This is a genomic window from Pseudomonas sp. KBN10P06128 (assembly GCF_037574945.1).
GTDB classification, from domain to species: Bacteria; Pseudomonadota; Gammaproteobacteria; order Pseudomonadales; family Pseudomonadaceae; genus Pseudomonas; species Pseudomonas aeruginosa.
Genome location: NZ_JBBELR010000001.1, coordinates 3,436,496 through 3,491,207, shown reverse-complemented (window position 1 = coordinate 3,491,207; position 54,712 = coordinate 3,436,496). Strand labels below are relative to the sequence as shown.

53 protein-coding genes and 1 pseudogene (2 of these 54 cut by a window edge) are annotated in these 54,712 nt (G+C 68.0%); 25 read left to right on the top strand and 29 right to left on the bottom strand.

All coding sequences use genetic code 11. From position 1 onward, the window contains the following. The 6 genes from VQ065_RS16600 to VQ065_RS16575 form a co-directional block, all read right to left on the bottom strand. On the bottom strand, positions 1-1,014 hold the 5' portion of the coding sequence (locus tag VQ065_RS16600) for an L-lyxonate dehydratase (RefSeq protein WP_003089130.1). Its footprint begins 162 nt before the window's first position; the window shows 1,014 of its 1,176 coding nt (coding positions 1-1,014); it begins with the start codon at positions 1,012-1,014; the stop codon falls past the left edge of the window. A 30-nt stretch (positions 1,015-1,044) separates the two neighbouring features. Continuing rightward, positions 1,045-2,367, bottom strand: coding sequence for an MFS transporter (locus VQ065_RS16595; protein WP_003089127.1), 1,323 nt, complete (start codon positions 2,365-2,367; stop codon positions 1,045-1,047). Positions 2,368-2,552: 185 nt separating this feature from the next. Beyond that, complete coding sequence (locus VQ065_RS16590; RefSeq protein ID WP_003089124.1) at positions 2,553-3,803, bottom strand: OprD family porin; 1,251 nt, start codon at positions 3,801-3,803, stop codon at positions 2,553-2,555. 172 nt (positions 3,804-3,975) lie between these two features. Continuing rightward, the gene (locus VQ065_RS16585) at positions 3,976-4,989 is read right to left on the bottom strand and encodes a 4-hydroxythreonine-4-phosphate dehydrogenase PdxA (protein WP_003123450.1); all 1,014 of its coding nucleotides are present in this window, start codon (positions 4,987-4,989) and stop codon (positions 3,976-3,978) included. Beyond that, a complete protein-coding gene (locus tag VQ065_RS16580) occupies positions 4,986-5,945 on the bottom strand; it encodes an amidohydrolase family protein (RefSeq protein WP_003089064.1) in 960 nt (319 codons plus the stop codon). Before VQ065_RS16580 ends, VQ065_RS16585 begins: the two co-directional genes overlap by 4 nt. Next, complete coding sequence (locus tag VQ065_RS16575) at positions 5,938-7,263, bottom strand: MFS transporter (RefSeq protein WP_003111001.1); 1,326 nt, start codon at positions 7,261-7,263, stop codon at positions 5,938-5,940. Before VQ065_RS16575 ends, VQ065_RS16580 begins: the two co-directional genes overlap by 8 nt. Before the next feature lie 266 nt (positions 7,264-7,529). Here VQ065_RS16575 and VQ065_RS16570 point away from each other — a divergent pair, with 266 nt between their 5' ends. The 8 genes from VQ065_RS16570 to VQ065_RS16535 all read left to right on the top strand — a co-directional run bounded on the left by VQ065_RS16570 (position 7,530) and on the right by VQ065_RS16535 (position 14,772). Then, positions 7,530-8,543, top strand: coding sequence for a Bug family tripartite tricarboxylate transporter substrate binding protein (locus tag VQ065_RS16570; RefSeq protein WP_003089055.1), 1,014 nt, complete (start codon positions 7,530-7,532; stop codon positions 8,541-8,543). A gap of 27 nt (positions 8,544-8,570) precedes the next feature. Continuing rightward, positions 8,571-9,101, top strand: a complete 531-nt coding sequence (locus VQ065_RS16565) for a tripartite tricarboxylate transporter TctB family protein (protein ID WP_003089052.1) — start codon at positions 8,571-8,573, stop codon at positions 9,099-9,101. Next, positions 9,098-10,618, top strand: a complete 1,521-nt coding sequence (locus VQ065_RS16560; RefSeq protein ID WP_003089051.1) for a tripartite tricarboxylate transporter permease — start codon at positions 9,098-9,100, stop codon at positions 10,616-10,618. The genes VQ065_RS16565 and VQ065_RS16560 overlap by 4 nt, the downstream gene beginning before the upstream one ends. Before the next feature lie 67 nt (positions 10,619-10,685). Further along, positions 10,686-11,633: a LysR family transcriptional regulator gene (locus VQ065_RS16555; protein WP_003089050.1), complete on the top strand. Its 948-nt coding sequence runs from the start codon at positions 10,686-10,688 to the stop codon at positions 11,631-11,633. A gap of 81 nt (positions 11,634-11,714) precedes the next feature. Further along, positions 11,715-12,191, top strand: a complete 477-nt coding sequence (locus VQ065_RS16550; protein ID WP_003089049.1) for a hypothetical protein — start codon at positions 11,715-11,717, stop codon at positions 12,189-12,191. Between the two features lie 298 nt (positions 12,192-12,489). Then, positions 12,490-13,296, top strand: coding sequence for an ABC transporter substrate-binding protein (locus VQ065_RS16545; RefSeq protein ID WP_003089047.1), 807 nt, complete (start codon positions 12,490-12,492; stop codon positions 13,294-13,296). A gap of 80 nt (positions 13,297-13,376) precedes the next feature. Beyond that, the gene (locus tag VQ065_RS16540) at positions 13,377-14,093 is read left to right on the top strand and encodes an amino acid ABC transporter permease (protein ID WP_003089046.1); all 717 of its coding nucleotides are present in this window, start codon (positions 13,377-13,379) and stop codon (positions 14,091-14,093) included. 1 nt (position 14,094) lies between these two features. Continuing rightward, entirely contained in the window at positions 14,095-14,772 is a 678-nt protein-coding gene (locus VQ065_RS16535; RefSeq protein ID WP_003089043.1) for an amino acid ABC transporter permease, read from the top strand. 15 nt (positions 14,773-14,787) lie between these two features. On the opposite strand, the gene VQ065_RS16530 is transcribed toward VQ065_RS16535, so the two are convergent. From VQ065_RS16530 to hcnA, 9 genes are all read right to left on the bottom strand, one after another. Then, positions 14,788-15,672, bottom strand: a complete 885-nt coding sequence (locus tag VQ065_RS16530; protein ID WP_003089041.1) for a DUF1911 domain-containing protein — start codon at positions 15,670-15,672, stop codon at positions 14,788-14,790. A 125-nt stretch (positions 15,673-15,797) separates the two neighbouring features. Beyond that, on the bottom strand, positions 15,798-17,393 hold the full coding sequence (locus tag VQ065_RS16525) for an EAL domain-containing protein (protein ID WP_003089040.1): 1,596 nt from the start codon (positions 17,391-17,393) through the stop codon (positions 15,798-15,800). An 88-nt stretch (positions 17,394-17,481) separates the two neighbouring features. Continuing rightward, positions 17,482-18,357 (bottom strand): NAD(P)-dependent oxidoreductase, encoded by an 876-nt coding sequence (locus VQ065_RS16520; protein ID WP_003089038.1) that lies wholly within the window; start codon positions 18,355-18,357, stop codon positions 17,482-17,484. A 5-nt stretch (positions 18,358-18,362) separates the two neighbouring features. Further along, the gene (locus tag VQ065_RS16515) at positions 18,363-18,707 is read right to left on the bottom strand and encodes a putative quinol monooxygenase (RefSeq protein ID WP_003089035.1); all 345 of its coding nucleotides are present in this window, start codon (positions 18,705-18,707) and stop codon (positions 18,363-18,365) included. Then, positions 18,704-19,741, bottom strand: a complete 1,038-nt coding sequence (locus tag VQ065_RS16510; protein ID WP_003089033.1) for an NADP-dependent oxidoreductase — start codon at positions 19,739-19,741, stop codon at positions 18,704-18,706. Before VQ065_RS16510 ends, VQ065_RS16515 begins: the two co-directional genes overlap by 4 nt. 130 nt (positions 19,742-19,871) lie before the next feature. Then, positions 19,872-20,456 carry a TetR/AcrR family transcriptional regulator gene (locus VQ065_RS16505; RefSeq protein ID WP_003089031.1) on the bottom strand — a complete coding sequence of 195 codons (585 nt, stop codon included), beginning with the start codon at positions 20,454-20,456 and terminating at the stop codon, positions 19,872-19,874. Positions 20,457-20,608: 152 nt separating this feature from the next. Then, positions 20,609-21,862, bottom strand: a complete 1,254-nt coding sequence (gene hcnC, locus VQ065_RS16500; RefSeq protein ID WP_003089029.1) for a cyanide-forming glycine dehydrogenase subunit HcnC — start codon at positions 21,860-21,862, stop codon at positions 20,609-20,611. 2 nt (positions 21,863-21,864) lie between these two features. Continuing rightward, positions 21,865-23,259: a cyanide-forming glycine dehydrogenase subunit HcnB gene (gene hcnB, locus VQ065_RS16495; protein ID WP_003089027.1), complete on the bottom strand. Its 1,395-nt coding sequence runs from the start codon at positions 23,257-23,259 to the stop codon at positions 21,865-21,867. Continuing rightward, positions 23,256-23,570 (bottom strand): cyanide-forming glycine dehydrogenase subunit HcnA, encoded by a 315-nt coding sequence (hcnA, locus tag VQ065_RS16490; protein ID WP_003089025.1) that lies wholly within the window; start codon positions 23,568-23,570, stop codon positions 23,256-23,258. The genes hcnB and hcnA overlap by 4 nt, the downstream gene beginning before the upstream one ends. Positions 23,571-23,767: 197 nt before the next feature. Here hcnA and VQ065_RS16485 point away from each other — a divergent pair, with 197 nt between their 5' ends. Next, positions 23,768-24,034 (top strand): alpha-amylase family glycosyl hydrolase, encoded by a 267-nt coding sequence (locus VQ065_RS16485; protein WP_003089023.1) that lies wholly within the window; start codon positions 23,768-23,770, stop codon positions 24,032-24,034. On the opposite strand, the gene VQ065_RS16480 is transcribed toward VQ065_RS16485, so the two are convergent. Next, a complete protein-coding gene (locus VQ065_RS16480) occupies positions 23,994-24,407 on the bottom strand; it encodes a CBS domain-containing protein (protein ID WP_003089022.1) in 414 nt (137 codons plus the stop codon). The two genes, VQ065_RS16485 and VQ065_RS16480, sit on opposite strands and share 41 nt — an antisense overlap. A 228-nt stretch (positions 24,408-24,635) precedes the next feature. Here VQ065_RS16480 and exoY point away from each other — a divergent pair. Continuing rightward, a pseudogene (gene exoY, locus VQ065_RS16475) lies at positions 24,636-25,771 on the top strand (type III secretion system adenylate cyclase effector ExoY). Positions 25,772-25,876: 105 nt separating this feature from the next. Here exoY and VQ065_RS16470 read toward each other — a convergent pair. From VQ065_RS16470 to VQ065_RS16460, 3 genes are all read right to left on the bottom strand, one after another. Beyond that, positions 25,877-26,431: a ClpP family protease gene (locus VQ065_RS16470; protein ID WP_003089015.1), complete on the bottom strand. Its 555-nt coding sequence runs from the start codon at positions 26,429-26,431 to the stop codon at positions 25,877-25,879. A gap of 156 nt (positions 26,432-26,587) precedes the next feature. Beyond that, positions 26,588-27,010, bottom strand: a complete 423-nt coding sequence (locus VQ065_RS16465; protein ID WP_003089012.1) for a low affinity iron permease family protein — start codon at positions 27,008-27,010, stop codon at positions 26,588-26,590. A gap of 27 nt (positions 27,011-27,037) precedes the next feature. Further along, complete coding sequence (locus tag VQ065_RS16460; RefSeq protein ID WP_003089007.1) at positions 27,038-28,252, bottom strand: carboxylate-amine ligase; 1,215 nt, start codon at positions 28,250-28,252, stop codon at positions 27,038-27,040. A 185-nt stretch (positions 28,253-28,437) separates the two neighbouring features. On the opposite strand from VQ065_RS16460, the gene VQ065_RS16455 reads away from it, so the two are divergent. After that, entirely contained in the window at positions 28,438-29,814 is a 1,377-nt protein-coding gene (locus VQ065_RS16455; protein ID WP_003089000.1) for an iron-containing redox enzyme family protein, read from the top strand. Further along, positions 29,798-30,748, top strand: coding sequence for a methyltransferase (locus tag VQ065_RS16450; RefSeq protein WP_003088997.1), 951 nt, complete (start codon positions 29,798-29,800; stop codon positions 30,746-30,748). Before VQ065_RS16455 ends, VQ065_RS16450 begins: the two co-directional genes overlap by 17 nt. Here the strand turns inward: VQ065_RS16450 and VQ065_RS16445 are convergent. Next, entirely contained in the window at positions 30,732-30,962 is a 231-nt protein-coding gene (locus VQ065_RS16445; protein WP_003088994.1) for a hypothetical protein, read from the bottom strand. The genes VQ065_RS16450 and VQ065_RS16445 overlap by 17 nt on opposite strands. Before the next feature lie 160 nt (positions 30,963-31,122). On the opposite strand from VQ065_RS16445, the gene VQ065_RS16440 reads away from it, so the two are divergent. After that, positions 31,123-31,731 (top strand): Yip1 family protein, encoded by a 609-nt coding sequence (locus VQ065_RS16440; RefSeq protein WP_003088991.1) that lies wholly within the window; start codon positions 31,123-31,125, stop codon positions 31,729-31,731. A gap of 3 nt (positions 31,732-31,734) precedes the next feature. Here the strand turns inward: VQ065_RS16440 and VQ065_RS16435 are convergent, their stop codons facing one another. Further along, positions 31,735-33,687, bottom strand: a complete 1,953-nt coding sequence (locus VQ065_RS16435; protein WP_003088988.1) for a hybrid sensor histidine kinase/response regulator — start codon at positions 33,685-33,687, stop codon at positions 31,735-31,737. A 229-nt stretch (positions 33,688-33,916) separates the two neighbouring features. On the opposite strand from VQ065_RS16435, the gene VQ065_RS16430 reads away from it, so the two are divergent. The 3 genes from VQ065_RS16430 (at position 33,917) to VQ065_RS16420 (ending at position 35,459) form a co-directional block, all read left to right on the top strand. Next, on the top strand, positions 33,917-34,507 hold the full coding sequence (locus VQ065_RS16430; RefSeq protein ID WP_003088985.1) for a hypothetical protein: 591 nt from the start codon (positions 33,917-33,919) through the stop codon (positions 34,505-34,507). Positions 34,508-34,519: 12 nt separating this feature from the next. Further along, entirely contained in the window at positions 34,520-34,867 is a 348-nt protein-coding gene (locus VQ065_RS16425; RefSeq protein ID WP_003088982.1) for a hypothetical protein, read from the top strand. 283 nt (positions 34,868-35,150) lie between these two features. Then, positions 35,151-35,459 (top strand): hypothetical protein, encoded by a 309-nt coding sequence (locus tag VQ065_RS16420; RefSeq protein ID WP_003132124.1) that lies wholly within the window; start codon positions 35,151-35,153, stop codon positions 35,457-35,459. A 13-nt stretch (positions 35,460-35,472) separates the two neighbouring features. On the opposite strand, the gene VQ065_RS16415 is transcribed toward VQ065_RS16420, so the two are convergent. The 8 genes from VQ065_RS16415 to VQ065_RS16380 form a co-directional block, all read right to left on the bottom strand. Beyond that, positions 35,473-35,694, bottom strand: coding sequence for a hypothetical protein (locus VQ065_RS16415; RefSeq protein ID WP_003088976.1), 222 nt, complete (start codon positions 35,692-35,694; stop codon positions 35,473-35,475). A gap of 55 nt (positions 35,695-35,749) precedes the next feature. After that, positions 35,750-36,100, bottom strand: a complete 351-nt coding sequence (locus VQ065_RS16410) for a YgaP family membrane protein (protein WP_003088973.1) — start codon at positions 36,098-36,100, stop codon at positions 35,750-35,752. A gap of 26 nt (positions 36,101-36,126) precedes the next feature. Beyond that, on the bottom strand, positions 36,127-37,203 hold the full coding sequence (locus tag VQ065_RS16405; RefSeq protein ID WP_003088971.1) for a M42 family metallopeptidase: 1,077 nt from the start codon (positions 37,201-37,203) through the stop codon (positions 36,127-36,129). 3 nt (positions 37,204-37,206) lie between these two features. Beyond that, on the bottom strand, positions 37,207-37,677 hold the full coding sequence (locus tag VQ065_RS16400; protein ID WP_003088967.1) for a hemerythrin domain-containing protein: 471 nt from the start codon (positions 37,675-37,677) through the stop codon (positions 37,207-37,209). A 201-nt stretch (positions 37,678-37,878) separates the two neighbouring features. After that, the gene (locus tag VQ065_RS16395; protein ID WP_003088965.1) at positions 37,879-38,331 is read right to left on the bottom strand and encodes a ferritin-like domain-containing protein; all 453 of its coding nucleotides are present in this window, start codon (positions 38,329-38,331) and stop codon (positions 37,879-37,881) included. A 125-nt stretch (positions 38,332-38,456) separates the two neighbouring features. Beyond that, positions 38,457-39,233: an alpha/beta hydrolase family protein gene (locus VQ065_RS16390; protein ID WP_003088963.1), complete on the bottom strand. Its 777-nt coding sequence runs from the start codon at positions 39,231-39,233 to the stop codon at positions 38,457-38,459. Further along, a complete protein-coding gene (locus tag VQ065_RS16385) occupies positions 39,230-40,327 on the bottom strand; it encodes a DUF3182 family protein (protein ID WP_003088961.1) in 1,098 nt (365 codons plus the stop codon). Before VQ065_RS16385 ends, VQ065_RS16390 begins: the two co-directional genes overlap by 4 nt. A gap of 328 nt (positions 40,328-40,655) precedes the next feature. Next, a complete protein-coding gene (locus VQ065_RS16380) occupies positions 40,656-41,021 on the bottom strand; it encodes a DUF3509 domain-containing protein (protein WP_003088957.1) in 366 nt (121 codons plus the stop codon). A gap of 367 nt (positions 41,022-41,388) precedes the next feature. Here VQ065_RS16380 and glgA point away from each other — a divergent pair, with 367 nt between their 5' ends. The 9 genes from glgA to VQ065_RS16335 all read left to right on the top strand — a co-directional run. Next, positions 41,389-42,930, top strand: a complete 1,542-nt coding sequence (glgA, locus tag VQ065_RS16375; RefSeq protein ID WP_023657445.1) for a glycogen synthase GlgA — start codon at positions 41,389-41,391, stop codon at positions 42,928-42,930. Beyond that, entirely contained in the window at positions 42,930-44,681 is a 1,752-nt protein-coding gene (treZ, locus tag VQ065_RS16370; protein ID WP_031629897.1) for a malto-oligosyltrehalose trehalohydrolase, read from the top strand. Before glgA ends, treZ begins: the two co-directional genes overlap by 1 nt. Further along, positions 44,674-46,728 (top strand): 4-alpha-glucanotransferase, encoded by a 2,055-nt coding sequence (gene malQ, locus VQ065_RS16365; RefSeq protein WP_014603805.1) that lies wholly within the window; start codon positions 44,674-44,676, stop codon positions 46,726-46,728. Before treZ ends, malQ begins: the two co-directional genes overlap by 8 nt. Then, positions 46,721-49,501, top strand: coding sequence for a malto-oligosyltrehalose synthase (locus VQ065_RS16360; protein ID WP_003088950.1), 2,781 nt, complete (start codon positions 46,721-46,723; stop codon positions 49,499-49,501). The genes malQ and VQ065_RS16360 overlap by 8 nt, the downstream gene beginning before the upstream one ends. Next, positions 49,498-49,803, top strand: coding sequence for a DUF2934 domain-containing protein (locus VQ065_RS16355; RefSeq protein WP_003088948.1), 306 nt, complete (start codon positions 49,498-49,500; stop codon positions 49,801-49,803). The genes VQ065_RS16360 and VQ065_RS16355 overlap by 4 nt, the downstream gene beginning before the upstream one ends. A 12-nt stretch (positions 49,804-49,815) precedes the next feature. Next, complete coding sequence (glgX, locus tag VQ065_RS16350; protein ID WP_003088946.1) at positions 49,816-51,966, top strand: glycogen debranching protein GlgX; 2,151 nt, start codon at positions 49,816-49,818, stop codon at positions 51,964-51,966. A 99-nt stretch (positions 51,967-52,065) separates the two neighbouring features. Further along, a complete protein-coding gene (locus VQ065_RS16345; protein ID WP_003088942.1) occupies positions 52,066-52,482 on the top strand; it encodes a CBS domain-containing protein in 417 nt (138 codons plus the stop codon). 66 nt (positions 52,483-52,548) lie between these two features. Next, complete coding sequence (locus VQ065_RS16340; RefSeq protein ID WP_003088939.1) at positions 52,549-53,796, top strand: zinc-dependent alcohol dehydrogenase; 1,248 nt, start codon at positions 52,549-52,551, stop codon at positions 53,794-53,796. A gap of 3 nt (positions 53,797-53,799) precedes the next feature. Continuing rightward, positions 53,800-54,712 carry the 5' portion of a DUF72 domain-containing protein gene (locus VQ065_RS16335; RefSeq protein WP_003088937.1) on the top strand. Its footprint extends 26 nt past the window's final position, so the window shows 913 of its 939 coding nt (coding positions 1-913); it begins with the start codon at positions 53,800-53,802; its stop codon lies beyond the right edge, outside the window.

Here is a 54,712-nt window from a genome sequence, read left to right as displayed (position 1 = left end):
GAACTCGGCCATCGGCGAGGCGGTGCTGGCCATGGTCAGGTGATAGTTGTGCAACTGTCCGGCGTGCGGGATCACCGGCACCGACCATGCCTCGGCCATGGCATTGATCTTGCGCGCGGCGGTGATCCCGCCGACGCGGTTGGTGTCGTACTGGATGACGTCCACCGCGCGGCGCTCCAGCAGGTCCTTGAAGCCGTGGCCGGTGAATTCGTGCTCGCCGCCGGAGATCGGCATGATCCCCATCTTCTTCAGCTCGACGTAGCCCTCGATGTCATCGGCGATCACCGGCTCCTCCAGCCAGCGCGGTTCGAACTCGGTGAGCTTCGGCAGCATCCGCCGGGCGTATTCCAGGGTCCAGCCCATGTAGCATTCGAGCATGATGTCGATGTCCGGCCCGGCCAGTTCGCGTAGCGCGCGGACCTGCTCGATGTTCCTGCGCATGCCCGTCGGGCCGTCCTTGGGGCCATAGCCGAAGCGCATCTTCAGCGCGGTGAAGCCCTGGTTCAGGTAGCCCTGGGCCTCTTCGAGGAAGGCGTCGAGGTTGTCGTTGGCGTAGAGCTTCGAGGCGTAGGTCCAGATCTTCTCCTTGGTGCGGCCGCCGAGCAGCTTGAACACCGGCTTGTTCACCGCCTTGCCCATGATGTCCCAGATCGCCAGGTCCACCGCCGAGATGGCTGCCATGCCGATGCCCTTGCGGCCCCAGGCGTGGGTGCGGCGATACATCTTCTGCCAGATGTACTCGTTGTCGAACGGGTCTTCGCCGATGCAGATCGGCGCCAGGTAGAGGTCGACGATTTCCTTCGCCACGCGCGGCGCCAGGGCGCAGTTGCCGATGCCGACGAGGCCGTCGTCGGTCTCGATCTCCACCACCAGCCAGCCGTGGAAGCGGAACGAACCCATGGCGTCTCCCTTCTCGAACAGGATGTCGCTGGCATTGGTGCAGAAGTGCGCCTGCGGCGGGACGACCTTGCCCTTCCATTCGAAGACGCGGGTACGGACGGATTTGATTTTCATGTCGCAGCTCCTATCGGTGCGTAGTGTGAGTCAGCCGGCCTGCCGCGCTCGCAGCGGGACGGACGACGATCCGGAAGTCTTCAGCCGGGCCAGCAGGCAGGCGCCGAGCAGGCCGACGGCGGCCAGGGCGAACATGCCGGCGCGCGGGTCGGCGAACTGGCTTTCCATGAGGGTCTTGAGGTTCGGCGCGACGAAGCCGCCGAGGTTGCCCAGGGAGTTGATCAGGGCGATGCCGCTGGCCGCGGCCGCACCGCTCAGGTAGCCGGTGGGAAGGGTCCAGAACAGCGGCTGCACCGAGACGAAGCCGGACGCGGCGAAGCAGAAGGCGATCACCGCCAGGCCCAGGTTGCCGGCCAGCGCCGAGGCGGCGATACCGGCTGCGGCCATGCCCAGCATGGCCACCGCGAGCTGGCGATGCTGGCCGCTGCGGTCGGCCTGGCGGGTCACCAGGCGCGTTACCACCAGGGCGCAAGCCCAGGGAATCGCGGTGATCAGGCCGACGTTCAGGCCGACCTGGCCGTCGAGGAAGCTGGCGATGCGGGTCGGCAGGTAGAACACCACGCCGTACACGCTCATCTGGATGGTGAAGTAGACCAGGCAGAACTTCAGCACCTGGCCGCTGCGCAGAGCGCTGAGGAAGCCGTGCGGGCCGCGTGCCTGTTTGCGGGTGTCTTCTTCGGCCAGCTCGCCTTCCAGCGCCCGCTTCTGCTCGTCGCTCAGCCAGCCGGCATCGCGCGGGCGGTCGACCAGGTAGAAGTAGGCGGCAATGCCGACCAGCGAGGCCAGCAGGCCCTCGGTGACGAACAGCCACTGCCAGTTGGCCAGGCCGAAGATGTCGTGGAACTCCAGCAGCCAACCGGACAGCGGACCGCCCAGTACCAGCGCCAGCGGCAGGCCGAAATAGAACAGGCCAAGCGCCTGGGCACGGCTGCGCTGCGGGAACCAGTAGGTGAGGTAGAGGATGAGGCCGGGGAAGAAGCCCGCCTCGGCGACGCCCAGCAGGAAACGCAGGACATAGAAGGTCATGGCGTCGTCGGCGAACATCATCGCCGCCGAGACCAGGCCCCAGGTGACCATGATCCTGCACAGCCAGACCCTGGCGCCGAGGCGGTGCAGCATCAGGTTGCTGGGCACCTCGAAGCAGGCGTAGCCGATGAAGAAGATGCTCGCGCCAAACGCGAAGGCGGCATCGCCAAGGCCGGTGTCGGCTTGCAGGAAGGCCCGCGCGTAGCCGACGTTGGCCCGGTCGATGAAAGCCAGTACATACATCAGGACCAGGAAAGGCAGGAGCCGCAGGCGGCTGGTGGCGATCGCCGAGGACAGCAGCCTGGCGTGGTCGTTCATGGCGCTCATGGAGGGCTTCCTTCTTGTTGTTGTTCGACGCGGAGGCGGCATGGCCGCTTGCGTTGGGCCGACTGTAGCCAGGCCGCTCCCGCGCGGATAATCACTTCTGCGCATTCATCGATAACCCCAGGCAATACCTTTTCACCAATCAGCCAATCGCCGGTTATCGGGCAGCAGCGAGAACGGCCCTGCGCTCAGAGCAGCGGCAGGGAATACGAGAGGATCAGGCGGTTCTCGTCGACATCGGCGGCATGGTTGGACCGCAGCATGGCGTTGCGCCAACGCAGGCCGAGGTTCTTCAGCGGGCCGCTCTGGATCACGTAGGCGACGTCCACGTCGCGTTCCCAGGCGCGGCCGTCGTCCATCGCCTTCGTCCGGGCATAGGCGCCGCTGGCGTAGCGGGCCATGGCGGTCAGCCCGGGAATGCCCAGGGCGACGAAGTCGTAGTCGTAGCGCAGTTGCCAGGAGCGCTCGCCGGCGCTGGTGAAGTTGCGCACCTGGATGTCGTTGACCAACGGCGTGCTGGTGCCGGCGATGTAGAGCATCCCGTCGTCGCCGTACATGCGCTGGTAGCCGGCGCCGAGGCTGTGGCGGCCGCGGGTCGCGCTGAAGAAACCGGTCAGCGCGCGATTCTCCAGATCACCGAGCTTCGCGGCACCTTCGTCGCGCGTGTCGAAGAGCCCGACGCTGGCGCCCAGGCGCCAGCCGCCGAAGCTCTGCTTGTGGCTCAAGCTGTAGTAGTCCTGCCGGTAGATGTCTTGCAGTCGCGCCTGCCACAGCCCGACCTGGCTGCGCTCGGCATTGAAGCGGTACTCCGCGCCCAGGTAGTCGAAACGGTCGGAGAACACCCCGCCGCGCCCATCCACCGAGAGGTCCTGGTGGTCGCTGGAGTTGCGCTGGCTGAGCGAACGCATCTGCCCGCCGTGCAGGGTCAGGCCGGCGATTTCCCTGGAGGTCAGCATGCCGCCCTGGAAGGTCTGTGGCAGCAGGCGGCCGTCGTTGCGCAGGAGGATTGGCAGTTCCGGCAGCAGTTCGCCGAGTTTCAGCTCGGTATTCGACAGCTTCAGCTTCGGCGCCACGCCCAGTCGCGCGTAGTCGTCCGCTGCGCGTCCGTCGGCGTGGCGTGGCAGCAGCCCGGAGCCGGCACGATCAGGGCTGCTGTCGAGCTTCAGGCCGAGCTGGCCGATCAGCTCGACGCCGAGGCCCAGGGTGCCCTGGGTATAGCCGGATTTTGCCTGTAGGAGAAAGCCTTGGGCCCACTCCTCCTGTTTCGACTGCGCCGCGCCGGGCTGGCGGAAGTCGCGATTGAAATAGAGATTGCGCAGGCCGAGGCTGACGCTGGCGTCTTCGATAAAGCCCTCGGCGCCGGCGAGCGACGGCAGGCCGGCCAGCAGGACCGGGGCGAGCGAGGCGGATTTCAGCAGGTTCGGAGCGGAACGGGTCATTGTTGTTTTTCCTTTTCCCAGGCCGAAGCGAGCCGTGGAGCGCTGCGGCTCCAGGCGATGTGTCTCTCGTCGAAGGTGCGACGCCTCCTGCCCCGCCGCGACGGTACAAGGAGGCGCCAGGGAGCGCGTTACGAAGGTGCGGCGCTCTGGTTGTCGCGTCGCATGCAGGCGATCAGGCTTTGCGTCTGCCCATCCGGCAGGCGATCTCGAACGCCTGGCGGGTGGCGCCGACGTCGGCCCTTCCCTGCCCGGCGATATCGAAGGCGGTACCGTGGGCCGGCGTAGCGATGGGGATCGGCAGGCCGCCCTGGACGGTCACGCCGCGGGAGAAGCCCATCAGCTTGATCGCGATCTGCCCCTGGTCGTGGTACATGGTCACCACCGCGTCGAAGGCACGGGCGTCACCCTGCACCTTGAGGAAAATGGTGTCGGCGGGATACGGGCCGTCGGCGGCGATCCCCTGTTCGCGCGCCTTCTGCACCGCCGGAGCGATGATGTCCAGCTCCTCGCGGCCGAAGCTGCCGTTGTCGCCGTTGTGCGGGTTCAGTCCGCAGACGCCGATGCGCGGCCGCGCCAGGCCGCTGCGGCGCAGCGCGTCGTCGATCAGGCGGATCGCCTCCCCTACCCGCTCCTGGCTGAGCAGGCCCGGCACCTCGGCCAGGGCTACGTGGGAGGTCACCCGCGAGGTCCAGAGGTCGTCGAGGACGTTGAACTCGCAGAACGGGCCGCCGAACCCCAGGCGCTCGGCGAACCAGTGCAACTCGTCGCTGTGGTCCATGCCGGCCATGTGCAGCGAGGTCTTGTTCAGCGGGCCGAAGAGGATCGCGTCGGTCCTGCCGCTGCGGGTCAGTTCGAGGGCCAGCGCGAGGGTTTCCAGGCTGTAGCGGCCACCGACGGCGCTCGCTTCGCTGCGTGGGAACTCGTCCCCGCCCTGGCTGAGCCAGGGATGCAGCAGTGGCGTGGCGTCGGCGAAATCCAGGGTCTCCAGCGCGTCGATGCGTCGGTAGGGGAATTCGCAGCCGGCGATGCGCATGCCGCGGCGCATTTCCGCTTCGTCGGCGATCAGCACGATGTGCGCCTTCTCGCGCACCTCGGTGTCGGCCAGCAGGCGGGCGATCAGTTCCGGGCCGATGCCGGCCGGATCGCCCAGGACCATGGCCAGTCGCGGTAGGGATGGAGCGTTCATGGGGAAGTCCTCGGGTCGGGCGACGCCTGCTGCAGGCGCACGGTGTCGGGTACGGTGCGGTAGATGCGCCGCGCGTTGCTATGGAAAAGCCGTTCCTGGTCGGCGTACGGCAGGTCGACGACGATGCGTTTGAAACCGCCATAGATGTCGTCGAACGAGCCGCACAGGCTGTCCACCGGGAAGTTGCTGGCGAACATCGCCCGCTCGACGCCGAACAGGGCGATGCTTTCGCGGACGATCCAGGCGTTGTCCTCGACGCTCCAGCGCCGGCCGGCCTGGCCGATGCCGGAGATCTTCAACGCCACGTTGGGGCATTCGGCGAAGCGCGCCATGGCCCGTTGCCAGGCGGCCAGCCCCTCCTCGCTGCGATCGGACGGCAGGCCGGCGTGGTTGAGCACGATCAGCGTATCGGGGAAGTCGCGCGCCAGGCATGCGGCCTCGGCGAGGTTCCACCAGGGTGTCTGCAGGTCGAAGTGCAGGCCGTGCCGGGCCAGCTCGGCATAGCCGCGACGCCAGCGCTCGTCGCTCATCAGGCTGCGCAGCTCGCCGACCTGTTGCGGGCGTTGCGGACCGCCGGGCTTGTGGCGGACGCTGCGGACCCGTGCGAAGCCCGCCTGCGCCTCCAGCACCTCGGCGGCGTCCGGCGCGTCCAGCCAGGCCTGCGCCACCACTGCGTGGGGCGCGCCATGGCGTTCGGCGAGGTGATGCACGAAGCGGGTTTCGCCGAGCGGATCGCGCGGGTCCCACTCGGTTTCCACGTAGACCGTCTCGACCACCCGGTGTGCGCCGACGTCGCCGAAGTAGTCCGCCGGCAGGTAGCGGCGCTTGATCGCGCTGTAGTCGCCGTAGCGGAACGGAATCTTGGCGTCCTCCGCGAGCCAGGGGTGGTAGTTCGCCTGCGGGTCCCAGAAATGATGATGGGCGTCGACGATCGGCCCGTCGTACAGCTCAGCCATGCTTTGCCTCGGTCTTGTCCAGGGAAATCAGCAGGGTGCCGGCGATGAAGGCTGCCGAGCAGAGGGCGAAGAAGCCCAGCACCGCGGCATATCCGCCCAGGTGTTGCAGCAGCAGCCCGACCAGGATCGGCACGGCGATGCCGCCGAGGCTGCCGGCCATGTTCATCACCCCGCCGACCAGGCCGACCCGGGCCGGAGCGGCGAGCAAGGCCGGAAAGCTCCAGTACAGGCTGCCCCACATCAGGAAGAAGGCGGTCAGCGCCAGCAGGGTCACGGCGGCATAGGCATCTTCCAGGCTCGGCAACAGCAGGAAGGCGACCAGCGCCGCGAGGCCCGAGACCGTCAGCAGGCCCTTGGCCGCCAGGCCGCGGCGCACGCCCTTGCGGATCAGCAGGTCGCAGAGGAAGCCGCCGACCAGGGAACCGACGGCGCCGCAGAGGAAGATGACGAAGGTCGCGGCGCCGATACCCTTGATATCGAAGCCGCGCGCCTGCGCCAGGTAGCTAGGACCCCAGGTCAGCAGGCCGAAGAACACCATGGCCCAACTGGCGCGGCCGAGGACGATACCGACCAGGGAGCGGCCGGCGATGCCCAGTCTTCCGCCGGCCTGGCAGTCCGCTTCGGCGAGCGGGGTGGTGCGGTCGGCGTTGATCCGGTCCAGCTCGGCGGCGTTGACCCCGGGATGCTCGGCCGGGTCGTCGCGCAGGTAGTGCCAGGCCAGCCAGGCCATGGCCAGGGTGGCGATGCCGGCGATGAAGAAGGCGCTGCGCCAGGAGCCGAGCACGGCGATCAGGTAGGCGATGACCAGTCCGCCGAGAGCGACGCCCAGCGGCCCTCCGCAGTCCATCAGCACGGCGCCGCGGCTGCGTTCGCTGGAGCCCAGCCACAGCGAGTTGAGCTTGCCGCCGGAGGGGAACAGCGGCGCTTCCGCCGCGCCCAGGGCGACCCGGGCGAACATCAGCGACAGGCCGCCGCTGGCGAAGGCAGCGAGGGTCTGGAAGGCTCCCCAGAGGCCGGTGGACCAGCCGATCACCCGGCGCGGGCCGTAGCGGTCGATCAGCCAGCCGCCGGGAATCTGCAACAGCGCGTAGGCCCAGAAGAAGCTGCTGAGGATCAGCCCCTGCATGCTCGGCGTGAGCTGGAATTCACCGGCGATGGTGGGCATGGCGATGGACAGCGAGACCCGGTCGACCAGGTTGATCACCGTCAGGGCGAAGACGATGGCGAAGATGCGCCAGCGGACGTTGCTGGGTTTTGCGGCAGTGGCCTTGTCCTGGGCAGGATCAGCCTGGAGCACGGCGGTCTGTGCCTGAGCCATGGGTCGTACCTCTTTTATTGTTGTTCTTGTGCTGCGGAACTGGGTTGGCAGGTCCGGCAGGCCCACTATCCGGCTTTCCATCGATAACCGTCTAATCAAAGCTGCTCATACGGCCATTTCCTACGGTTATCGCTCCAGGTATCCGACATCCGCTTCCACTCATAACCCCAGGCTATCGGTGTATGCCTTATTTTGAGTGGACGCTTATCGGTGCGCTTCGCACACTCCGCTCTACCCATAACAACAATGACAACCAGAGGTCCTCCATGCGTACCGCATATGCGCGCTCCGTCCCCTCCTTCCTGGCCGCTTGCGCCCTGCTCTGCTGCACCGCCCTGCCCGCCCTGGCGGCTGCCTGGAAACCCGAAGAGAACCTGGAGATCGTCGTCGCCGGCGGTCCCGGTGGCGGCACCGACCAACTCGCCCGCCTGGTCCAGTCGGCGATCAGCCAGAACAAGCTGCTCGACGTCAACACCGTGGTGCTGAACAAGGGCGGCGGCAACGGCGCCGAAGCCTTCCTCGACCTGAAGCTGGCCAAGGGCAACGCGCACAAGCTGGTGATCGGCACCAACAATGTCTACCTGCTGCCGCTGGTGGCCCGGCTGGGCTACCAATGGACCGACCTGACGCCGGTGGCGGCGGTGGCCGAGGACGACTTCATCCTCTGGACCTACCAGGCGGCGCCGTGGGCGGACGCCGCGGCGTTCCTCGCCGATCTGAAGAAGGACGCGACAGGCATGCGCTTCGGCGGCAGCCAGTCGAAGGACGTCGACCAGACTCTAAGCCTGCTGCTCGGCAAACAGGTCGGCGGCAAACTGACCTACATCCCCTTCAAGAGCGGCAGCGAGGCGTCCATCCAGTTGGCCGGCAGGCACATCGCCGCCAACCTCAACAACCCGGCGGAAAGCCTCAGCCAGTGGCGCGGCGGCCAGGTCCGGCCGCTCTGCGTGTTCAGCCACGAGCGCATGATCTACACCGCCAAGGTCGCTGCCGAGCAGTCCTGGGCGGACATCCCCACCTGCCACGAGCAGGGCCTGGGCATCGACCAGTACCGCTTCCCGCGCACCGTGTTCCTGCCCGGCGGAGTCAGCGACGAGCAGCGCGCCTTCTACGTCGAGTTGATGCGCAAGGTCAGCCAGACCGCCGAGTTCAGGGACTATGTCGAACGCTCGGCGCTGGCGCCGACCTTCCTCGCTGGCGAGGACCTGGTGAGCTACATCGAGAAGGACCGCCAGCGCGTCATCCCGCTGTTCCAGGAAGCCGGCTGGCTTCGCCAGTAACCCGCGTAGCGCGATCAGGAGACGAACATGTCCAGCTCATCCGATGCGCCGCTGGTCGCCACCCGCTGGGTGGAGATCGGCCTGGCGCTGTTCACCGCCGCGCTCGGCGCGATCGTCATGTACGGCAGCCAGGATATCGGCATCGGCTGGGGCGACAGCGGCCCCGAGGCCGGCTATTTCCCCTTCTACATCGGCCTGCTGCTGAGCGCCGCCAGCCTCGGCAACCTGCTCTTGGCCCTGTGCCGCTGGCGGGCGCTGGATACCTCGTTCGTCGCCCGCACGGCCTTTCGCCGGGTGCTTGCGGTGTTCCTGCCGATCGCCGCCTACGTGGCGGCCATGCCGTTCGCCGGGATCTACCTCGCCTCCGCGTTGTTCATCGCCTGGTTCATGTGGCGCGACCGTAGCCGCGACAAACCCTACGGCGTGCCGCTGATCGTCACGCTGTCCTGCGGCGCGGCGCTGGCCAGCTACCTGGTCTTCGCCGTCTGGTTCAAGGTGCCGCTGGATGCCGGAATACTGGCCGACCTCGCGGCCTTCGTCGGGAGCGCCAGGCCATGAGCGAATTCGATTCCCTGATGCAGGGCATGAGCCTGGTCCTCAGCGCCCATCACCTCGGCCTGATGGTGATCGGCGTGCTGCTCGGCATCCTGGTCGGCGTGCTGCCGGGCCTCGGTGCGCCGAACGGGGTGGCGCTGCTGCTGCCGCTGACCTTCAGCATGTCGCCGGTGTCGGCGATCATCCTGCTTTCCTGCATGTACTGGGGCGCGTTGTTCGGCGGCTCGATCACCTCGATCCTGTTCAACATCCCCGGCGAGCCGTCGTCGGTGGCCACCACCTTCGACGGCTACCCGATGGCGCGCAACGGCCAGGCTGGCGAAGCGCTGACCGCCGCCTTCACCTCGGCGCTCCTCGGGGCGCTGGTCGGCGTGCTGCTGCTGACCTTCCTGTCCACCCATATCGCTCGCTTCGCCCTGGCGTTCAGCTCGCCCGAGTTCTTCGCCGTCTACCTGCTGGCGTTCTGCACCTTCATCGGCATGAGCCGCAACCCGCCATTGAAGACCCTGGTGGCGATGACCATCGGTTTCGCCATGGCCGCCGTGGGCATGGATACCGTGTCCGGCGACCTGCGCCTGACCTTCGACCAGCCCTGGCTGCTTTCCGGGCTGAGTTTCGAGGTGGCGGTGATCGGCCTGTTCGGCATCGGCGAGATCCTCTGCACGGTGGAGGAAGGACTGGTGTTTCGCGGCGAGCGCGCACGCATCACGCCGATGGTGATCCTGCGTACCTGGGCCAGGCTGCCGCGCTATTGGCTGACCTGGCTGCGCAGCGCGCTGGTCGGCTGCTGGATGGGCGTCACTCCGGGCGGCCCCACCGCCGCCTCGTTCATGAGCTACAGCCTGGCGCGGCGCTTCTCGAAGAACCGCGAGAACTTCGGCAAGGGCGAGGTGGAAGGCGTGATCGCTCCGGAGACAGCCGACCATAGCGCCGGCACCAGCGCCCTGCTGCCGATGCTGACGCTCGGCATCCCCGGCTCGGCGACCGCCGCGGTGATGCTCGGTGGCCTGATGATCTGGGGGCTGCATCCCGGGCCGACGCTGTTCGTCGAACAGCACGACTTCGTCTGGGGCCTGATCGCCAGCATGTACCTGGGCAACGTGGTCAGCCTGATCGTGGTACTGGCGACCGTGCCGCTGTTCGCCTCGATCCTGCGGATTCCGTTCGCCATCGTCGCACCGATCATCGTCATGGTCTGCGCCATCGGCGCCTACTCGGTGCACAACGCCATGCTCGACGTGGTCCTGATGCTGCTGTTCGGCGCGCTCGGCTACCTGTTCAAGAAACTCGGCTACCCCATCGCCCCGCTGGTGCTCGCCGCGGTGCTCGGCGACAAGGCCGAGGACGCGTTCCGCCAGTCGATGCTGTTCTCCGACGGGCAACTCTCGGTGTTCTGGTCCAACCCGCTGGTGGCCAGCCTGACCGGCGCGGCGCTGGCGATGCTGCTCTGGCCGTTGCTGGCGCGGTGCGCCGGGGCGCTGTTCCGGCGTGGCCGGCGGAGTCTCCGGCATGCCGCCTGAGCCTGCGTCTGGCGGCGGGGTGGATTTCTTGTCACCCTGGGTCTCCCCGCCGCCAGCGAGATACGCCATGTCCCGGATTCCCGACGCCAGCATCATCCACAGCCGCCTGCGCCTGCGCCAGTTGCGCCTGATGCTGGCCCTGGAGGAACTCGGCTCGCTGCGCCGCGCCGCCGACGAGATTGGCATGACCCAGCCGGCGGCGACCAAGATGCTCCACGAGGCCGAAGACCTGCTCGGCGTCGAGTTGTTCGAGCGTTTGCCGCGCGGCATGCGCGCGACGCCTTTCGGCGAGACGCTGATCTATTACTCGCGGATGATCTTCGCCGAGCTGTCCGGGATGCGCGAGGAACTGGTCGCGCTGGAGTCCGGCAACCTCGGCCGGGTCACCGTCGGAGCGATCCCGGCGCTGGCCTCGAGCCTGCTGACGCGCACCATCGCCACCCTGAAGCAGAGTCATCCACGGCTGTCGATGAGCATCCAGGTGGACACCAGCGACGTGCTGGTCCAGGCCCTGCAACAGGACCAGCTGGACGTGGTGCTCGGACGCATCCCCAGCGGCGCGCGCACCGACGACCTGGTGTTCGACAGCCTCGGCGAGGAAGAACTCTGCGTGGTGGTCGGCGCGCAGAACCCGTTGTCGCAGGCACGCAAGCTGGACTGGGGCGAGTTGCAGGAGCTGACCTGGGTGTTGCAGCAGCACCCCAGCCCGATGCGCGGGATCGTCAACCAGGCCTTCCACAATGCGCGCATCGACCTGCCGAGCAGTATCGTCGAGACCACCTCGATCATGACCCTGCTCTCCCTGCTGCAACAGACCGACATGATCGGCATCACTCCACGCTCGGTGATCGAGGACTACCCGGGCAAGCACCTGCTGGCGATCCTGCCGATCCAGCTGGAGCCGCGCCTGCCGCCCTACGGCCTGATCACCCGACGCAACCGGGTCCACTCCTCGGCCATGCAGACCTTCATGGCCAGCGTACATGCCGAACAGGCGCGGCACCTGGCGAAGTGAGCGGCACTAGCACAAATGAGCTAATAGCCGCGAGCCGGCTGGACCTCTAACATCCTGCGGCATTTCAACGGAGTGAATGCCATGCCCTCGATCAAGCCCTTCGGTCTCGCCCTGCTCGTCCTCGGTCTCAGCGCCTGCGCCTCCCTCGGTCAGTCGGGGAATCGCGACAACGAGGTCAAGGTCGCCGCGCAGAAGCTCATCGGCCAGCCCGCCGGCAAGGCCTTCGAACTGTTCGGCAAGCCCGACCAGGGCCTCGGCCCTTCGTCCTACGGTAGCGGCGGCTTCTACGCCTGGAACCGCGTGCGGACCCACATGGGGCCGGACAAGGTCTTCATACAGACCGGCACCGAGTACGTCGGCCAGCGCGAGACCTGGGTCGGCGTCGGTGGCCAGGGGGTCGCCGGCATGGCGCCGGTGAGTAGCGAGGCGGTCTATCGCAAGACCGGCTACTACGAGAACGAGACCATCCTCGACTATTTCTGCAGCATCACCCTGTACACCGACAGCCGGGACATCATCACCAACGCCAGCGTGATCGACTGCCGGGACAGCCGCTGACGGGGCCGCCGGGCCCCGGCCTTCCTTCTCGACGACGAACCCCCAACGCGGAAGCCCTGCGGATCATGGCGTTACGCTATCGTTTTTTATTTCCTTGAATCCTTGTTTTCATACCTCTTATTTCGTCTGGAAATAAGATAGATCGATTCATTCTTTTCTCCCGACCCTTGGCCCCTGCCAAACTCCCTTCGCCACGGGATACCCCCGCGCCGACATGGCGGCATTCCCATCCGGAATGTCCGCCCCACATTGCAAGGCCCTGATCGTCGATCGCGGCCGACAAGGAGCTGGAACTTTCATGAAGAAACTCCCCGCCATCACCGCCCTCGCCCTCGCCCTGATCTCCGGCCTGGCCCAGGCCGACCGCCTGGAGGACATCCGCAAGGCCGGCGTATTGCGCGTCGCGTCCTTCGACAGCAACCCGCCGTTCGGCTTCGTCGACGCCAAGAGCAAGCAGATCGAAGGCCTCGACGTCGACTATGCCAAGGCCCTGGCCGACAAGCTGGGCGTCCGGCTGCAAGTGCTGCCGACCAACCCGGCCAACCGCATCCCGCTGCTGACGGCGAACAAGGTCGACCTGGTCCTGGCCAACTTCACCATCACCCCGGAGCGTGCGCAGCAGGTGGACTTCAGCATCCCCTACTTCTCCTCCGGCCAGCAGTTCATCGTCAAGAAAGGCACCCTGACCTCGCCGGAAGTCCTCAACAAGTGGCGGGTCGGCGTGGACAAGGGCACGGTCAACGAAGGCGTGCTGCGCGAGAAGTTCCCCGGCGCCAAGGTCATCGCCTACGACGACACGCCCTTCGCTTTCACCGCCCTGCGCAACGGCCAGGTCCAGGCCATCACCCAGGACGGTCCGAAGCTGATCGGCCTGCTGGCCAACGTGCCCGACCGCGACAAGTACGAAGTGCCGCCCTTCACCATTTCCAACGACCTGATCGGCGTCGGTATTCCCAAGGGCGAGAAGGCCCTGACCGAGTTCGTCGACAAGAGCCTGCGCGAGCTGGAGCAGGACGGCCAGGCGCAGAAGATCTACGACACCTGGTTCGGTCCGCAGACCAAGACCCCGCTGGCGCGCCTGTACAAGATCGGCGACAAGAGCTGAGCGGCCCGCTTCGCCCGCACGACCCGCGCGCCTCACTTCGCTGAGGCGCGTTTTTCGTTCTACCCGACGGAATCCCGCACATGTTCGGCGAACTTCTCGCCCCGCAGTACCTGCGCTGGTTGCTCGACGGCTTCCTGCTGACCCTCGGTCTTGCCCTGCTCAGTTGCCTGCTCGCCACCCTGATCGGCGCCCCCCTGGCCATCGCCCGGCTGTCGCGCCGGCGCCTGCTGTCCTGGCCGGCGCGCGCCTACCTGGCGCTGTTCCGCAATACCCCGCTGCTGGTGCAGCTGTTCTTCTGGTACTTCGGCGTTCCCGCGCTGCTGCCGGAGGCGCTGGTGAGCTGGCTGAACACGCCGCACGAGACGCCCTTGCTCGACTGGCCGTCCTTCGAGTTCCTCGCCGGTGCCTGGGGGCTGACCCTCTATACCTCGGCTTTCGTCGCCGAGGAGTTCCGCGCCGGCATCGCCTCGGTACGCCCCGAGCAGCGCGCCGCCGGCCTCGCCCTGGGGCTGACCCAGCGCCAGGTATGGCGCGTGGTGGTGCTGCCGCAGGCCCTGCGCACGGCTCTGCCGCCGCTGCTCGGGCAGTACATGAATGCGCTGAAGAACTCCTCGCTGGCGATGGCCATCGGCCTGGCCGAGCTGTCCTACGCTTCGCGCCAGGTGGAAACCGAGACCTTCAAGACCTTCCAGGCCTTCGGCATCGCCACCCTTCTCTACATCGGCGCCATCGCCCTGATCGAAGCCTTCGGCCAGGCGTTGCAGCAGACCCGCCGCTACCGCCAGGGAGGTGCCTGAGATGGATTTCTCGGTCATCTCGGACAACCTGTCCTACCTGCTGCTCGGCGCCTACCCGGACGGCCCGCTCGGCGGAGCGGCGCTGACCCTGCTGCTGGCGTCGCTCTCCGGGCTGGCTTCGGCGGTGCTCGGCCTGGTCCTCGGCGTGGCCCTCGCGGTGCTGCCCGGCAAGCCGCGCCTGCTGCTGGTGACGTTGCTCGGCTTCTTCCGCGCGATCCCGGTGCTGATGCTGATCTTCTGGACCTACTTCCTGCTGCCGATCGTCTTCCACGTCGACGTACCGGCGCTGGCCACCGTGGTCTGCGCGCTGTCGCTGATCGGCGGCGCCTACCTCGCCCACTCGGTGTACGCCGGCATCCACAGCCTCCCCGCCGGGCAGTGGGCGGCCGCCCGCGCGCTCGGACTGCGGCCGTGGCAGGTATTGCGCCTGGTGATCCTGCCGCAGGCGCTGCCGGTGATGCTGCCATCCTTCCTCAACCAGTGGGTGTCGCTGATCAAGGACACTTCCCTGGCCTACGTGATCGGCGTCGGCGAACTGTCCTTCGTCGCCACCCAGGTGAGCAACCGGGTGATGGTCCACCCGACGGAGATCTTCCTGTTCGTCGCCCTGCTCTACTTCCTGCTCTGCACCAGCCTCGACCTGGCCGCCGCGTTCCTCGCCCGCCGCCGGCGGGCCTGAGCGGCGGCCGGTGGCTCAGGCGTCGCCGCGCGCCCGCGCGTAGTCGACCAGGTCGCCGAGGTAATGCGGCGAGGCGCGCAGGACGCCATCGTCCCAGCCGTAGAGCACGCCCAGCGCCGACACCTCCATGGCCCACCAGCCCCAGGCGTAGGGGCCGGTCAGGCGGCGGGTCTTCTTCTGTGCCTTGGGGGAAAGCTGGAAGAACTCCCGGTACTGGCTTTGCAGGTAAGGCGCCAGCGCCTGGGCGTCGCTGCCGTCCGCCTCTTCGAAGAACGCCCGCAACTGCCCGAACGGCCGTGGATGGAAGGTTTCCTCGCTGGCGGAAGTCAGGCCGAGGGCGGCCGCGCCGAGATAGTCGAGCAGGCGGTCGGTATCGAACTGCAGGACCTCCTCGACCAGCGCCGGGATGAGCTCCTGGGCGTCGAGCAGCACGCCCATGGCGAGCAGTTGCAGCGCGAACGGGTACTGGCCGGTGCGCGGCGCCAGGGCCGGCGCCGTCTCGAAGTCGACCTCGCCCTGCTCGCGCAGGCTGTCGCGGGCGGCGCCGAGCAGCCGGCTGTAGTCCAGCCACAGCGCGGCGGTCTCCAGGTAGATGGAACGCAGTTCGGCGCCGGCCAGGCCCCGGTCGATGGCCTTGAGCAGCAGCGTGCTGGCGTTTTCCGCGGCCTGGCCCCAGGCCCAGGCGTTTTCCAGGGCTGCGTGCCCTTGCGCGGCGAATGGCTGGCGATAGCCGTGGCTCCGGGAAAACCTGTCGAGCGCGGCGATCAGTTCGCGCCAGTCGGCTTTCCAGTCGGCGAGGTCGATGTTCCTTCGCGGCGCCCGGTCGGTGCGGGCCAGGTTGCGCCATAGCGGCAGGGCGTCGGCGAGTCGGTTGTCCAGGGTGAAGGGGAATGCGTGCATGGCGGCCTGTGGTGATCGCGGCCGTTTCCGGCCGATCCGTGCGATCCGGAGTGCGGCCGTCCAGGCCGCGTCCGGTATGGACGGCCGATGCTAGCGCAGCGCGACGTCCCTGCGAAAGGCCCGCCCTAGCGGCCCGTCGGCTGGTTCCGGTAGTAGCCGAGGAAGGCCTCCAGCGGCAGTGCCTTGCCGAAATGCCAGCCCTGGCCGAGGGCCTCGGGCGAGCGGCGCAGCACGTGGTCGGCCTGGGCCTGTGTCTCGATCCCTTCGACGACCACGCCGATCTCCAGGTGCTCGGCCATCGAGCAGAGCTTGTCGAAGATCAGTTCGACGGCGCTGCTGTCGCCGATGGACTGGGTGAAGACCTTGTCGATCTTGATCGCGTCGACCGGCAGGTTGGCCAGGTAGACCAGGTTCGAATGGCCGGTGCCGAAATCGTCCACGTAGATCTTCAGGCCGAGTTCGCGCAGGCGGTTCATCCCGGCCAGCAGGCAGCCCTGGGCCTCGGTGGTGCGCTCGGTCAGTTCCAGCGCGACCTGTTCCGGGCGCACGCTTTCCCTGGCCATCTGGCGCATGGCGAAATCGATGAAACCGGGGTCGGCGATGTCCTTGCCGGTGACGTTGACACTGACGTAGAAGCTCCGCTGCTCCCTCAGCAACGGCCCGAGCTGCTTCAGGGCGCGGCGGAAGACGAAACGGGTCAGCAGTTCGATGTCGCCGCTCTCCTCCAGGGCGCCGATGAAGACATCCGGGGAAACCCGCCCCAGGCTGCTATCGGTCCAGCGCGCCAGGGCCTCGACCCCGGCGCAGCGGCCGCTGGCCAGGCGCACGATGGGCTGGTAGTGCACCTCCAGGGCCTCGCGCTTCAACGCGCGCAGCAGCCTGGCCGGCAGTTTTTCGTCGTTGAGGAAGCCGAACAGGTAGCTGAGCAGCAGCATGACGCCGAACAACAGCCCGCCGCCGATCGCCGCGGCCATGGCCGCGCGTCCGGGCTCGGTGCCAAGCAGGCCGCGTTCACGGAGAAGGGAGACCACGCAGATGTCCTGCGTCGGGTCGCACAGGCTTATCTGCCGGGCGCCGATGAAGCGCGGCCAGCCGGGCCGGCCGAGCGCCTCGAGGGGCTGGTCGTCGTCCCAGGCGAAACGGTGGTAGATGTAGTCGCCGCCGCGGCTGACGGCCGCCGCCGAGATGCCCGGGTCCGGGTGGTCGACATCGAAGTAGGCATGCGGGGCGATGAAGAGGATGGCGTTGCCGCGCCCGACCAGGCCGGAAGGCAGCATCTGCAGGGGCAAGGGCATGCCCTCCGACCAGAAGCGGGTGCCTCTGGCGTCGATCCGGTCGGGCGCAGCCAGCCCCCACGGCGATCGTAGCCGGCCGCGGACGCCGGTACAGACGATGCGATTGCCGCTGACCCGGCCGACGTCGCTCATGAAGCGCGATTCGAGCACGATGGAGCGCAGCGCCTCCAGGTCCTGGTCGCTGCAGGCCGCGGGGCCGCCGGCGTTCATCTCGTGGAGCATCTGCTCGGCCGCGGAGGAAATCTCCAGCGCCCGCTCCAGGGCCATTTCGGTGTAGGACGCCAGGTGCGCCCCGTCGTGCTGGCGATCCAGTTCGTTGATCACGAAGATCCCGCAGACACCGCCCACCAACGACGTGGTGAGCAGTATCGGCAGGATCCGCCGCCAGTTGATCCGGCCCGCGGCAGCCGTTTCACGCTCGGACATACCTTCTTCCCGTCAAAAGAGTTCATGGAAAGCACGCCAGATTGCCGAACAGCTTCACGGGCCCTGTCGGGCCGTGCGCAGAACCTTTTCAGATTTGTCCCGATCGTGACAACGCTACCTTCGCCAGCGCCGTCCAGTCCGATTCCCCGTCGCCATGGGCGATGGCTTCGAGCAACACGTCGTGCAACAGGCTGGCCAGCGGCAGCGGCACGTTGTGGCGCTTGCCGGCGGACAGCGCCAGGTCGACGTCCTTCAACCCGAGGACCAGGCGGAACCTGGCCGGGGTGAAACGCTGCTCGACGATCTGCGGGCCGTAGTTGCGATAGACAGGCGCATCGAAAAGCGTCGAGGACATGAGTTCCATGAACCGGCCGGGCTCGACGCCCAGGCGCTTCACCAGGGCGACACTTTCGCCCATGCTTTCGATGGCGCTGGCGATCATGAAGTTACCAGAGATCTTCACCGCCATTGCGCTGCGCGGGTCTTTTCCGAAAAACCATGTCTTCTGTCCCATAATTTCCAGCAGTGCCTTGACTTGCTCGATGGCTTCCTCCGGACCGCCGACGACGATGTTCAGCTTGCCGGCCTCGGCCACGTCGGTGCGGCCGAACACCGGCGCGGCGACGAACGCGATGCCCTGGCGCTGGTGTGCCTGGTCGAGCGCCTCGACGCAATCGAGCGACAGGGTCGACATGCTCAGGTGGATGAGACCCGGCCTCGCCCGTTCGAGCGCACCGCTGTCGAGCAGCACGGCGCGAATCGCCTGGTCGTCCGCCAGCATGCTGATGACCACGTCGAGGCCGAACAGCTCGCCGACCTCCTCCGCCCTGGTCGCGCCCAGCGCCACCAGCGGCTCGCAGGCCGCCGCGGAACGGTTCCACAGCGTCACTTCGAGCCCCGCCTGCACCAAGCGGGTGGCCATGGCGGCGCCCATGCCGCCCAGGCCCAGAAATCCGACTTTCATCCGTTTCACTCCTCGTGGGGTCTTGTAGGTTCCGGATCTACCGGAGACAGGCTGGCCGCTGGCAGTTCCTCGAGAAGGAACACCTGGCGGTCCGCCAGGAGATCGGCGACGGCATCGGCCATCGCCCTGTAGTGCGGCATCCGTCGGTGCCGCTCGATGGCGTCGCGGTCGGCCCAGCGTTCGACGAAGACGAAGCGCCCGGCCTCGTCGAGGCTCCGGTGCAGGACGTAGGACAGACAGCCGTCCTCGGCCCGCGACGGCTGCACGCAGGCCAGCAGCAGCCGCTCGACCTCCGCCGCCCTGCCCTCGCGCGCCTGCAACAGCGCTACCACGCGGATCGCCTGGTTCATGCGTCGGCTCCGACGCGCACCACCAGCTTGCCGAAATTGCGTCCCTGGAGCAGGCCGAAGAAGGCCTCGGGGGCATTCTCCAGGCCGTCGACCCGCTCTTCGCGGTAGTGGATGAGGCCGTCGGCGAACCACTTCGACATGTCGCGCTGGAATTCATCGTAGCGATGGCCGTAGTCGTCGAAGATGATGAAGCCCTGCACCTTGATGCGCTTGCGCAGGATCGTGCCCATCAGCGCCGGCAAGCGGTCCGGCCCGGGCGGCAGGTCGGTGTCGTTGTAGTGGGCGACGATACCGCAGACCGGGATCCGGGCCTTGGCGTTGAGCAGCGGAAAGACGGCGTCGAAGACCTTGCCGCCGACGTTCTCGTAATAGATGTCGATGCCGTCCGGGCAGGCCTCGGCCAGTCGTTCGGCGAAGTCCGCGGCATGGTGGTCGAGGCAGGCATCGAAGCCGAGCACCTGCACGGCGTGGCGGCATTTTTCCGCACCGCCGGCGACGCCGACCACCCGGCAGCCCTTGAGCTTGCCGATCTGTCCGACGGTGGCGCCGACCGGCCCGGTGGCGGCGCCCACCACCAGGGTCTCGCCGGCCTGGGGCTTGCCGATGTCGAGCAGGCCCATGTAGGCGGTGAAGCCGGGCATGCCGAGCAGGCCCAGGGCGTAGGACGGATGCTCCGGCGACTCGCCCAGGCGCGCCAGGCCGCTGCCGTCGGAAAGCGCGTAGTCCTGCCAGCCGTTGGCCGAGAGTACCCAGTCGCCGACCTTGAACCCGGGATGGTTCGAGGCTTCCACCCGGCTGACCGTGCCGCCGACCATGACCGCGCCGAGTTCCACCGGCGGCGCGTAGGACGGCGCGTCGCTCATCCGTCCGCGCATGTAGGGATCGAGCGACAGGTAGACGGTGCGCAGCAGCACCTGGCCCGCGCCGGGCTCAGGAAGCGGAACCTGCTCGATGCGGAAGTTATCCCGGGTCGGGGCGCCGTGGGGGCGCGAGGCGAGGACGATGCGGCGGTTGACCTGCGTGGATTGGGACATATCCAGACTCCTCTGTCTGACGCATGTGGCGAACGGTTCATACCGTGCGCGGTATAAATTAGACCAGTCGACTACTAACAGGCCGAAAAAATACCCGCCTCTTGCGGGGCGGGTATTTCCTGGCGGAACCTCAGATTTCCAGCAGGCTGCGGGTGGTCTGCATGGCTGTTTCCAGCGGTCCCGGGCTGCGGTGCAGCTTGCTCAGCAGGCTCGCGCCGAGCCACAACTGGTACAGCGCGCTGGCCATGTGCCGGGCATCGCAGGGCGCGAAGGAGCCGTCGTCGCGGCCCTGCCCGAGGCAGCCGACCAGGCGTTCGATGATCCCGTCGGAGCCGTCGCGCAGGGTGATGCGCATGCTTTCCGAAAGGTCCGCGACCTCGGCGCTGAGCTTGACCACCAGGCAGCGCTGCTCGTCGCAGGGCGGGCAGGCGTTGTCCAGCCACTTCTGCCAGTAGCTCATCAGCCGTTCGCGGGCATTCAGCCCTGGCGCGGCGAAGCGCTGGTCCATGTCCGCCAGGTAGACGCGGAAGTAGTCCTCCAGCAGGGCCTGGCCGAACTGTTCCTTGGATTTGAAGTAATGATAGAACGAGCCCTTGGGAACGCCCGCGGTCTGCAGGATTTCGTTGAGGCCGACGCCGGAGAAGCCTTTGACCGCCATGATCCGGTATCCGGTATCGAGCAGATGCTGGCGGGTGTCGTCGTAGCTGGGTTTCATGGACGCACGGTAGCTTGAATTAGACCAGTCGTCTAGAAATAATTCGAAGCCATGAGTATAGCGCCGACGGCAACTGCGCCGCTGTCGGGAACCGTGCGGAACGGACGCCGGACCGGCGCCCGCCCCGCTCCGCGGATTTACCCCTCGCGGACCTAGCAGGCCGCGACCGCCACGGCGGCAGGCTCCGGCTGGAAGCGCGCGGCGAGGAACGGCGCGATGTCCAGCGGCAGCGTCTCTTCGTGGACCAGCCGGTCGAGCAGCACCCCGGTGATCGCCGAGGTGAGGATGCCGGTGCGGAAATGCCCGCAGGCGTTCAGGTAACCCTCCACCTCCGCCACCGGACCGAGAATCGGCAGTTCGTCCGGCGAGCCCGGGCGCAGGCCGGCCCAGGTGCGCTTGAGGTTGACCTGTTGCAGCTCCGGCACGCAACGCACCGCGCCCTGCACCAGGCCGGCGATTTCCGGGAAGGTGTTGCTGACGTCGAAGCCCTTGTCCTCGGTGGTGCTGCCGATCAGTATCTCGCCGTTGTCCTTCTGCGCCATGTAGCAGTCGCTGGTGGTCAGGCAACCGTTCAGCAGTCGCGGCATGCGCTCGGTGAGGACGATCTGGCCCTTCACCGGCTTCACCGGGATGCGCCGGCCGGTGGCCAGCTCGCTGAGTTCGGCGGCCCAGGCGCCGGCGGCGTTGATCAGGGTCCGGCAATGCAGCACCCCGGCATTGTCCGTGCGCACCCCGCTGATCCGCCGGCCCTGGCGCAGCACGCCGATGACGTTGGTTCCCAGCAACAGCTCGACGCCGTTCTGGCGCGCCGCCTCCAGGTAGGCGTCGGCCAGGCGGAACGGGCTGACCTGGTGGTCGCAGAGGAATTCCAGCGCGCCGTGGGCCGCGTGGCTGACCGCCGGCTCGGCACGACGCAGTTCCTCGCGGTCCAGCCAGCGTACCTGCTCGGCCAGATGCGGGATCTGCGCCACGATGTGCTCGGCGTACTGGCGATCCTCGTCGTCCTGGATCACGTATTTCAGGCCGGTGCGCTCGAACTTGAAGTCCATCCCGTGGCGTTCGATCAGTTCTCGGTGCAGTTCCGGGTACAGCGCGTTGGATTGCAGGGCGAGGTCGAAGAACGCCGGCGGCAGGATGTGCGGCGTGCTCGCGTCCACCGCCACCGCCGCGCCCTGGGCCTCGCGCCGGTTGCGGGAGGACATCATGCGGAAGAAGATCACCCCGCAGCCCAGCCCCACCGATTCGCCGATGGCCCAGAGGCCGCCGGCCGAGGCGCGGGTGGCGTTGCCCGGTCGCTTGTCGTCGACCACGGCGATGCGCAGGTTGCCGCGCCTGGACAGTTGGTAGGCGCAGGACGCGCCGATCACGCCGCCGCCGGCAATCACGATGTCATAGGTTCTGTTCATGTTCAGGCTTCCGTACCGAGGTTCTGGAATGCGGAAAACGGGATCGGATCGATCGGGAAACGCGGCCGCAGCCAGCCGACGTCGTGGCGTCCGGTGGCGCGGCGCAGGCGATCGCTGCAGTAGCCGATGCACATCCGCCCCTGGCAGTCGCCCATGCCGGCGCGGGTGCGCATCTTCAGCCCGGCGATGTCCTGCACGCCCTGTTCGAGCGCGCGCTCGATGTCGCCACGGGTGACCTGTTCGCAGCGGCAGATCACCGTATCGGCCCGCGCCAGTTCGACCTGGCGGGCGCCGCGCTGGGTGTAGCGCTCGACTCCGGCGCGGAAGCGCTTGATCGCCTCCAGGCGGGCGAGATGGGATTCTCGGCGTTCGATGGCCTCGGCGGGCGCGATCGCCTCGCGTTGCAGGAGGATCGACAAGGCCGCGATGCGCCCGCCGATCATCGCCGCCTCGCCGCCGCGGATACCCGCCATGTCGCCGGCCAGGTGGATGTGCGGTTGGCTGCTCTGCTGCCAGACGTTGCATTCCGCGCGCAGGTATCCGTCGTCGCTGAAGCCGTGCTCCAGGCCCAACTGCTGGCTGAGCTGGGTGCGCGGGATGAAGCCATAGCCGACCGCCAGGGTGCTGGCCTTCACCGGTCGCGCGTTTTCCAGGTCGGGCCGCCACTCTTCGTCGTAGGGCGCTACCGTCACTTCCGTCAGTTCTCCCTCGCCGCTGGCCTCCACCACGCCCCAGCCATAGTGCAGCGGAATGCCGTTGAGCTTGAGATAGCCGAGCATGCTCAGGCCGTCGAGGAACAGTTGCGGCTTGTTCAGCAGCGCCAGGCTTTCCCTGGCCATGCGGCCGAACGCGCAGGCCTCGTAGACCCCGGCGACACGTACCCCGGCCGCATGCAGCTGGCAGGCCACCAGTGGCAGCAGCGGGCCGCTGCCGGCGATCAGGGTATCGCCCAGGGGCTTCACCACGCCGCTCTTGATCTGCAATTGCAGGCCGCCGAGGAGCATCACCCCGGGCAGGGTCCAGCCGGGGAACGGCACGCTGCGCTCATGGCAGCCGGTGGCCAGGAGCAGGTGCGAATACTCCACCTCGTGCAGCCGTTCCGCCTCGTCGAGGACCATCAGGCGCTGGCCGTCGCCGCCGACCACGCGGCTGTTCAGGCGCAGGTCGATGTGCCCGGCGCAGGCGGAGAAATCGCGCCGCAGTTTTTCCAGCATCCGGGTGTAGCGCGCGCCGAGGTAGGCCGGATCGACGCCGGCCCGCAAGGGGCCGCGATAGACCACCCCGCCGGGACGCGAGGCCTCGTCGAAGAGGACGCAGGGGACCCCGCGCCTGGCCAGCTCGATGGCTGCGGCCATGCCGGCCGAGCCGCCGCCGACGATCACCGGGCGCAGGTTCATGGCCGTTCCTCCCGGTCGAAGCGGTTGCTTTCGGTTTCCACCCGCATGCCCGGCCGGACGACGGTCTGGCAGGCGCGGCGCTTGGGCCGGCCGTCGATGGCGACCAGGCAGCAGTGGCATACGCCCATGCCGCAGAAGGCGCCGCTGGCCTGGCCATGGTCGTTGCGCGCGAGCCGGCGCAGGCCCACGGCATTGAGCACGTTGAGCACGGTCTCACCGGCAGCCGCCGCGACGGGCTGGCCATTGAGGTGGATGGTCATGTCTGCCCGCGAGAGGGGCTGGATATCGTGTTGACGTTCAAGAAGGTGCATTGCCCTTTCATCCGTGAGAGAGAGTCGGGAGCCGGCGACACTAGGAGTCGGGCCGGGCGCGGACATTGATCCATGACAGGTGGGTATCTTCCCCTGCCAATTCTGGTAGGTGGGGTGCAGGTGTTCGCGCGGAAAAGTCGAACCCGCGCCTACCCCAGGGTGCCAAGCAGCAAAGCCGGCTCACCCGTGGAGGCCCCATGCTGCAATCCTTCCAGCCGCCCTGGTGGAAACGCGCGGTGATCTATCAGGTCTACCCGCGTTCGTTCACCGACAGCGACGGCGACCTGCCCGGCCTGGTCGCGCGCCTGGACCACCTGCACCGCCTTGGCGGCGACGCCCTCTGGCCGTCACCGGTGTATCGCTCGCCCGACCCCGGCGCTGCCGCCGCAGATCGCCACCACCCGTCGTTCCGTCATGTCCGACTCAGTGCGCGCGGGCCACGCCGCGCAAGAGGTTGGCGCTGAGCTTGTCGGCGTTGCAGGTCGCGATGTTGGCTAGCGAGACGATGCCTACCAGGCGCTTGTTGCGATCCATTACCGGCAAGCGGCGCTTCTCCAGTTGCGCCATGTTCTTCGCCACATGGTCCACTTCCTCGTCCTCGAAGCAGTAGCGCAGTTCCCCGCTCATCACCTCGCGCACCGGGCGGTCGGCTCCGAGTCCATCGGCGAGGCCGCGCACCGCCAGGTCGCGGTCGGTGACCACGCCGGTCAGGCGCTCGCCCTCGTTGACCAGCAAGGCGCCGATATCGGCCTGGCGCATCAGCAGCGCCGCCTCGCCGAGGGTGGTCTGGGGGGTGACGGTACGTACTTCGCGACTCATGATTTCACGGACTTTCATCGTTCTGTCTCCTTCTTCCGGCGCGCCGTTTTCGGCGCGGCTCTCCCTGCTTGTGAATCGCCCGCATGTGGGGAGTTCGAAGTTTCTTCCCGGCGTCGCAGTCATCTACCTAGCGCTCGCGCGGGCAGCGTGCGGCAAACAAAAAATTTGTCCGCGTTTTCTGATATCTCGCCGCTGCCCGGATTCTTATTCTCGACTCCTTCTTTGGCATATGCGGGAAAACGAACCATGCGTATCGACGGTCATCGTCAGGTGGTTTCTAACGCAACGGCACAGCCCGGACCGCTACAGCGCCCTGCGGATATGCAGGCACGGGCTCTACAGGACCTGTTCGATGCGCAGGGGGTGGGGGTTCCCGTGGAACATGCCTTGCGCATGCAGGCGGTGGCCAGGCAGACGAATACCGTCTTTGGCATTCGCCCGGTTGAAAGAATCGTCACTACGCTGATCGAAGAGGGTTTCCCGACCAAGGGCTTCTCGGTGAAGGGGAAAAGCTCGAACTGGGGTCCGCAGGCGGGGTTCATCTGTGTCGACCAGCATCTCAGCAAGCGGGAAAACCGCGACACGGCGGAAATACGCAAACTGAACCTGGCTGTGGCGAAGGGAATGGATGGCGGAGCCTATACCCAGACCGACCTGCGGATCTCTCAGCAACGCCTTGCGGAGCTGGTGCGGAATTTCGGCCTGGTGGCAGACGGTGTCGGGCCGGTTCGCCTCCTGACCGCGCAGGGCCCCAGCGGCAAACGCTATGAGTTCGAGGCCCGCCAGGAGCCGGACGGTCTCTACAGGATCAGCCGCCTGGGGCGGTCGGAAGCGGTGCAGGTACTGGCCAGCCCGGCTTGCGGGCTGGCGATGACCGCCGATTATGACCTCTTCCTGGTAGCGCCCTCGATCGAGGCGCATGGCAGTGGTGGTCTCGATGCAAGAAGGAATACCGCGGTCAGATACACCCCCTCGGTGCAAAGGATCCCCTGAGCGAGGACGGATTCTATGGCAGGGAGGATATGGCCAGGGGAAACATCACTCCGCGCACGCGGCAGCTGGTGGACGCCCTCAATGACTGCCTGGGCCGGGGGGAGCACAGGGAGATGTTTCACCACAGCGACGATGCGGGCAACCCAGGCTCCCATATGGGTGACAACTTCCCGGCCACCTTCTACCTTCCCCGGGCCATGGAGCATCGGCTCGGAGAAGAGTCCGTTCGCTTCGACGAGGTCTGCGTGGTGGCGGATCGGAAGAGCTTTTCCTTGCTGGTCGAGTGCATCAAGGGCAACGGCTATCACTTCACCGCCCATCCCGACTGGAACGTGCCGCTGCGGCCCAGCTTCCAGGAGGCGCTCGACTTTTTCCAACGTAAGGTCTGATGCGCGAAGGTCGTTGGCAAAGCCCGCTTTCCCCGGCGGCATGGGCATCCTGCCGCCTGTCCAAGGCCTTCCGCTTGCCGGAATATGCTGGGCGGCGCGGGGAAGCTAGGAATGGATACTCCACTGGCAGGCGGAAGCGGGTATAGGCGAATCGTCCACCGTATGGATCAGTCCGCAAGCCAGGGCGTCTTCCGGACCGAGGATGCGCGGATAGGCCATCAGGTAGCTCGGGATGTCCAGGCGTTCCGGCGCATCACGGGTGTTCTCGGCGACGATCCGGGCGTAAAGCTCCAGGTCGTAGTCGAGGCTCATCGCATATTCCGCCATCCGCGCATGGTCCACCGCGCCATGCAGGGTCCAGTGGAAAGGATGGAACAGGAACTTGCTGTGGGCACTGGCGCTGCGTCGCTCGCCGGCGAGGAACAGGATGTTGCCCATCGACTCGACGGTACCCAGGTTGTGGGTATGTATCGGCACCGGCAGCGCGCGCAGGAAGTTGTACAGGGTAAAGCCGTAGCTGCATTCCCCGCCCATGGTGGCGATGTTGATCCGCAACTCCTCGGCCTCCTGTTGCAGGACCTTGGCGCAAGTGTTGATCAGATTGCCGCAGGTGGACGAATTGATCGGCCCGGTGAAATGGATGATGTGCTGCTTGGACATGCTCGCCTCTCTTTCCGTATCGGTTCCTCGACGGTCTGCACGGGTTTCCCTACAGAGGATTGTCGCGCCTGCGCCGCGAGCCATCGGCGCGACGAATGGCAGTGCCGGCCAGGAACCAGGCACGATGAGCACGCGGCTGCCTTACGCAGGGAGGCTTCAGGCGTCGCGCTGTCGTTCCTCGCAGGCGCATTCGCGGGCTTCTTCGCTGGCTACGCCCTGCGGCGTATCTCCATCCCGCTCACCCATCCGCTGGTAGCGCTCACGCAGTTCGCGCAAGGTGTCGGCGTCCAGGTCGTCGAGTCCGAGCAACGCGTTGTGGGCGCGCCGGGTGCTGCGCAGCAGTTCGTCGATCTTGATGTGCAGCGCATCGGTATCGCGGTTCTGGGTGTTCTGGATGAGGAAGACCATGAGGAAGGTAACGATGGTGGTCGAGGTATTGATCACCAGTTGCCAGGTATCGTTGAAGTCGAAGAACGGCCCGCTGATCGCCCATGCCAGGATCAATCCGAGGGCGATGACGAAGGTCGGCGGCCGGCCGCTCCAGTTGGACAGGCGTTGGGCGAATCGGGAAAAGCTCATGGTGGCGAACCCCCTGTGACGTTCTCCCTACTCCTGACCGCGGATTGACATCGGCGCTCCAGCGGCCGGACGGAATGACCGGCCGCCTTCGTGGGCGCGCTTGCCGGCCGGACCGGCCAAGGCCGGCTGGAGATTCTCCTCCAGCAGTTCTTCCACCAGCCGGCGCAGCGCCACGTGCCGTTCCTGGCCCGCTGCGCGCAATGTCTGGTAGCGCCGCAACTGGCGACTGGCGGAGGTCTCTCCGAGCAATCCACGGGCATGCTGGTAGGCCCATTCGTTGCCCTGGCGGGCCTGCGGCCGGCACTGTCGCCAGGCCATTTCCAGCCAGTCCCCGGCACCTACGCAGCGGCCTTCGACGAGATAGCGGCCGGCGCAACCGTAACGCAGCGCCTGCCAGTAGTTTTCCTCCAGGCAGGCGTCGCGCGCGACCGGCAACGCACGCGGGTCCGCGCCCAGCGCTTCGCCCACCAGCGCCCTGAACAGCCCGGCCAGGCTCAGCGCGTCGGCCAGGCGCGGGCAGGCGTCGCAGATACGCAGCTCCAGGGTCGGCACATGGGATGACGGCCGGATCATCCACCAGACCTGGCCATCCTCGCGGATGCAGCCGGTCTCGCGCAGCAGCGCCAGGTGGCGGCGATAGGCGTCCTCGTCGGGCAAGGCAGGAGGAATGTTCATCCTCGGCCACTCGCCGCAGAGTGCCCGTCGATAGCTCGCCAGGCCGCTGCGCCGGCCGCCGCGGAACGGCGAGGATGCGCTCAACGCCAGCAGCAGCGGCAGCCACGGCAACACGCGCTGGAGCACAGCCATGCGGTCGTGGCTCGGCGGTATCTCCACATGCACGTGCAGGCCGCAGACCAGGCTGCGCCGGGCCACCCGCCCCTGGTCCTCGAACAGGCGGGCGAAGTGCGCCGCCGGGTTGCTTCGCGCCCGCCGCCAGTCGGCGAAGGGATGGGTGCCGACGCAGAGCGAGCGCAGGCCGAAGTCCATGGCCAGATGCGCCAGGCGTTGCCGGGCCTGACCGTGGAAGCGCGCGGCCTCGGCCAGGGTGGAGAACACCGGGCTGGCCACCTCGACCTGGCATTCGAACATCTCCTCGGCGAAATGCTCGCCGAGCGTGTCACGGCAGGCCGCGACGAATCCGGCGGGGGCGGAGCGGACGATGTCCAGGTCGGAGGCATCGAGCAGGAAGAATTCTTCCTCGATGCCGAAGCGAAGGCCGCTGGCGGCCAGGTCGTGGGTCATCGGCGCAGCTCCCGGGGATTGTCTCGGGAAGACGCCGGAGTGCCGTCGAGGTTCGTTTTTTCCGCCGTGAGGTTCCCCGGCGCGCCGCCGATCCTGCCAGTGAAACCTTTTTCCCCTGGTGTCACTCGCACCCATATGTGTGGTCGCCCCGGCCGCCCCCGCAAACCCACGACAAGGAACGCGACATGAGCCTGTCTTCGCCCCTCCCTGCCTCCAGTGCAAGCCCTTCGCCCAGGGTCCGCGACCTGTACCACGCCCTGCTCGACGAGCCCCGCGAGCACCTCGAAGCCGCCGGCGAGTTCCTCGACCAGCAATTGAGCCTGGCCGCCACCCATGACGACGACCTGCCGGAGGACCCCGCCGATTGGCCGGCCTGGCTCGACGCCGGGGCCCGGCGCACCGCCGAGGCGCATGCCGAATACCTCCGGGCACGGCGGCGCGGCGAAGGGCGACGCTACTTCCAGGTTCCCTCCCAGGCGATGCACTTCATTCGCAGCGTGGCCCCGACCAAGCTGGTCGACGGCGCCTGGCTCTATGGGCTGTTGCCGCATCATGGCGAGGAACGCCTGCGGCCGCTGCTGGAGACCTTCCTCGAAGAACTCGGCGACGGCGTCCCGGCACGCAACCACGTCCTGCTCTACCGGCGCCTGCTGGCCAGCATCGGCAGCGAGGAAGTCGAAGGCCTCAGCGATCTCCACTACCTGCAGGGCACCCAGCAACTCGCCCTCGGCCACCTCGCCGCGGACTACCTGCCCGAAGTGATCGGCTACAACCTCGGCTACGAGCAACCGCCGCTGCACCTGTTGATCACCACTCAGGAGCTGCGCGAGCTGGGCTTCGACCCCTACTACTTCCAGTTGCACGTGACCATCGACAACGCCGCCAGCGGGCATGCGCGCAAGGCCCTGCGCGCGCTCTACGACAACCTGCCGCAGCTTGGCGGGCGCGCGGCCTTCCTCGAACGGGTGAGGAACGGCTACCGCCTGAACGAGGTCGGCCTGAGCACTACGCAGGTAATCGACGGCTTCGATCTCGAGGAAGAATTGCTGGCCATGTTCGAGCGCAAGCGCCCCTACGCCGCCGGTATGCATTCGGATCGTTGCCGGATCGGCGGGCGCACGGTGAACCAGTGGCTGGCGGTGCCCGGGCGGTTCCCGGCGTTTCTCGCCTGCCTGGAGGAAGAGGGCTGGATCCGGCGCCATGCCGATCCGCGCGGCAGCCGCTTCTGGAACCTGATCGAGGGCGACCGGGCGGCAATGTTCGGAGTCTTCACTCCCTACGAGCAGCAGTTGCTGTACGACTGGATCGCTGGCGACTGGCAAGCCCCCGCTCCGGCGGACAGGGACCCGCTTGCGCCGCTGGCGGAGCCGGCGACGGCGGGCGGAGACGTGGATGCCGAGCAGGTCGCGCTGCGGCGCGAGCTGCTGCGGCTATCCCCCGAGCAGGGCGTCGCACGCCTTCTCGAACTGATGGCCCCGCACCGCCACCACGGACCCGCCGGTCTCCTTGCCACGCGGATGTTCAGCCAGCGCTGGAGGGCCGCCCATGCCCAGCCTGAATGATCCGCGCCTGGACGTCCTGGTCAGCCTCGGCAACTGGTTGCGAGGCCAGGACTACCGTTTCGTCACCGTCACCCCGGCTACCCATGAGCGCGTCAACGCCCGCCCGGAAAACCGCATGGCCCGGGACCTGGCCGGCATCTTCGGCTGGAGCCGGGCATTCGCCGGGGAAAGCCTGCCGGCCGACTGGCTGACCCTTCTTGCCGGCGCCGACCTGATCCGCCGCGAGGCGGACGGCTGGCGCAGCCAGGTGCGCGTCTCCAGCCTCGGCGAGCAACTGTTCGTCCATTCGGCCTTCCCTACCCTGGCCGCCGACGCGGTGTTCTTCGGCCCCGACACCTACCGCTTCGACCGGCTGATCCGCAGCCACCTGGCATCGTCCGATCCGGCACGCATCCGCCGTGCGGCGGATATCGGCTGCGGCGCCGGCCCCGGCGCGATCCGCATCGCCATGGCCTGCCCGGACGCCGAAGTACACGGGCTGGATATCAATCCGGCGGCGCTCGACCTGGCGCGGGTCAACGCGGCGCTGGCGGGGGTCGGTAACCTGACCCTGGCGCGTAGCGACCTGCTGAGCCAGGCGCCCGGTCGCTTCGACCTGATCGTGGCCAACCCGCCCTATCTCCTGGATGCCTCGGAGCGCGCCTACCGGCATGGTGGCGGGATGCTCGGCGCCGGGCTCTCGCTGGCAATCGTCGATGCCGCCCTCGAGCGCCTGGAAGCCGGCGGCAGCCTGCTGCTGTATACCGGCGTGGCGATGGTCGAAGGCGGCGATCCGTTCCTCGCCCGCATCCGCGAACGCCTGGCGTCTCGGGAGTGGAACTGGGACTACCAGGAACTGGACCCGGACGTGTTCGCCGAAGAGTTGGACAGCCCCGCCTACCGCGAAGCCGAGCGGATCGCCGTGGTCGGCCTGCGGGTCACTCGTCCCGCCTGAGGCGCTCCAGGCCTTCCAGGCTCCCCACCAGATCCTCGTTCAGGCGCTGCCAGCGCTCGGCCACCTCGGCCTCGGCCGGAATCACCGCGAGGACCTCGTCATCCACCCACTCCCAGGGCAGGCACAGGCGTTCCGCCTCGGCCCGGCTGGCGGCGCGCACGGTGCGGGCGAAACGCCGCCAGCCGCGCATGTGCTGGATTTCGTAGGTGGTCATGGCTCCTCCGGAAGACAGGGACGTTTGTCTTTCGGCGCTCCCCGCGTCTTCCGGTTCAAGGCCCTGGATGGGCGGTCGCGGACCGCCCGGCACGCCACCTGAACCCCCTCGCGCCGGGCCGGTCCAGACTCCTGAACGCCACAGAAAAGAGGTGCCCGTCATGACCCGCGAAATGGCTCGGCTACTGATCAGTCCCTCCAATGCCTGGCCTCGTCTGCGCCAGGACTACGACCATCACCCTTTCGCCTTCCTCGTTCCGCTGTTGCTATTGCCGCTGCTGCCGGCGGCCTGCCTGTTCATCGGCACTACCCAGGTCGGCTGGTCGCTGCCGGGCAACGACAGCGTGCAACACCTCTCCAGCGGCAGCGCACTGCTGCTGGCGACGATGTGTTACCTGGGCTTCGTCGCCGGCGTGGTGATCATGGGCTTATTCGTACGCTGGGTGCTGTTCCGCACGCCGTCGCGCCCCAGCGTACCGGGCAGCCTGACCTTCACCACGGCGATCGCCGTGCCCTTGATGCTCGCCGGGATCGTCGCCCTGGTGCCCTGGCGGATCCTCCTGCTGCTGGCCGCGGCGGCTGCCTGCGCCTACTCGGTACGCCTGCTGTTCACCGGCCTGCCGCTGTTCATGCGCATGCAGGAGCGGCAGACATTGTTCTACGCCTTCTGCATCCTCGGCGTCGGCTTCCTGACCCTGCTGACCACCGCCTTCATCTTCATCGAGTTCTGGGGGCAAAGCCTGGCCGGCAGCGGCGAGTACCTGCGCTGAGGCTCAGCCGGCCTTCAGCGTGCCGGTCAGGAACAGGTACAACTCTTCCTGGCCGAACGGCTTGGCCAGCTTGGGCAACTGTGCCGCCGCGCCTTCGATCTTTTCCGCGAAGCCGGTGGCCAGGGCCATCTTCAGCGGCCGGCCCTGGGCCATGACCCGCTCCACCAACTGGCTGCCGTTCATCCGTGGCATCGCCTGGTCGGTCAGGAGGATGTCCAGCTCCGGCGTCGCCGTGAGAATCTCCAGGGCCAGGCTGCCGGAGTCGGCCTTGAGTACCGAGCAACCGAGGTCCTCCAGCATCGCCGCGGTGTTGTTCAACACCAGCGGGTCGTCGTCCACCACCAGTACTCGACAGGACAAGCGCACCCGCTCGCTTTCGCTGGGCGGCTGCGGCGTCGCGCCATTGCCCGTACGGGCGCTTTCCGGGGTTCGCGGGACGGCGGGTATCCAGATGTTCGCGGTGGTGCCGACGCCCGGCTGGCTCTCCAGGGTGAGCCGGCCGCCGAGCTGCTCGGCGAGGCCGTCGACGATCGACAGGCCCAGCCCGGTGCCACGCCCAATTCCCTTGGTGGTGTAGAAGGGTTCCACCGCACGGCGCAGGGTTTCCTCGTCCATGCCGCTGCCGGTGTCGCTGATGCTCAGGCAGATATAGTTGCCCGGTGCGAGGCGATGGGGATTGTCCGCCGGCACCCGCTGGTTGCTCGCGGAAAAGACGATGCGCCCGCCGTTGGGCATGGCGTCGCGGGCGTTGGTGGCAAGGTTGATGATGGACAGTTCGAGCTGGTTGGCGTCGGTCAGGCCGAGGTCGAGATCCAGGGGAAAGCGCGTCTCGATCGATACGCTCGGTCCCAGGGAATGGATCAGCAGGTCGGTCATCCCGCGCAACAGGTCGGGGATCGCGCAGGGCTGCGGATCGAGACGTTGCTTGCGGGCGAAGGAAAGCATCCGCTGGGTCAGGTTGGCGCCGCGCTGGGCGGCCTCCAGGGCGTTCTGCAAGAGGTCGGCGGTGCGCTGGTCGCCGGGCAGGCGTTTCTTCAGCAGCCCGAGGCTGCCGATGATTACCGTCAGCAGGTTGTTGAAGTCGTGGGCCACGCCGCCGGTGAGGTGCCCCAGGGACTCCATCTTCTGGGCCTGGAACAGCTCCTGGCGGGCCCGTTCCAGTTCGCGTTCGGCTTCGATCCGGTGGGTGATGTCACGGGTTACCTTGGCGAAGCCGATCAGCCGGCCATCGCTGTCGCGGATCGGATCGATCACCACGTTGGCCCAGAAGCGACTGCCGTCCTTGCGCACCCGCCAGCCTTCCTTCTCGAAACGCCCTTCGCGTTCGGCGGCGGCCAGGCCGCGGGCCGGCTCGCCGGCCTCGCGGTCTTCGGGGGTGTAGAAGCAGGAGAAGTGCCGGCCGATCACCTCTTCCGGCAGGTAGCCCTTGATCCGCTGGGCGCCGAGGTTCCAGTTGGTGATCCGCCCGCGGTGGTCGAGCATGTAGATGGCGTAGTCGGTAACGCTCTGCACCAGCAGGCGGAACTGCTCCTGGCTGCGCCGCAGCGCCTCCTTGGCTGCGCGCCCTTCGCTGAGGTCGTGGATCAGCTGGGCGAAGCCGAGCAACTGGCCCTGGCTGTCGCGGATGGCGTCGATCACCACCTGCGCCCAGAAGCGCTTGCCGTTGCTGCGCACCCGCCAGCCCTCGGTCTCGAAGCGGCCCTCGGCATCCGCCTGGCGCAGCGCCTGTTGCGGAACGCCGGCGTCGCGGTCCTTGCGGGTATGAAAGCAGGCGTAGTCGCGGCCGAGGATCTCGCTCGCGTCGTGGCCGAACAGGCGCGCCGCGCCGGCGCTCCAGCTGGCGATACGGCCAGCGCTGTCCAGGGTGTGGATCGCGTAGTCGTCGACCGCTTCGTCGAGCAGGCGGTTGCGCGTGGCCTGGTTCAAGGGGACTTTCGGTTTTCTTGTGGTTTTCATGGACGTGTTCACTCGTCGGCTGCTCGACCCGGGCTGCAAGGCACACCCAGCAAGGTAGTACGAAGAACGTCTTCCGGCCGCTCGCTGGCTCGCCCCAGGAACTTGGCCGACCTTTCGGAAGACCCCGGCGCGGCCGGCGAATTCCATTCGCCGGAACCTTGTCCGGAGTATGGCTTTCGATATGCAGGTAGGGACATCTCCTTTCCACCGCACCGACCCCGGAGTTCCCATGCGCAATCTGGAAACCGCAACCCTGAAGCTGGGGATATTCCATCCCCACGACAGCCTGAGCCAGGCGCTGATCGCCGCCGCCTTGCAGCGGCAGATCGAAGTCAGCGCCTTGCAAGCCGACCTCAACAGCCTGCAGGCGCGCCCCGGGCTGCGCTGCAAGCCAGCCAGCCTGGCGTCGTCGATCGAGGTCAGCCAGGCGGCGGCCGGTCTCGACCTGCTGTTCGCGCCGTTGTCCGACTACGCCGCCGAAGCCTTGCCGCCGATCTGCGCCGCGCTGATCGATGGCGCCCTGCGCGCCGAGGTACCGCGCCTGTTTCTGCTTGGCCATTGGCAATGGCTGGTGGCGCCGCGCGACGCCGGCGAGGAGCAACTGGGTGCCGGGCTCGAGCGCAGCCTCACGGTCAGCGGCCTGGACTGGACGCTGGTGGAGGTCCCGAGCCTTCCCGCCGGCCTGCGCATCGACGATTTCAGCCGCGCCGGCGACGTCGCGGAAGTGGAGGCCGCCAGGGTGTTCGCCTGCGCCGAAGCGCTGCTCGACGAAGTCCGTCTCGGCCTGCACAAGCGCCAGTGCCTGCGCCTGGCGCCCTGAGGAGTACCCACCATGTCCGGACCCGATACCCTCAGCCAGGCCTTCGGCACCCTGCTGCTGGCCCTGGCCTTCAGCGCCTTCATCGTTTTCGTTCGCGGCTACCGCCCGGGCGGGGTCAGCGGCGCCTGGTACGACCTGGTGCTCGCCTTCGTCGCGGTATGGCTGGCGTTCTGGCCCGAAGCCGGCGTACTCGCACGCTCGCCGAGCCTGGCCAATGCCCTGGGGTTGGTCTTGCAGGTCGGCGCTACCCTGCTCGGCTGCCTGCTTGGCTACGGGGTGGCAAGGGGATTGCGGCGGGCGATGCGGGAAACCCGGCAAAAAAGATCGGCTTCTTCGCCAACGAGCCGGCGAGGTTCCTAGAGGAAATATCGAGAAAATCCATATAACCATATGGGCGAAAAGCTCTTTCGAATGCCCATAAGGAGCGCCGAACGGGCTTTTCGCCCGTCATGATCGCACTCCGACATGAGCGTTCTGCACGACTTCTTGCATTCTGCATCCCGCGCCTCATGCGGGATACAGCTTATCCCGCAGATTCTGGATGTGGCCGGTATTTCATCGGCGCGGCGCCTATAGTTATCCCTACCGTTGTACGTATCGACGGTTTCTCTCTGATTCAGGCTAATCCCGCTCCAGGGACGGAGTGGATTTTTTTCTTGCGTTGCGCAAACCGGGGAGAGCTGGCCAGATGAACCTTTCCTACCTGTACCTGAAGAAGATCCTCGAGGAGGAACTGCGCGACCACGACTGCCAGTGCCAACTGAACCCCGACTTCACGGTGACCATCAGTTGCCGCGTGGGTGGTCCCCACGGCGCGCTCTACATCGTGCCCAACAGTGACTTCCTGAAGAGCAGCAGCTTCAGCGACCTCAGCGCCTTCATCCTCAACCTGCGCGAGGAAATCAGGCGCTTCGGCGAGTTCGAGGCGGAACTCCAGACCGGCACCGGCTGAGCCCCTCCCGCCGTCAGGGCTGCTGGTAGTGTCCCGGCGTGGTGCCCGGTTCATGGGTACGTTCCACCTTGCTGACCTGGATATCGCTGATCGCCTCGGCGTCGTGCGGTCGATGCAGTGCCTCCAAGTGGCGGCGGGCCTCCTCGCGGCTGAGGGTTTCCGCCTCGCTGTGCAATTCGCAGGTCATCGGCTGGTCGTCGAGGATGTAGCTGATCAGGAACAGCTGGCTGGCCATCGTCTCGCCCTCCTCTCTTCGATGGGCCCTGCGCCAGGCGCAGGGCCCATGGCTATCACGGCAGGTTCGGCGGCAGCTCGGCGTCCAGCGCAGCGTCCTGCCGCGAGTCGTCGCGCTGGCGCTCCTGCAGGCGCTGCAGGCGGCGGGTCAGGTGCTGCACCTCTTCGCGCAGCAACTGCAACTCTTCCCGCGGTTCATTGAGCAGGCCCTTGACATGGCAATGCCCACTCAACCCGCGGCTGACCAGCAGGCCGCCGGCGACCGCCTTGCAGGCGCCGGGCAAGCCACCGCGGGCCAGGCCGAAGCCGGCCAGGACCAGTCCGGCGCCGATGGAAGCGAGTCGCTCGCCGCGCTGCAGGTTGTGCGGCAGGCCATTGGCCGTCGAAGTCGGCAGGTATTCGTTCATGGAATTCTCCTTGCTTCGGTTATCGGTCAGGCTTCGTCGTCCGGCGGTTGCACGAGGAACTCGACCAGCGTCCGCCGGCAAGCCTCGATGCCCTCTTCCAGGACGATCTCGAAACCGTGGGTGTTCTCGGTCGGAATGCCGATGCAGCCGACCTGCGCGGCCTCGCCGTGGCTCAGCAGCGCGCTGGCGTCCGAGGCGAAGTCCACCAGCAGCGCCGCCTGCGGCTGGTACTGGCAGCGTTCGGCGGCCCGCAACAGGCGGTCGGTGACATGGCGGCTGTAATAACCCTTGGAGTCGCCGCTGTTGACGATCGGGTCGCGGCACAGCCGGGTGCCGTATTCGGCTACCGTTGGGCCGACTTCCACCGCGATGCTGATGTCGCCCGGCAGTCGGCGCGCGGCGAACAGCGCGCCGGCGTTACTCTCCTCCTCCATGGTGGTGAGCACCAGGTAGAGGTCGCCGTGCAACTCGTCGCGGCGCCGGGCGATCTCGCGAGCCACGCCGAGCACGGCGAGCAGCGGTGCGCGGTCGTCGAGGAAGTGCGCGGCGACGCAATCCTGGAAGTACAACGGGCGCCGCCACAGACGGTTGAGCACCACGCGGGTACCCGGTCGCACGCCCAGGTTCGCCAGTTCCTCGGCGCTGCGCCGGGTGACCACGTGTACGTCGCGCCAGTGCACCGCGCCCGAGAGCACGTCGGAGCCCTGCGGCGACTCGCCGGTAGCATGCATGCTGCCGTAGGACAGCACGCCGTCGAGTACCGCCTCGCCGGCCAGGATCTGTACCGGACAGACGCCGAAGCTCACCGGCTGGGCGCCGCCGAGCGCCACTACGCGCAGGGTACCGTCGGCCTCGACGCGCTTGACGATCATGGCGATCTCGTCGAGGTGCGCGAGCAGCCGCACCGCGGCCCGCCGCGCCTGCTCGCGCGGCAGGTGCGGCGGGCTGATGCGCGCGACCAGGTTGCCGGCGGCATCGCTGCCGACCTCGTCGCAACAGCCCTCGAGTTCCCGCTGGCAGATGGCCCTGACCTCGTCTTCCTGGCCACCGGGGCCACGTGCCAGCAGGAGTTCCTCGAGCAAGGCGCGGTCTTCTTCGCGCATGCCTCAGGCCGCCCGTTTTTCCAGGCGCGCCTTCAGCTCTTTCTTGTGCTGCTGCATGGCCTGGCCGAGTTGCTTGAGGGCGGCGGCGTCGAGCAATTGCCGGGCGCGCGGGAACAGCTCGCCCTCCTCCTCCTCGATGTGGTGCTCCAGGAGTTCCTTGAGCACCTTGACCCGGCCGGCGAACTGCACGGTGTCCGGGCGGGTGCGCTTGAGGTCGGGAAGGACCAGGGAGTCCACCGTGCGGTGTTCCTCCTTGGCCTCGTAGTACATCTTCAGCTCTTCCTTGCCGCCGCTGTCCCTGATCGCCGGATAGAGGATGTCTTCCTCGATGGCGGTGTGCAGCACCAGTTCCAGCTCCAGCCTGCCCAGCAGCTCGCTGCGCTTCTTCAGCGCCCGTTCGGTGGTCTCGCTGAGTTCGTTGAGCAGTTTCTTCACGGTCTCGTGGTCATGGACCAGCAATTCGATGGCGTTCATGGTCGCTCCTCATCGGTTTGTTATCCGAGTGCTCCGGCACTCTCTCTGGCTGAGCGCGCGCTCCTCCGCCGAGTTCAGTCACGAGGACGGGCGGTCGCCTCGATCAGCGGAAACGCGGAGATCCGCAATGAGCGCGGTTCCTGGCCGTCGCGCAGCAAGGCCCGGGACCGCCTCATGGCATTCCCCTCGCGGCACCGGGCCTCAGGCGCGGGCGTCGCGCAGGGCGCGGACCCGGTCGTGGTGACGGAGCACGCCCTGGTACTGGCGCTCGATCACCTGGTGGATCTCCGCCGGCAGCGGTTTTTCCAGCGCCGCCTGGTAACGCTGCTTGGCGACATCCTCGCCGCGCTCGCATTCGTTGAGCACCGCCTCTTCGTCCTTGCCGGTGACCAGTGACTTCAGGTCGACCCAGCGCCGATGCAGGTCACCGGCGAAACTGGTGCTGTCCTTGGGTTTGCCACCCAGTTCCAGGACGATCCGCTCCAGCTCGTCGGCAGCCGCGGCGCAGTCGCGGCTCTGCTCCAGCATCGCCGCCTTCAACTGCGGATCGCGCAGGTCTTCGGCGCAGGCCTGGAAGCCGGCCTCGCCATCCTTGCTGGTTTGCAGCAGGTCGTTGAGTACGTCGAGGGTGTCGTCGAGGTTGGTCTGGTTCATTTCGCTCTCCTTGGCCCGGAGCTGTCCGGGAGTTCTCGCGTCTGTCGGCGCCGGCGCCTGCCGGCACGGAACGTGGGCAGCAACCAGCGCCCACGGAAGGTGGGAGGCTCGCCGTCGCGGAGCGTTCAGAAAGCCGGATGGATGGTGGCGTAGGCCGGGGTGATGCTGAGACGTTCGCCGACCACCATCTCGGTGATCCAGTCCACCAGGATCGAGGTATAGGCGTCCTGCGCCGCCTCGCTGCTGAGCGCATGGTCGGCGTGGTCGATGATCCGGTGGGTCAGCGAATGGGTCTGCTGGAAGGCGGCGCGGAAACTCATGATGGTCGAGTGCGGCACATAGCTGTCGAACTCCGACTCCACCAGCAGCACATCGCCGCGGAATCCCGCGCAGGCCTGCAGGGCTCGGTTGCTGGCGGCCGGGATCAGGCTGCCGCGGTACTCGATGAGGTCCTCGCGGTCGAGCAGCAGCTTGGGCGTCAGCCAGTCCTCGTCGCGGTAGATCGCCGGTACCCGCAAGGCCAGCCAGCGCACCGCGCGCAACTGGCTGAGGATCGCCGCCAGGTAGCCGCCATAGCTGGTGCCGACCACCGCGATCGCCTGGCTGTCGATGGCCGGGTGGGCCACCAGCCGGTCGTAGGCGGCGAGCAGGTCCTGCAGGTTGTCCTCGCGCGTCACCAGCGCCTGGCGCCCGCTTTCCGCGCCGTGGCCGCGCAGGTCGAAGGTCAGGCACACGCAGCCGAGCCCGGCGATGCCCTGGGCGCGCTTCAGGTCGCGCTGCTGGCTGCCGCCCCAGCCGTGCACGAAGAGCACGCCGGGAACCTTCGCCCGGGGGCTGAGGAAGGTGCCTTCGATCCGGTCGTTGCCGACCCCGATGCGGATGCGTTCGCTGTTCGCCGTCATGCCTCCCCCGTCATCGCATACTTGAGCAGGAAGTCGCCGTGTTCGTCGGGACCGCGGTAGATCACCCGGCTGTTGTCCGGCAGGCGCTTGTCTTCGTGGATCTCGAACGACGCGGCGCGCACCGCGGGCAGCCCCGGATCGGCGCGGAAGGCTTCCAGCGCGGCGATCTCGGCGCTGCTCGCGCCGCCGACCCGCCAGGACTGCTCGAGCACGCCGAAGCGCTCCCGACCGTTGCCGTCCCGGCCCTGGGCAATGTCGTAGTTGCGCCGCGAGGCGAAGCAGCCGGGGAAGAAGATCGCCGCGGCGGTGTCGAAGATCCGCGCGTACTCGATGGCCTGGCGCACCTCACGGGCCAGGTCCAGGGCCAGCAGCTCGGCGTAGCCACCGCGCGCCACCAGCAGGTCGGAGCCGGCATAGACCAGTTCGCCGCGCGCGTTGCGGGTCTGGTGCTGGTGACCGTGGTAGCTCAGCAGGAAACCGTTGACCCGGAGCTGGCCGACGCTGTGGGTGACGATGCTCTCCAGGTTGGCTTCCAGTACCAGGCCCTGCGCCAACTGACGCTCCTCCAGCCCGCCGAGCCAAGCGTCCAGTTCGTCGAGGTCGTGCGCCACGTACTGGCCGAGGCCGCCACAGGCCTCCGCCAGCTTGGCCCGCACCGGTCCTTCGGCGAGCATGCGAGCGCCGGCGCGGTGTGCGTCGGCCAGGCTGAAGACGCTGACGCCGTTGAGCACGACGTCGCGGACCTTCTCCGCGAACAGCGGGTTCCAGCCTTCCGGCGCCACGCCGCCGCGCGGCAGCGGATGGACGATGGCCTTGCCGGCGATGAACGCGTGCTCGACGAAACCGCCGAGCAGATCTTCGTCACTGTTCACGCCCAGGCGCACGGCGGTCTCCCTGCCGACCAGGGTGCGGGTCGGGACCAGGTAGAGGGGGCCTCGCTGGTGCAATTCGGGTTCGTAGCGGCCGCCGAACTCCAGCTTCTGGACTTCCGCCAGCCAGCGCGCCAGGGCCAGGTTGCCCTGCACTTCATGTTCGGCGGCCGCGGGATCGACGCTATGGGCCACCACCAGTCTCTGCCGAGGGTCTGCGCTCATGTTCCGCTCCTCCTGGATGGAGACCCGGCGTTCAGGGCTCCGGTATGGGCGAGAGGGACTCTTCGTCGGGCCGTTCCATCGGAACTTCTTCCGGGAACTCCTGGGGGACGTGGCTTTCGTGGTCAGGAACCGGGTATTCGTCCGGGTCCCCGGATGGGTTGCGTGGACTCGTCGCTGGCGCACCCGATGATGCAGAAATGGAAAAACGCATGTCCGCCTCCATCGTTGGTATGAGTTCTAGATGGAGGGTACGAGAGCGGATTTGGTTCGGACCATGCGTCGGAAGGCCGGGTCGGCGCCTGGCCGCCCCGGCGCTGAAACAGCCGGCTCAGCGAGCCAGGCTCATGGTGCGCAGCTTGCCGCCGGCGACCAGGACCTTGCGGTGGGTGAGATGCTGGTTGTCGCTATCGCGGAACGTGAGCAGGTCGATACGCTTGCGGAAATAGTCGCTGTCGCGGATCTGCAGCGGCCCCTGGTCGATGATCAGGTCCCGGCGGATACGCTCCAGCACCTGGTTCAGCAACAGCGGGTTGCTCTGCTCCTGGTCGGAGATCGCCCGGCTCACCAGGCGCTTGCCCTGGTCGTTACGCAAGGTCACCAGCAACGCGCCGTCAGGCCGAGGTTGGCAACTGACGCGCACATCCTTGAAATGCTCTTCCAGGTACTCAACCAGGTTTTCATCGGTCTCTAGCATTGCTGGCCTCCTGTCTCATCAGATTCTTTGACGCCGGTAATCAGGCGTATCTCTGCCGAGCAGAAGGCGTACCAATTTCTCTGGAAAATAAAATTCTTATAAATCAATAAGTTGAAAAACAAGCCGGCGAATTGATATTTGCATTTTGCAAGAAAGCCCCCGGCAAGCCTTGCATTCGGCAACCCGCCGCGCCCGTCGTCTCGCCTGCAACCCCCTGGCGAGGCCTCTCGCAAGCCGAGCCGCCGGTAAAAAAAACTAAACTTCCGCCGCTCCCCTCCGGTCACCCCTAGCAAGGACTTCGCCCATGCCACGGCGCGACGGAGTCCGACCGACCAACGCCAAGGACAACGTACGACCGGAGGATGACATGGGACATTCTGTTGCAGGCGCTTGCCTGGAAGAACCCGCGGTACTGACCGCTTTTCCGTCGCTGCTGCACCCGCAGGACCCGCCGCAACAGAGGGATCGGATACTCTTCGTCACCGCCGAGCTAAGCGACTTCGTCAAGGTCGGCGGACTCGGCGACTTTTCCGCCGCGCTGCCGCGGGTGCTCAAGCGCGAGCATTCGGTGCGGGTCCTGTTGCCCGGCTACCGCCAGGTGCTGGAGCGCTGCCGCGACCTGCGGATCATCGGCAGCCTGCCCGGCCAGGCGGCGATCCCGCCCTGCGAGATCGGCCTGGTGACCCTCGACGACGGCCTGGAAGTCATGCTGGTGCTCTGCCCGCTGCTCTACGAGCGCGAGGGCACGCCATACATGGACGACCAGGGCAATGACTGGCCGGACAACCACCTGCGCTTCGCCCGCCTGTGCCTGGCCGCCGCCGAGATCGCCGGCGGCCGCGGCGCCCAGGGCTGGCAGCCGGGCCTGGTGCACGCCAATGACTGGCCGTCGGCGCTGACCCCGGCCTACATGGCCTGGAACGGCGTGCGCACGCCGAGCCTGTTCACCATCCACAACCTCGCCTACCAGGGCCTCTGCGACCTGCAATGCAGCGCCGAGCTGGGTCTTCCCGACGAAGCGCTGAGCCACGAAAGCATGGAATTCCACGGGCGCCTGTCGTTCCTCAAGGCCGGCATCGCCCATGCCCACCACATCACCACGGTGAGCGAGACCTACGCCCAGGAAATCACTACCCCTGAATACGGCTGCGGCCTGCACGGCATCCTCAAGTGCAAGGTCGAGAAGCGTCAGCTCAGCGGCATCGTCAACGGTATCGACGATAGCTGGCAGCCGCACTGCGATCCACACCTGGTGGCCGGCTTCAGCGCCCGCCAATGGGCCGGCAAGCGCGCCAACACGCGCTACGTGGAGGAGCGTTTCGGCCTGGAGCCGGGCAAGGGGCCGCTGTTCGCGGTGGTCTCGCGCCTGGTGCAGCAGAAAGGCATCGACCTGACCCTGGAGATCAGCGATGCCCTGCTCCAGGCCGGCGGCCGCCTGGTCAGCATCGGCCGTGGCGAGCCGAACCTGGAGAAGGCCATGCTCGAGCTCGCCCGGCGTCATCCCGGCCAGGTCGGCGTGCATATCGGTTTCGACGAGACCGAGGCCCGCCGTATCTACGCCGGCAGCGACTTCCTGCTCATGCCCTCGCGCTACGAGCCCTGCGGGCTCAGTCAGCTCTATGCGCAATGTTTCGGCTCGCTGCCGATCGCGCGCTGCACCGGCGGCCTCGCCGATACCATCGTCGACGGGGTCACCGGCTTCCTGTTCCGTGAGGAAACCGCGCAGAGCTACCTCGACGCGGTGATGCGCGCGATCAACGTCTACCACTGTCCCTCGCTGCTCAACGCCATGCGCTGCAAGGCGATGGCCGCGCCGATGTTCTGGAGCGACTCGGTGGAGCCTTACAACCGCCTGTACCGGCGCCTGTTGAGGAATACCGCTCCGGCCCTGCGCGGGGTACGCCAATGATGGCGATCCGGCGCCGCTTCGGCGCCCAGTTCCAAGGCAACGGCCGAACCTGCTTCGGCCTCTGGGCTCCGGACGCCCGCGAGGTCCGGGTCGAGACCGCCGACGGCCGCGACTGGCCGCTGGAAGGCAGCGACAGCGGCTGGTTCGAGGCGACCCTGCCCTGTCCGCCCGGCACCCGCTACCGCTACCGCATCGATGGCCGCCCCGGGGTGCCGGACCCGGCCTCGCAGTTCCAGCCCGACGGCGTGCATGGCGACAGCCAGGTGCTGGACCATGGCGCCTACGCCTGGCGCGTCGACGAGTGGCGCGGGCGGCCCTGGCACGAAGCGGTGATCTACGAGCTGCACGTCGGCCTGTTCGGCTCCTACGCCGAGGTCGAGCGCTTCCTTCCGCGCCTGGTGGAACTGGGCGTGACCGCCGTGGAGCTGATGCCGCTGGGCGAGTTTCCCGGTCGCCGCAACTGGGGCTACGACGGCGTGCTGCCGTTCGCCCCGGCGTCGGCCTACGGCACGCCCGAGCAACTCAAGCATCTGATCGACAGCGCTCACGGCATGGGCCTGATGGTCTTCGTCGACGTGATCTACAACCACTTCGGCCCGGACGGCAACTACCTCGCCCAGTACGCCGCCGCGTTCTTTCGCGACGACCGGCAGACGCCCTGGGGCCAGGCCATCGATTTCCGTCGCGGCGAAGTCCGCGAGTTCTTCTATGAAAACGCCCTGATGTGGCTGCTCGACTATCGCATCGACGGCCTGCGCTTCGATGCCGTGCACGCGATTCCCGATAGCGCGTTCCTCGTCGAGATGGCCCGCCGCCTGCGCGGCGCCGCCGGCCCCGAGCGCCATCTGCACCTGGTCCTGGAGAATGACGACAACCGCGCCAGCCTGCTGCGCCAGGGCTACGACGCACAGTGGAACGACGATGGCCACCATGCGCTGCACGTCCTGCTCACCGGCGAGAACGACGGCTACTACCAGGACTACCCCGAGCCGCTGCGGTGCCTGGCGCGCTGCCTGGCCGAAGGCTTCGTCTACCAGGGCGAAGCCAACCGCCACGGCCGGCCGCGCGGCGAACCGAGTGCCGACCTGGCGCCGGACGCCTTCGTGCTGTTTCTGCAAAACCACGACCAGGTCGGCAACCGAGCCTTCGGCGAGCGTCTCAGCGTTCTCGCCGAACCCCAGGCGTTGCGCCTGGCGATAGCGCTGCAGCTGCTCGCGCCGATGATCCCGCTGCTGTTCATGGGCGAGGAATGCGCCGCGCGCGAACCGTTCCTGTATTTCACCGATCACCAGGGCGAACTGGCGGACGCGGTCCGCGAGGGACGACGCAAGGAGTTCGGCGAGTTCGGCCGCTTCGGCGAGGGCGCCACCCTGGCTTCGCTCCCCGATCCCAACGCGGTGGAGACCTTCGAGCGCTCGCGTCCCGGCCTGGCCGATTGCGACCCGGCCTGGCGCGGCTTCTACCGGCAACTGCTGGAAATCCGTCACGAACACCTGATCCCGCGCCTGCGCGGCGCCCGTTCGCTGGGCGTGACCACCATCGCCGGCGCCGCGCTGTCGGCGCGCTGGCGACTCGGTGACGGCAGTGACTGGCGAATCGACTTCAACCCTTCTCCGCTCGAAGCGGAAGTCGAGCCGCCGGCGGCCGCCACCCAGGTGCTGTTCCTCGACAACCTCGCTTGTGCCGAGTATCGCCGCGGCCGCCTAAGTCCCCGCAGCATCGCGGTCAGCCTGGAGCCCGCCCATGAGTGACGCACGCCTGGCCGAACTGGCCGCCGCCGTGGGCCTGCAACTCGACTGGCAGGACGCCAACGGACGGCCGCAGCGGGTCGACCCGGAGGTCCAGCGCGGCCTGCTGGAAGCACTCGGCTATCCGGCGCAGAGTCCGCAACAGATCGAACAGAGCCTGGCCGCGCTGGCCCGGCTGCGCGAGGACAGCGCCAACCTCGGACTGCTGGTCGGCGAATGCGGCCAGCCGCTGGAGCAAGCGCTCGGCCCCGCCGGCACCCCGGGCGAACTGGTCTACGAGGACGGCACGCGGGTCGCCCTGCGCCTGGACGCCGAAGGCCGCCTGCCGGCGCAGGCCCGCAGCGGCTATGCGCAGCTGTCGCTGGAGCAGCGGGAATGGGCGGTGGCGATGGCGCCGCCGAGCTGTCCGTCCCTGGCCAGCCTCGCCCCGGGTCGCTCGCGTCGCTGGGGGCTGGCCGCCCAGGTCTATGCCCTGCGCCGCCCCGGCGACGGCGGCCTGGGCGACAGCGCCGCCCTCGAGGACCTGCTGCGCAGCGCCGCGCGGCATGGTGCCGACGCGCTGGCGATCAGCCCGCTGCACGCCCTCGCCGAGGCCAACGGACATGCCTACAGCCCCTACTCGCCGTCCAGCCGGCTGTTCTTCAATGTCCTGCACGCCGCGCCGGCGACCATTCTCGGCGCTGCGGCGGTGGAACAGGCGATCCGTCGCGCCGGCCTGGCCGCGGAGATGGCCCGCCTGGAGAGCCTGGAGCTGATCGACTGGACAGCGGCGGCGGACCTGCGCATGCGCCTGCTGCGCCAACTCCACCGCGACTTCATCGAGCGCGCCAGTCCCTTGCGCCACGACCTCGCCGAATTCCGCCGCGAAGCCGGCGAGGCCCTGCTGCACCACTGCCGCTTCGAGACCCTGCAGGCGCACCTGGGCGCCGGCCCCGACTGGCGACGCTGGCCGGAGCCGCTGCGCCGCCCCGGCGAGCCGGCGGTGGCCGCGTTCTGCGCCGATCACGCCGAGGAAGTGGACTTCCGCGCCTTCGGTCAGTGGCTGACCCAACGCTGCCTGCAACATGCCCAGCGCCAGGCGCGCGAGGCCGGGATGGCCATCGGTCTGGTCGCCGACCTGGCGGTGGGCGCCGACGGCGGCGGCAGCCAGGCCTGGTCGCGGCAGGAAGAGCTGCTCGCCGAAGTGAATGTCGGCGCGCCGCCGGACATCCTCAACCAGTCCGGACAGGACTGGGGCGTTTCCGCGTTCAATCCCGAAGGCCTGCGCCGCCACGGCTACCGGGCATTCCGCGAGATGCTGCGGGCCAACCTGGCCTGGCCCGGAGGGCTACGCATCGATCATGCGATGGGCCTGCAACGTCTCTGGCTGATCCCGCGCGGCCAGCCGCCCCACGCCGGCGCCTACCTGCGCTACCCGCAGCGCGAGCTGCTGCGCCTGCTGGCGCTGGAGGCCAGCCGCGCCTCGACGCTGGTCATCGGCGAGGACCTCGGCACCGTGCCCGAAGGCCTGCGCGAGGAACTGGCACGCCGCCAGGTGCTGGGTACCCGCGTGCTGCTCTTCGAGCGGCGCGGCGAACGCTTCGTGCCCCCGGCGCAATGGCCGGCGGACGCCATGGCCACCACCAGCACCCACGACCTGCCGAGCCTGTCCGGCTGGTGGCGGGGCCAGGACATCCACTGGCGCGGCCGCGCCGGACACCGCAGCGCCGAGGAATGCGCGGCCGACCTGGAACTGCGCGCCGAGGAGCGCCGGGCGCTGGCCGCCAGCCTCGAACCGCCGGTCGATCCCGACCCCGCCGCCGAAGTGCCGCTGGACGCCTGCATCGGCTATGTCGGGGCAACCCCCGCGCCGTTGGTGCTACTGCCCCTGGAGGACGCCCTGGGCAGCCTGGAGCAGCCGAACCTGCCCGGCCCCGGCGACGCCCACCCGAACTGGCGGCGGCGCTGGCCGGAAAACGCCGCGCAGATGCTCGGAACGCCGCAGGTCGACCGGCGCCTGCGCCTGCTCGAACGCAGCCGCCGGGATGCCGAGGAGGCCGCCCATGATTGAGCCCCGCGCTACCCTGCGCCTGCAATTCCACGCCGGCTTCACCCTCGACGATGCCCTTCCCTGGCTGGACTATTTCGCCGACCTGGGCATCAGCCATCTCTACGCCTCGCCGCTGTTCCGCGCGCGGCCCGGCTCCAGCCACGGCTACGACGTGGTCGACCCGACCCGGATCAATCCGGAACTGGGCGGCGAGCCGGCGCTGCTGCGCCTGATCCAGGGGCTGCGGCAACGCGGCATGGGCCTGCTCATGGACATAGTGCCGAACCACATGGGCATCGGCGGCGGCGCCAATCCCTGGTGGCAGGACGTGCTCGAATGGGGGCGCGAGAGTCCCTACGCGAGTTTCTTCGACATCCAGTGGGAATCCCACGACGCCGCGTTGCGCGGCCAGGTGCTGCTGCCGTTCCTGCGCAGCGACTACGGCGAGGTCCTGGCTGCCGGGGAGATCGGCCTGAGCCTGGACCGCGAGGCCGGCCGCCTGCTGGCGAGCCACGGCGAGCAGCGCTTCCCCCTCTGGCCGGGCAGCTACCCGGAGCTGCTGGAAGACAGCGGCGAGCCGCGCCTGTCAGACCTGGCCGGCGGTTTCCGCGAGTGCCAGCAGGACCGCGAGGCCTTGCGCGAGATGCAGCGTCGACTGGCGGCTGCGCTCGCCGAGAGCGCTCCGCGCGCCGCCCTGGAGCGCACGCTGGGCAAGCTCCAGGAACGCCACGAGGAGGCTCGCCAACGCCTGCACCGCCTGCTCGAGGCGCAGCACTACCGCCTGGCCAGCTGGCGCACCGCGGCGGACGACATCAACTGGCGCCGTTTCTTCGACATCAGCGAACTGGTCGGCCTGCGGGTCGAGCGCGGCGAGGTGTTCGAGGCCGTGCACGGCAAGGTCTTCCAGTTGCTCGAGGACGGTCTGCTCGATGGCCTGCGCATCGATCACGTCGACGGCCTGGCCGATCCGCGCGGCTATTGCCGACGCCTGCGCCGCCGCAGCGAGCGGATCCGCGCCCGTCGCGGCGGCGCGCCGATGCTGCTGTACGTTGAGAAGATCCTCGGTGGCGAGGAGCGCCTGCCCGAGGATTGGCTGTGCGACGGCACCACCGGCTACGACTTCATGAACCAGGTCAGCCTGTTGCAGCACGATCCGCGCGGCGAACGACCGTTGCGCGAACTCTGGCAGCGGGTCAGCGGACGCCCGGAGGCGTTTCTCGACGAGGTCTACCAGGCTCGCCAACTGGTCCTGGCGGGAAGCCTCGCCGGTGACCTGGAGAACCTCGCCCAGGGTCTTTTGCGGGTGGCGCGGGCCGACCTGGCCAGCCGCGACCTGACCCTGGGCGGTATCCGCCGCGCGCTGTTCCAGTTGCTCGCGCGCTTTCCGGTCTACCGTACCTACGCCGGGGCCTGCGGTCGCTCGGTGCAGGATCGCGAGGTGTTCCGCTATGCCGCAGAGGCGGCCCGCGAGGATCTCGACGAAGCCGACCGGGCGGTCCTCGACCATCTCGAACGCTGGCTCGGCGGGCAGCCGCTGCGCGAGCTGCCGCCCGGTCCGCTGCGGCGCCTGCGCGGCGAGTTGCTGGCGCGCTTCCAGCAGTTGAGTTCGCCGACCGCCGCCAAGGCCGTGGAGGATACCGCCTGCTATCGCTCGGCGGCCCTGCTCTCGCGCAACGACGTCGGCTTCGACCCGCAGCGCTTCGCCGCTTCCGCCGAGGAATTCCATGCCGCCTGCGAAGCCAGGCGCCTGGCCAGCCCGCGCGCCCTGCTGGCCACCGCCAGCCATGACCACAAGCGCGGCGAGGACGCCCGCGCCCGTCTTGCGGCGCTCAGTGAACTGGCGCCCTGGTTCGCGCGTAACGTCGAGCACTGGCAAAGCCTGGCCACGCCGTTACGCCGCGACCTCGCCGAGGGGCCGGCGCCGAGTCCCGGCGACGAGCTGATCCTGTTCCAGGCCCTGCTCGGCAGTTGGCCGCTCGACGCGCCTTGCGACGGCGCCGCCCTGGACCAAGCGTTCCTCGCGCGGATGCGCGAATGGCAATGCAAGGCCTTGCGCGAAGCCAAGCTGCGCACGCGCTGGACCGCGCCCGACGAAGACTACGAGCGCGCCTGCGCCGACTATCTGGAACAACTCCTGCGCGCGCCACTGGCCCAGGCCCTGCGCCAGTCGCTGGGCAACGCGGCGGCGCGACTGATGCCGGCCGGGGCCCTGAATGGCCTCGCCCAATGCCTGCTGCGCCTGACCTGCCCGGGTATCCCCGATCTCTACCAGGGGCGCGAGGACTGGGACTTCAGCCTGGTCGACCCGGACAACCGGAGGCCGGTGGACTTCGCCCGGCACGCCGCCGCCCTGGCCGCGCCGACGCCCTTCCCGGAACTGCTGGAGCACTGGCGCGACGGTCGCATCAAGCAGACCCTGATCGCCCGCGTGCTGGGGCTGCGGCGGATGCAGCCGGGCCTGTTCCGCGACGGCGACTACCTGCCCCTGGAGGTCAGCGGCGAGCATGCCGAGCGGGTCCTGGCCTTCGCCCGGCGCAGTCGTCACGGTTGCCTGCTGGTGGTGGTCCCGCGCCTGGCCTGCGCCCTGCTCGGCCACGCCACGCAGCCGCAGGTGCCGGCCGAGGCCTGGGGCGACACCTGCCTGCTGCTGCCGCCGAGTCTCTCCGAATGCACCTACAGCGGCCTGTTTTCCACCATGCCGCTGCCCAGCGACGGGCACCTGAGCCTGTCCGAAGTGCTCGCCGACTTTCCCGTCAACCTGCTTTACCGCCTCGCCCAGGAGGAGACCCCATGAGCGCCGACGAAAAACGCATACGAGAGTTCGCCTACCAGATCTGGGAATCCGAGGGCTGCCCCGACGGCCAGGCCGAACGCCACTGGGCCATGGCCCGGCAACTGGCCGAAGCGGAAGCCGCCGCGGCGGCACCGAAGAAGACCCGCGGTCGGGCCAAGGCCGCCAAGGAAACCCCGGCCCTGCTGCAAGCGCCGGCCGCCAAGCCGCGCAAGCCGAGGGCCACGTCCCCGGCGCGGCCCGCCAGCGAAAAACCGGCGGCGGCCAAGCCGCGCAGCCGCCGCAAGCCCGAAGCGGGCGAATGAGGAGTCCAGTGCATGAGCAGAAAGCGTAGCCCCGCCCCTTCGCGGATCAGCGAAGGGCACCCCTTCCCCCTTGGCGCCACCTGGGACGGCCTCGGCGTCAATTTCGCGCTGTTCTCGGCCCACGCGACCAAGGTCGAGCTGTGCCTGTTCGACGCGCGCGGGGAAAAGGAGATCGAGCGCATCGAATTGCCCGAGTACACCGACGAGATCTGGCACGGCTACCTGCCCGACGCCCACCCGGGGCAGATCTACGGCTACCGGGTGCACGGTCCCTACGAGCCGGATGCCGGCCACCGCTTCAATCCCAACAAATTGCTCCTCGATCCCTACGCCAAGCAGTTGGTCGGCCGCCTGCGCTGGTCCGAGGCGTTGTTCGGCTACACCATCGGCTCGGCCGACGCCGACCTCAGCTTCGACGAGCGCGACAGCGCGCCCTTCGTGCCCAAGTCGAAGGTCATCGATCCGGCCTTCACCTGGGCCGAGCGCCCGCCGGTACGCGTCCCCTGGGACCGCACGGTGATCTACGAAGCCCACCTGCGCGGCCTCAGCATGCGCCATCCACAGGTCCCGGAGGCGGTTCGCGGGACCTTCGCCGGGCTGATGAACGCCGACCTGCTGGCGCACATCCGCCAACTCGGGGTGACCAGCGTCGAGCTGCTGCCGATCCACGGCTTCGTCGACGACAAGCACCTGCTGGAAAACGGCATGAGCAACTACTGGGGCTACAACAGCATCGCCTTCTTCGCCCCGCACCCGGCCTACCTCGCCAGCGGCCAGGTCAACGAGTTCAAAGAGATGGTCGCGCACCTCCACGACGCCGGGCTGGAGCTGATCCTCGACGTGGTCTACAACCACACCGCGGAAGGCAACGAGCTGGGTCCGACCCTGTGCATGCGTGGCATCGACAACGCCTCGTACTACCGCCTGATGCCCGACCAGCGCCGCTACTACATCAACGATTCCGGCACCGGCAACACCCTCGACCTCAGCCACCCCTGCGTGTTGCAGATGGTCACCGACTCGCTGCGCTACTGGGCCACGGAGATGCGCGTGGACGGCTTCCGCTTCGACCTGGCGACCATCCTCGGCCGCCATCCGGACGGTTTCGACGAGCGCCACGGCTTCCTCGTCGCCTGCCGCCAGGACCCGGTGCTGAGCAAGTGCAAGCTGATCGCCGAACCCTGGGATTGCGGCCCCGGCGGCTACCAGGTAGGCGGCTTCCCGCCCGGCTGGGCGGAATGGAACGACCGTTTCCGCGATTGCGTGCGCGCCTACTGGCGCGGCGACGACGGCATGCTGCCGGAACTGGCGCGGCGCCTAACCGCCTCCGGCGATCTCTACGACCAGCGTGGACGGCGGCCCTACGCGTCGGTGAACTTCGTCACCGCCCACGACGGCTTCACCCTGCGCGACGTGGTTTCCTACGATCACAAGCACAACGAGGCCAACGGCGAGAACAACGCCGACGGCAGCGACCACAACCTGTCCTGGAACCACGGCTGCGAGGGCCCCACCGACGACCCGGAGATCCGCGCCCTGCGCCTGCGCCAGATGCGCAACCTGCTGTCCACCCTGCTGCTGTCCCAGGGCACCCCGATGCTGGTCGCCGGCGACGAGTTCAGCCGCACCCAGCAGGGCAACAACAATGTCTATTGCCAGGACAACGAACTGGGCTGGATCGACTGGCGGCTGGACGACGAGGGCCGTTCGCTGCTGGCCTTCACCCAGCGCCTGCTGGCCCTGCGCCAACGCTATCCGATCCTGCGCAGGGGGCGCTTCCTGGTCGGCGAGTACAACGAGGCGCTGGGTGTCAAGGACGTCACCTGGCTGGCGCCCGGCGGCGAGGAGATGACCGAGGAACACTGGCACGACGAGCACGCCCGCTGTCTCGGCGTGCTCCTCGATGGCCGCGCGCAACCCACCGGGATCCTGCGCAGCGGTGAGGATGCCACCCTGCTGCTGATCCTCAATGCCTACCACGACGCGGTGTCCTTCCGTCTTCCCGAGGTGGCCGAGGGCAGCGGCTGGACCTGCCTGCTGGATACCCAGCGGCCGGAGGACCCGCTCGGCGAACGCTACCCGTTCGCCAGCGAGTTCCTGGTCGGCGGCCGCAGTTTCCTGCTGTTCGAGCTACAACCGCCGGGCGCCGGAGCGGAAGGATGAACGGCGGGGAAAAAAGCTGAACCGCCCCCGGCACCTCCAGTCGGAACCTGTAGGTGCCGCACGCGGCGCCCGCACATCCACCCTACACAGGAGGACAGCATGAAGATCAGCGACATCATGACCCGCAACGTCCAGGTCGCCGACCCGCAGCAGAGCATCCGCGAGGCGGCCGCCACCATGGCGAGGATCGACAGCGGCGCCCTGCTGGTCGGCGAAGGCGACCGCCTGGTCGGGATGATCACCGATCGCGACATCGCCATCCGCGCGGTGGCCGGCGGCCTGTCCGGGGATACCCCGCTGGGCCGCATCATGAGCGGCGACATCCACTATTGCTTCGAAGACGAAGACGTCCAGCACGTGGCCCGCAACATGGCCGACATCCAGATGCGCCGCCTGCCGGTGCTCAACCGCGAGAAGCGGCTGGTCGGCGTGGTTTCCCTGGGCAACATCGCCAGCTGCCGCGACCAGGCCTCCAGCGCCACCGTCCTGCAGGGCGTCGCCCAGGCCCACTACTGAGCCTTTCTTCCACCCGGCCCGCCTTTGCCGTTCCGGCCGAGGCCGGGCCCCAACCGGGAGAACGCCATGAAAGCCGTGGTATTCCATGACATCGGCGACATCCGCCTGGAAGACGTGGCGGAGCCGCGCCTGCAGGAACCCACCGACGCCATCGTGCGGCTGACCGCCTCGGCGATCTGCGGCACCGACCTGCACTTCGTCCGTGGCAGCGTCGGCGGCATGCGTCCGGGAACCATCCTCGGCCATGAGGGCGTGGGCATCGTCGAGGCGCTCGGCGACGAAGTGCGCAACCTGCAGGTCGGCGACCGGGTGGTGATTCCCTCGACCATCGCCTGCGGCAATTGCGTGTATTGCCGAGCCGGCTACTACGCCCAGTGCGACGTCGCCAACCCCGGCGGCAGCCAGGCCGGCACCGCGTTCTTCGGCGGTCCCCGGGCCAACGGCGGCTTCCATGGGCTGCAAGCCGAGAAAGCGCGGATTCCCTATGCCAACATCGGCCTGATCCGCCTGCCCAGCAGCATCAGCGACGACCAGGCGATACTCCTGTCGGACATCTTCCCCACCGGTTATTTCGGCGCCGAACTGGCCGGTATCGCCCCCGGCAACACCGTCGCCGTGTTCGGCTGCGGTCCGGTCGGCCAGTTCGCCATCGCCAGCGCGTTGCTCCTCGGCGCCGCCCGGGTGTTCGCCATCGACCGCCACCCGGACCGCCTGCACATGGCCCGCCAGCAAGGCGCCGAAGTGATCGACTTCGAGCGCGAGGATCCGGTCCAGGCCCTGCGCTGGCTGACCGCCGGGATCGGCGTGGACCGCGCCATCGACGCCGTCGGCGTGGACGCCGAGCACAGCCATGGCACCGCCACCCCGGCGCCGCGCCAGGAGGGCACCAGCTGGAGTCCCGGCAACGCCCCCGCACAGGCCCTGGAGTGGGCGGTGCAGGGCCTGGCCAAGGCCGGCACCCTGTCGATCATCGGCGTCTACGCCGAAGACTCGCGGCAGTTTCCCATCGGCCTGGCGATGAACCGCAACCTGACCATCCGCATGGGCAACTGCCACCACCGCAAGTACATTCCGCTGCTGCTCGAACATGTGCTCAGCGGACGCATCGACCCGGCGAAGATCCTCACCCAGGTGAAGCCGATCGGCGACGCCATCGAGGCCTTCGAAGCCTTCGACCGCCGCGAGACCGGCTGGATCAAGGTCGAACTGGTGCCGCAGAAGCGCCAGGTCGAGGGCAGCGAGGAACGCCTCGACGAACGCGCGGTGGACGAACTGGCGCGCCGGCCGACGCCGGAAAGCGGCGCCCGGGGGTGATGCATGAGCGCACCGGCACGCCTGCGCATCGGCATTTCCGGCTGGCGCTACGCCCCCTGGAGAGGTGACTTCTATCCCGAGGGGCTGCGCCAGAAGGACGAACTGCGCTTCGCCTCGCGGGCGGTGAACAGCATCGAGATCAACGGCACCTTCTACGCCCTGCAGACGCCCGAGCGCTTCCGCGGCTGGGCCGAGGACACCCCCGAGGACTTCGTTTTCAGCGTCAAGGCCCCGCGTTACATCACCCACGTGCGGCGCCTGCGCGAGATCGACGAGCCGCTGGCGAACTTCTTCGCCTCCGGCCCCCTCGCCCTGCGCCAGCGCCTCGGCCCGTTCCTCTGGCAGTTCCCGCCGAGCATGCGCTTCGACCGCGAGCTGTTCGCCGATTTCCTCGCCCGCCTGCCGCGCGACGGCGCCGCCGCGCAGAAGCTCGCCCGGCACAGCGCCGCGCGCCTGTACCGCGAGGGCTACCTCGACGGCGATCCGGCGCAGCGCCTGCGGCATGCCGTGGAAATCCGCCATGAGAGCTTCGTCGACCCGACGTTCATCGAGCTGCTGCGCGAATACCGGGTGGCCCTGGTGGTGGCCGATACCGCCGGCAAGTGGCCGCTGCTCGGCGACGTCTGCGCCGACTTCCTCTACCTGCGCCTGCATGGCGACAAGGAGCTGTACCGCAGCGGCTACTCGGAAGCGGCCCTGGGCCAGTGGCAGGCACGGATCCACGCCTGGGCCAGCGGCGGCCAGGCCGACGACCTGCGCCGGGCCAGCCAGGACGCACCGGCGAAGGCGACGGCGCGCGACCTGTACTGCTACTTCGACAACGACGTCAAGGTGCGCGCACCTTACGACGCCCGGCGCCTCCTGCAGCTGCTGGAACTCGACGGCAGCCTGCGCACGGTGCCCGGACAGTTGCCCG

Excerpts from the sequence above, each read along its gene's own strand:
- VQ065_RS16595 (WP_003089127.1), bottom strand. The coding sequence starts at position 2,367 with ATGAGCGCCATGAACGACCACGCCAGGCTGCTGTCCTCGGCGATCGCC.
- VQ065_RS16590 (WP_003089124.1), bottom strand. The coding sequence starts at position 3,803 with ATGACCCGTTCCGCTCCGAACCTGCTGAAATCCGCCTCGCTCGCCCCG.
- VQ065_RS16585 (WP_003123450.1), bottom strand. The coding sequence starts at position 4,989 with ATGAACGCTCCATCCCTACCGCGACTGGCCATGGTCCTGGGCGATCCG.
- VQ065_RS16580 (WP_003089064.1), bottom strand. The coding sequence starts at position 5,945 with ATGGCTGAGCTGTACGACGGGCCGATCGTCGACGCCCATCATCATTTC.
- VQ065_RS16575 (WP_003111001.1), bottom strand. The coding sequence starts at position 7,263 with ATGGCTCAGGCACAGACCGCCGTGCTCCAGGCTGATCCTGCCCAGGAC.
- VQ065_RS16570 (WP_003089055.1), top strand. The coding sequence starts at position 7,530 with ATGCGTACCGCATATGCGCGCTCCGTCCCCTCCTTCCTGGCCGCTTGC.
- VQ065_RS16565 (WP_003089052.1), top strand. The coding sequence starts at position 8,571 with ATGTCCAGCTCATCCGATGCGCCGCTGGTCGCCACCCGCTGGGTGGAG.
- VQ065_RS16560 (WP_003089051.1), top strand. The coding sequence starts at position 9,098 with ATGAGCGAATTCGATTCCCTGATGCAGGGCATGAGCCTGGTCCTCAGC.
- VQ065_RS16555 (WP_003089050.1), top strand. The coding sequence starts at position 10,686 with ATGTCCCGGATTCCCGACGCCAGCATCATCCACAGCCGCCTGCGCCTG.
- VQ065_RS16550 (WP_003089049.1), top strand. The coding sequence starts at position 11,715 with ATGCCCTCGATCAAGCCCTTCGGTCTCGCCCTGCTCGTCCTCGGTCTC.
- VQ065_RS16545 (WP_003089047.1), top strand. The coding sequence starts at position 12,490 with ATGAAGAAACTCCCCGCCATCACCGCCCTCGCCCTCGCCCTGATCTCC.
- VQ065_RS16540 (WP_003089046.1), top strand. The coding sequence starts at position 13,377 with ATGTTCGGCGAACTTCTCGCCCCGCAGTACCTGCGCTGGTTGCTCGAC.
- VQ065_RS16535 (WP_003089043.1), top strand. The coding sequence starts at position 14,095 with ATGGATTTCTCGGTCATCTCGGACAACCTGTCCTACCTGCTGCTCGGC.
- VQ065_RS16530 (WP_003089041.1), bottom strand. The coding sequence starts at position 15,672 with ATGCACGCATTCCCCTTCACCCTGGACAACCGACTCGCCGACGCCCTG.
- VQ065_RS16525 (WP_003089040.1), bottom strand. The coding sequence starts at position 17,393 with ATGTCCGAGCGTGAAACGGCTGCCGCGGGCCGGATCAACTGGCGGCGG.
- VQ065_RS16520 (WP_003089038.1), bottom strand. The coding sequence starts at position 18,357 with ATGAAAGTCGGATTTCTGGGCCTGGGCGGCATGGGCGCCGCCATGGCC.
- VQ065_RS16515 (WP_003089035.1), bottom strand. The coding sequence starts at position 18,707 with ATGAACCAGGCGATCCGCGTGGTAGCGCTGTTGCAGGCGCGCGAGGGC.
- VQ065_RS16510 (WP_003089033.1), bottom strand. The coding sequence starts at position 19,741 with ATGTCCCAATCCACGCAGGTCAACCGCCGCATCGTCCTCGCCTCGCGC.
- VQ065_RS16505 (WP_003089031.1), bottom strand. The coding sequence starts at position 20,456 with ATGAAACCCAGCTACGACGACACCCGCCAGCATCTGCTCGATACCGGA.
- hcnC (WP_003089029.1), bottom strand. The coding sequence starts at position 21,862 with ATGAACAGAACCTATGACATCGTGATTGCCGGCGGCGGCGTGATCGGC.
- hcnB (WP_003089027.1), bottom strand. The coding sequence starts at position 23,259 with ATGAACCTGCGCCCGGTGATCGTCGGCGGCGGCTCGGCCGGCATGGCC.
- hcnA (WP_003089025.1), bottom strand. The coding sequence starts at position 23,570 with ATGCACCTTCTTGAACGTCAACACGATATCCAGCCCCTCTCGCGGGCA.
- VQ065_RS16485 (WP_003089023.1), top strand. The coding sequence starts at position 23,768 with ATGCTGCAATCCTTCCAGCCGCCCTGGTGGAAACGCGCGGTGATCTAT.
- VQ065_RS16480 (WP_003089022.1), bottom strand. The coding sequence starts at position 24,407 with ATGAAAGTCCGTGAAATCATGAGTCGCGAAGTACGTACCGTCACCCCC.
- VQ065_RS16470 (WP_003089015.1), bottom strand. The coding sequence starts at position 26,431 with ATGTCCAAGCAGCACATCATCCATTTCACCGGGCCGATCAATTCGTCC.
- VQ065_RS16465 (WP_003089012.1), bottom strand. The coding sequence starts at position 27,010 with ATGAGCTTTTCCCGATTCGCCCAACGCCTGTCCAACTGGAGCGGCCGG.
- VQ065_RS16460 (WP_003089007.1), bottom strand. The coding sequence starts at position 28,252 with ATGACCCACGACCTGGCCGCCAGCGGCCTTCGCTTCGGCATCGAGGAA.
- VQ065_RS16455 (WP_003089000.1), top strand. The coding sequence starts at position 28,438 with ATGAGCCTGTCTTCGCCCCTCCCTGCCTCCAGTGCAAGCCCTTCGCCC.
- VQ065_RS16450 (WP_003088997.1), top strand. The coding sequence starts at position 29,798 with ATGCCCAGCCTGAATGATCCGCGCCTGGACGTCCTGGTCAGCCTCGGC.
- VQ065_RS16445 (WP_003088994.1), bottom strand. The coding sequence starts at position 30,962 with ATGACCACCTACGAAATCCAGCACATGCGCGGCTGGCGGCGTTTCGCC.
- VQ065_RS16440 (WP_003088991.1), top strand. The coding sequence starts at position 31,123 with ATGACCCGCGAAATGGCTCGGCTACTGATCAGTCCCTCCAATGCCTGG.
- VQ065_RS16435 (WP_003088988.1), bottom strand. The coding sequence starts at position 33,687 with ATGAAAACCACAAGAAAACCGAAAGTCCCCTTGAACCAGGCCACGCGC.
- VQ065_RS16430 (WP_003088985.1), top strand. The coding sequence starts at position 33,917 with ATGCGCAATCTGGAAACCGCAACCCTGAAGCTGGGGATATTCCATCCC.
- VQ065_RS16425 (WP_003088982.1), top strand. The coding sequence starts at position 34,520 with ATGTCCGGACCCGATACCCTCAGCCAGGCCTTCGGCACCCTGCTGCTG.
- VQ065_RS16415 (WP_003088976.1), bottom strand. The coding sequence starts at position 35,694 with ATGGCCAGCCAGCTGTTCCTGATCAGCTACATCCTCGACGACCAGCCG.
- VQ065_RS16410 (WP_003088973.1), bottom strand. The coding sequence starts at position 36,100 with ATGAACGAATACCTGCCGACTTCGACGGCCAATGGCCTGCCGCACAAC.
- VQ065_RS16405 (WP_003088971.1), bottom strand. The coding sequence starts at position 37,203 with ATGCGCGAAGAAGACCGCGCCTTGCTCGAGGAACTCCTGCTGGCACGT.
- VQ065_RS16400 (WP_003088967.1), bottom strand. The coding sequence starts at position 37,677 with ATGAACGCCATCGAATTGCTGGTCCATGACCACGAGACCGTGAAGAAA.
- VQ065_RS16395 (WP_003088965.1), bottom strand. The coding sequence starts at position 38,331 with ATGAACCAGACCAACCTCGACGACACCCTCGACGTACTCAACGACCTG.
- VQ065_RS16390 (WP_003088963.1), bottom strand. The coding sequence starts at position 39,233 with ATGACGGCGAACAGCGAACGCATCCGCATCGGGGTCGGCAACGACCGG.
- VQ065_RS16385 (WP_003088961.1), bottom strand. The coding sequence starts at position 40,327 with ATGAGCGCAGACCCTCGGCAGAGACTGGTGGTGGCCCATAGCGTCGAT.
- VQ065_RS16380 (WP_003088957.1), bottom strand. The coding sequence starts at position 41,021 with ATGCTAGAGACCGATGAAAACCTGGTTGAGTACCTGGAAGAGCATTTC.
- glgA (WP_023657445.1), top strand. The coding sequence starts at position 41,389 with ATGGGACATTCTGTTGCAGGCGCTTGCCTGGAAGAACCCGCGGTACTG.
- treZ (WP_031629897.1), top strand. The coding sequence starts at position 42,930 with ATGGCGATCCGGCGCCGCTTCGGCGCCCAGTTCCAAGGCAACGGCCGA.
- malQ (WP_014603805.1), top strand. The coding sequence starts at position 44,674 with ATGAGTGACGCACGCCTGGCCGAACTGGCCGCCGCCGTGGGCCTGCAA.
- VQ065_RS16360 (WP_003088950.1), top strand. The coding sequence starts at position 46,721 with ATGATTGAGCCCCGCGCTACCCTGCGCCTGCAATTCCACGCCGGCTTC.
- VQ065_RS16355 (WP_003088948.1), top strand. The coding sequence starts at position 49,498 with ATGAGCGCCGACGAAAAACGCATACGAGAGTTCGCCTACCAGATCTGG.
- glgX (WP_003088946.1), top strand. The coding sequence starts at position 49,816 with ATGAGCAGAAAGCGTAGCCCCGCCCCTTCGCGGATCAGCGAAGGGCAC.
- VQ065_RS16345 (WP_003088942.1), top strand. The coding sequence starts at position 52,066 with ATGAAGATCAGCGACATCATGACCCGCAACGTCCAGGTCGCCGACCCG.
- VQ065_RS16340 (WP_003088939.1), top strand. The coding sequence starts at position 52,549 with ATGAAAGCCGTGGTATTCCATGACATCGGCGACATCCGCCTGGAAGAC.